General features: G+C 34.1%; 46 protein-coding genes and 1 tRNA gene (1 of these 47 running past the window's edge). 15 read left to right on the top strand and 32 right to left on the bottom strand.

What is annotated here, in order from left to right; genetic code table 11:
* The 3 genes from B3P23_RS20165 to B3P23_RS20155 all read right to left on the bottom strand — a co-directional run.
* A protein-coding gene (locus B3P23_RS20165) for a hypothetical protein (protein WP_094772671.1) crosses the window boundary here: on the bottom strand, positions 1 to 782 show its 5' portion. The gene continues 22 nt to the left of window position 1, outside the view; the window shows 782 of its 804 coding nt (coding positions 1-782); its start codon is at positions 780 to 782; its stop codon lies beyond the left edge, outside the window.
* A 372-nt stretch (positions 783 to 1154) separates the two neighbouring features.
* Positions 1155 to 2678: a bifunctional ADP-dependent NAD(P)H-hydrate dehydratase/NAD(P)H-hydrate epimerase gene (locus B3P23_RS20160; RefSeq protein WP_045754663.1), complete on the bottom strand. Its 1524-nt coding sequence runs from the start codon at positions 2676 to 2678 to the stop codon at positions 1155 to 1157.
* A 71-nt stretch (positions 2679 to 2749) separates the two neighbouring features.
* Positions 2750 to 3244, bottom strand: coding sequence for a hypothetical protein (locus B3P23_RS20155; protein WP_293929050.1), 495 nt, complete (start codon positions 3242 to 3244; stop codon positions 2750 to 2752).
* A gap of 333 nt (positions 3245 to 3577) precedes the next feature.
* Here B3P23_RS20155 and B3P23_RS20150 point away from each other — a divergent pair, with 333 nt between their 5' ends.
* The 8 genes from B3P23_RS20150 (at position 3578) to B3P23_RS20115 (ending at position 13481) form a co-directional block, all read left to right on the top strand.
* Complete coding sequence (locus B3P23_RS20150; protein WP_293929048.1) at positions 3578 to 4933, top strand: WG repeat-containing protein; 1356 nt, start codon at positions 3578 to 3580, stop codon at positions 4931 to 4933.
* 151 nt (positions 4934 to 5084) lie between these two features.
* Positions 5085 to 7343 (top strand): tetratricopeptide repeat-containing sensor histidine kinase, encoded by a 2259-nt coding sequence (locus B3P23_RS20145; protein WP_293929046.1) that lies wholly within the window; start codon positions 5085 to 5087, stop codon positions 7341 to 7343.
* Entirely contained in the window at positions 7343 to 7972 is a 630-nt protein-coding gene (locus B3P23_RS20140; protein ID WP_248753481.1) for a response regulator transcription factor, read from the top strand. Before B3P23_RS20145 ends, B3P23_RS20140 begins: the two co-directional genes overlap by 1 nt.
* Positions 7973 to 8131: 159 nt before the next feature.
* Positions 8132 to 8818, top strand: a complete 687-nt coding sequence (locus tag B3P23_RS20135) for a hypothetical protein (RefSeq protein WP_045754659.1) — start codon at positions 8132 to 8134, stop codon at positions 8816 to 8818.
* A 4-nt stretch (positions 8819 to 8822) separates the two neighbouring features.
* A complete protein-coding gene (locus B3P23_RS20130; protein WP_293929043.1) occupies positions 8823 to 10811 on the top strand; it encodes a hypothetical protein in 1989 nt (662 codons plus the stop codon).
* A 6-nt stretch (positions 10812 to 10817) separates the two neighbouring features.
* Positions 10818 to 12083 carry a hypothetical protein gene (locus B3P23_RS20125; protein WP_293929041.1) on the top strand — a complete coding sequence of 422 codons (1266 nt, stop codon included), beginning with the start codon at positions 10818 to 10820 and terminating at the stop codon, positions 12081 to 12083.
* A gap of 190 nt (positions 12084 to 12273) precedes the next feature.
* A complete protein-coding gene (locus B3P23_RS20120) occupies positions 12274 to 12930 on the top strand; it encodes a DUF1801 domain-containing protein (protein ID WP_293929039.1) in 657 nt (218 codons plus the stop codon).
* A 35-nt stretch (positions 12931 to 12965) separates the two neighbouring features.
* Positions 12966 to 13481 carry a MepB family protein gene (locus tag B3P23_RS20115; protein WP_293929037.1) on the top strand — a complete coding sequence of 172 codons (516 nt, stop codon included), beginning with the start codon at positions 12966 to 12968 and terminating at the stop codon, positions 13479 to 13481.
* 412 nt (positions 13482 to 13893) lie between these two features.
* Here B3P23_RS20115 and B3P23_RS20110 read toward each other — a convergent pair whose 3' ends face one another.
* Positions 13894 to 16107, bottom strand: a complete 2214-nt coding sequence (locus tag B3P23_RS20110; RefSeq protein ID WP_293929035.1) for an NADP-dependent isocitrate dehydrogenase — start codon at positions 16105 to 16107, stop codon at positions 13894 to 13896.
* 214 nt (positions 16108 to 16321) lie between these two features.
* A complete protein-coding gene (locus tag B3P23_RS20105; protein ID WP_293929033.1) occupies positions 16322 to 16966 on the bottom strand; it encodes an NAD(P)H-binding protein in 645 nt (214 codons plus the stop codon).
* Between the two features lie 304 nt (positions 16967 to 17270).
* On the opposite strand from B3P23_RS20105, the gene B3P23_RS20100 reads away from it, so the two are divergent.
* On the top strand, positions 17271 to 17543 hold the full coding sequence (locus tag B3P23_RS20100; RefSeq protein ID WP_045754652.1) for a hypothetical protein: 273 nt from the start codon (positions 17271 to 17273) through the stop codon (positions 17541 to 17543).
* A 44-nt stretch (positions 17544 to 17587) separates the two neighbouring features.
* On the opposite strand, the gene B3P23_RS20095 is transcribed toward B3P23_RS20100, so the two are convergent.
* The 9 genes from B3P23_RS20095 to B3P23_RS20055 all read right to left on the bottom strand — a co-directional run bounded on the left by B3P23_RS20095 (position 17588) and on the right by B3P23_RS20055 (position 33013).
* Positions 17588 to 19483, bottom strand: a complete 1896-nt coding sequence (locus B3P23_RS20095) for a DUF3857 domain-containing protein (RefSeq protein ID WP_293929031.1) — start codon at positions 19481 to 19483, stop codon at positions 17588 to 17590.
* Positions 19480 to 21483: a DUF3858 domain-containing protein gene (locus tag B3P23_RS20090; RefSeq protein ID WP_248753473.1), complete on the bottom strand. Its 2004-nt coding sequence runs from the start codon at positions 21481 to 21483 to the stop codon at positions 19480 to 19482. The genes B3P23_RS20095 and B3P23_RS20090 overlap by 4 nt, the downstream gene beginning before the upstream one ends.
* A gap of 245 nt (positions 21484 to 21728) precedes the next feature.
* Positions 21729 to 23915 carry a DUF4954 family protein gene (locus tag B3P23_RS20085; protein WP_293929027.1) on the bottom strand — a complete coding sequence of 729 codons (2187 nt, stop codon included), beginning with the start codon at positions 23913 to 23915 and terminating at the stop codon, positions 21729 to 21731.
* Between the two features lie 5 nt (positions 23916 to 23920).
* Entirely contained in the window at positions 23921 to 25762 is a 1842-nt protein-coding gene (glmS, locus tag B3P23_RS20080) for a glutamine--fructose-6-phosphate transaminase (isomerizing) (RefSeq protein WP_045754648.1), read from the bottom strand.
* A 175-nt stretch (positions 25763 to 25937) separates the two neighbouring features.
* Complete coding sequence (locus B3P23_RS20075; protein ID WP_293929025.1) at positions 25938 to 29114, bottom strand: efflux RND transporter permease subunit; 3177 nt, start codon at positions 29112 to 29114, stop codon at positions 25938 to 25940.
* A 16-nt stretch (positions 29115 to 29130) separates the two neighbouring features.
* Positions 29131 to 30189: an efflux RND transporter periplasmic adaptor subunit gene (locus tag B3P23_RS20070; protein ID WP_293929023.1), complete on the bottom strand. Its 1059-nt coding sequence runs from the start codon at positions 30187 to 30189 to the stop codon at positions 29131 to 29133.
* Positions 30190 to 30201: 12 nt separating this feature from the next.
* The gene (locus B3P23_RS20065) at positions 30202 to 31551 is read right to left on the bottom strand and encodes a TolC family protein (protein ID WP_293929021.1); all 1350 of its coding nucleotides are present in this window, start codon (positions 31549 to 31551) and stop codon (positions 30202 to 30204) included.
* A 21-nt stretch (positions 31552 to 31572) separates the two neighbouring features.
* Positions 31573 to 32184 carry a TetR/AcrR family transcriptional regulator gene (locus tag B3P23_RS20060; protein WP_293929019.1) on the bottom strand — a complete coding sequence of 204 codons (612 nt, stop codon included), beginning with the start codon at positions 32182 to 32184 and terminating at the stop codon, positions 31573 to 31575.
* Between the two features lie 157 nt (positions 32185 to 32341).
* Positions 32342 to 33013 (bottom strand): NUDIX hydrolase, encoded by a 672-nt coding sequence (locus B3P23_RS20055; protein WP_084405366.1) that lies wholly within the window; start codon positions 33011 to 33013, stop codon positions 32342 to 32344.
* 163 nt (positions 33014 to 33176) lie between these two features.
* Between B3P23_RS20055 and pfkA the strand changes: the two genes are divergently transcribed.
* Genes pfkA through gap form a run of 3 tightly spaced genes read left to right on the top strand, consistent with a single transcriptional unit; the run spans position 33177 to position 36037 of the window.
* Positions 33177 to 34163, top strand: a complete 987-nt coding sequence (gene pfkA / locus B3P23_RS20050) for a 6-phosphofructokinase (RefSeq protein ID WP_084405365.1) — start codon at positions 33177 to 33179, stop codon at positions 34161 to 34163.
* Positions 34164 to 34182: 19 nt separating this feature from the next.
* Positions 34183 to 35034 carry a hypothetical protein gene (locus B3P23_RS20045; RefSeq protein WP_045754642.1) on the top strand — a complete coding sequence of 284 codons (852 nt, stop codon included), beginning with the start codon at positions 34183 to 34185 and terminating at the stop codon, positions 35032 to 35034.
* A gap of 4 nt (positions 35035 to 35038) precedes the next feature.
* Positions 35039 to 36037: a type I glyceraldehyde-3-phosphate dehydrogenase gene (gene gap / locus B3P23_RS20040; RefSeq protein WP_045754641.1), complete on the top strand. Its 999-nt coding sequence runs from the start codon at positions 35039 to 35041 to the stop codon at positions 36035 to 36037.
* Positions 36038 to 36100: 63 nt separating this feature from the next.
* Here gap and B3P23_RS20035 read toward each other — a convergent pair whose 3' ends face one another.
* The 7 genes from B3P23_RS20035 to fucP form a co-directional block, all read right to left on the bottom strand.
* Positions 36101 to 36892 carry an SDR family oxidoreductase gene (locus tag B3P23_RS20035; RefSeq protein WP_045754582.1) on the bottom strand — a complete coding sequence of 264 codons (792 nt, stop codon included), beginning with the start codon at positions 36890 to 36892 and terminating at the stop codon, positions 36101 to 36103.
* A gap of 1 nt (position 36893) precedes the next feature.
* Positions 36894 to 37721: an amidohydrolase family protein gene (locus B3P23_RS20030; protein WP_248753466.1), complete on the bottom strand. Its 828-nt coding sequence runs from the start codon at positions 37719 to 37721 to the stop codon at positions 36894 to 36896.
* A gap of 10 nt (positions 37722 to 37731) precedes the next feature.
* Positions 37732 to 38589 (bottom strand): fumarylacetoacetate hydrolase family protein, encoded by an 858-nt coding sequence (locus B3P23_RS20025; RefSeq protein ID WP_260949248.1) that lies wholly within the window; start codon positions 38587 to 38589, stop codon positions 37732 to 37734.
* A gap of 56 nt (positions 38590 to 38645) precedes the next feature.
* Positions 38646 to 39410, bottom strand: a complete 765-nt coding sequence (locus B3P23_RS20020) for an SDR family NAD(P)-dependent oxidoreductase (RefSeq protein WP_094773660.1) — start codon at positions 39408 to 39410, stop codon at positions 38646 to 38648.
* 131 nt (positions 39411 to 39541) lie between these two features.
* Positions 39542 to 41206, bottom strand: a complete 1665-nt coding sequence (locus B3P23_RS20015) for a UxaA family hydrolase (RefSeq protein WP_293929013.1) — start codon at positions 41204 to 41206, stop codon at positions 39542 to 39544.
* A gap of 1 nt (position 41207) precedes the next feature.
* Positions 41208 to 41561, bottom strand: coding sequence for an L-rhamnose mutarotase (locus tag B3P23_RS20010; protein WP_248753462.1), 354 nt, complete (start codon positions 41559 to 41561; stop codon positions 41208 to 41210).
* On the bottom strand, positions 41554 to 42816 hold the full coding sequence (gene fucP / locus B3P23_RS20005; RefSeq protein ID WP_045754587.1) for an L-fucose:H+ symporter permease: 1263 nt from the start codon (positions 42814 to 42816) through the stop codon (positions 41554 to 41556). Before fucP ends, B3P23_RS20010 begins: the two co-directional genes overlap by 8 nt.
* A 141-nt stretch (positions 42817 to 42957) precedes the next feature.
* Here fucP and B3P23_RS20000 point away from each other — a divergent pair, with 141 nt between their 5' ends.
* On the top strand, positions 42958 to 43830 hold the full coding sequence (locus B3P23_RS20000; RefSeq protein ID WP_045754588.1) for an AraC family transcriptional regulator: 873 nt from the start codon (positions 42958 to 42960) through the stop codon (positions 43828 to 43830).
* On the opposite strand, the gene B3P23_RS19995 is transcribed toward B3P23_RS20000, so the two are convergent.
* From B3P23_RS19995 to B3P23_RS19960, 8 genes are all read right to left on the bottom strand, one after another.
* Positions 43827 to 44795 (bottom strand): NAD(P)H-quinone oxidoreductase, encoded by a 969-nt coding sequence (locus tag B3P23_RS19995; RefSeq protein WP_293929010.1) that lies wholly within the window; start codon positions 44793 to 44795, stop codon positions 43827 to 43829. The two genes, B3P23_RS20000 and B3P23_RS19995, sit on opposite strands and share 4 nt — an antisense overlap.
* On the bottom strand, positions 44795 to 47548 hold the full coding sequence (locus tag B3P23_RS19990; protein WP_293929008.1) for a TonB-dependent receptor: 2754 nt from the start codon (positions 47546 to 47548) through the stop codon (positions 44795 to 44797). Before B3P23_RS19990 ends, B3P23_RS19995 begins: the two co-directional genes overlap by 1 nt.
* Before the next feature lie 139 nt (positions 47549 to 47687).
* On the bottom strand, positions 47688 to 48215 hold the full coding sequence (locus B3P23_RS19985; RefSeq protein WP_045754590.1) for a ferritin: 528 nt from the start codon (positions 48213 to 48215) through the stop codon (positions 47688 to 47690).
* 180 nt (positions 48216 to 48395) lie between these two features.
* A complete protein-coding gene (locus B3P23_RS19980) occupies positions 48396 to 48770 on the bottom strand; it encodes a DUF6686 family protein (RefSeq protein ID WP_045754591.1) in 375 nt (124 codons plus the stop codon).
* Positions 48771 to 48961: 191 nt separating this feature from the next.
* Positions 48962 to 49306 carry a ribosome hibernation-promoting factor, HPF/YfiA family gene (gene hpf, locus B3P23_RS19975; RefSeq protein ID WP_045754592.1) on the bottom strand — a complete coding sequence of 115 codons (345 nt, stop codon included), beginning with the start codon at positions 49304 to 49306 and terminating at the stop codon, positions 48962 to 48964.
* A gap of 14 nt (positions 49307 to 49320) precedes the next feature.
* Entirely contained in the window at positions 49321 to 50199 is an 879-nt protein-coding gene (locus B3P23_RS19970; RefSeq protein ID WP_045754593.1) for a tyrosine-type recombinase/integrase, read from the bottom strand.
* A 92-nt stretch (positions 50200 to 50291) separates the two neighbouring features.
* Positions 50292 to 50486, bottom strand: a complete 195-nt coding sequence (gene rpsU, locus B3P23_RS19965) for a 30S ribosomal protein S21 (RefSeq protein ID WP_021190399.1) — start codon at positions 50484 to 50486, stop codon at positions 50292 to 50294.
* Between the two features lie 88 nt (positions 50487 to 50574).
* Positions 50575 to 51213 carry an HAD family hydrolase gene (locus B3P23_RS19960; RefSeq protein ID WP_248753458.1) on the bottom strand — a complete coding sequence of 213 codons (639 nt, stop codon included), beginning with the start codon at positions 51211 to 51213 and terminating at the stop codon, positions 50575 to 50577.
* A gap of 87 nt (positions 51214 to 51300) precedes the next feature.
* On the opposite strand from B3P23_RS19960, the gene B3P23_RS19955 reads away from it, so the two are divergent.
* Positions 51301 to 51374: transfer RNA gene (locus B3P23_RS19955), tRNA-Ile, on the top strand.
* A 538-nt stretch (positions 51375 to 51912) separates the two neighbouring features.
* Here B3P23_RS19955 and B3P23_RS19950 read toward each other — a convergent pair.
* Positions 51913 to 52101, bottom strand: a complete 189-nt coding sequence (locus B3P23_RS19950) for a CsbD family protein (RefSeq protein ID WP_031289203.1) — start codon at positions 52099 to 52101, stop codon at positions 51913 to 51915.
* A 396-nt stretch (positions 52102 to 52497) separates the two neighbouring features.
* On the opposite strand from B3P23_RS19950, the gene B3P23_RS19945 reads away from it, so the two are divergent.
* Positions 52498 to 54714, top strand: a complete 2217-nt coding sequence (locus tag B3P23_RS19945) for a glycosyltransferase family 4 protein (protein ID WP_248753457.1) — start codon at positions 52498 to 52500, stop codon at positions 54712 to 54714.
* Here B3P23_RS19945 and B3P23_RS19940 read toward each other — a convergent pair.
* Both B3P23_RS19940 and B3P23_RS19935 read right to left on the bottom strand, forming a co-directional pair.
* The gene (locus B3P23_RS19940) at positions 54692 to 56170 is read right to left on the bottom strand and encodes a glycoside hydrolase family 130 protein (RefSeq protein ID WP_045753952.1); all 1479 of its coding nucleotides are present in this window, start codon (positions 56168 to 56170) and stop codon (positions 54692 to 54694) included. The genes B3P23_RS19945 and B3P23_RS19940 overlap by 23 nt on opposite strands.
* 993 nt (positions 56171 to 57163) lie before the next feature.
* The coding region (locus tag B3P23_RS19935) for a hypothetical protein (protein WP_293928997.1) at positions 57164 to 57671 on the bottom strand (508 nt) is incomplete at its 5' end.

Here is a 57671-nt window from a genome sequence, read left to right as displayed (position 1 = left end):
AGCGCTACGGCTGCTGCACCTAATACCGCAACACCGCCAAGCAATAGTGCATTTTCACCTTTTATTTTTCGATAAGCCATCATGTCTCCTTTCTCGGTATAATATTCGAACACATTATTTAAAGACATAGCTCCTGTTTGAAACAATGTTTGGGCATAAAATTTTTGTTCTGTCGTCTTTAAGATCATTTCATTATTGTTCAAAATGGAATAACTCAAAAAGCTTCTTAATATATACGGAGAGTTATCTTCATTAAATTTAGCTTCTTTCACCTGATATTGATTTCCATTCATCCCATACCGGGTTGCCTTTTGTTTTTTAGCTATTGTAACGAATTCTTTAATATCCTTTCGCAAATCAAAATAACTTCCGTCAACATAAGCATGTGGAGGTATCAATAATACATCTTTAGGGAGTGTTGCTGTTCCCTTAAAATATCCATACGTATAATCATCATTAAAAGTACTCATCTGATTCACTTGTCCTTTCATATTGATACGACCATCAGCATAGCTATTTGCTTTACCATTAATCACCAAAGCTGAGTTTTTTAAATCCCAAACGATCGGATTATTTGATTTATTTTCTACTTTAACGTAAATCTCGCCGTTTTTACCTGCAAAAGAGTAATGAACAGCTATTGTATCATTTGAATATAGAAAGGTGCTACGATCTTGATCTTTTTTACTATTGACACTATTAACAGTCATTAAGTAGTTAGAAGAACAGGCTGACAAAAAGAGTGCGGCACATACGGGAATAAAAGTTTTATAAATCTTCATCTTCAATAAATGGTTAATTTTTAGCGGATATTCATTAATATAGTCCCTTGATAGGTTCTATTTATTGTTTTCTAATATATCACTAATATTTAAAATAAGCAATTGTGGAAGGGTCTATTCTTAGATAAAATTGCTTATGATAATCAATGTCCTGAATATATCAACTTGCAGGTATCAGCATCGGGTATACAAGCTAATTTTATAAAAAACACCCTTAATATTTGGGAAAGTATAAAAGTTATCCATTTTACGGTGTACCAGCTCGGAGATGGGCGATTATATTGATTGGACAATCGTATTCGATTAGCGGAAATTATTACTTAATAATTTGGTAGTATAAACAGCTTAAATAATTGCGGTTAATCCTGTTATTTATCTAGATATTACAGATCCATTCTTTTCTAACTCAAGAAACGCATGAGGTAAAAAAGATATGATGTCAGATGGCAAGAGGCTATACTTTCCAATAGATGGCACTGCTATATCTGCTGCTCTACCATGTATGTAGACGCCCAATATTAATGCCTGCTGTGGTGGATAGCCTTGACCTAGCAATGCGGTTAATATACCCGTTAAAACATCACCGCTTCCGCCGGTTGCCATACCCACATTCCCTGTACTATTAAAAAAAATCGTTCCATCTGCCATGACCATAGCGCTATTTGCACCTTTGACCAAAATATGCAATTGATACTGATGTGCAAATTTTTTCACTTTTTCTAATTTATCCCAATCATCAGCCCAAGTCCCAATGATCCTGCTCAATTCTTTTGGATGTGGGGTCAAAATACTATTTGGCGGTATGGCACTCCACCATTCAGAATTGATTGCTAATATATTCAAGGCATCAGCATCTACTACTATAGGTTGATCACTGATGCTTTTTAAAAATTTTGAAAATGCCTTAACCGTTTCTACTGCAGTCCCCAAACCTACTCCAACTCCTATTGCTTGATAAGACGATAGTTGGGGTATATTGGTGATGTAGCTACTGTGATCGTCCAACAACAACATCGCTTCGGGGACAGCCGTTTGTATGATGGTATTCCCGTTTAATGGTATATAAGCTGTGGCCAAACCACAGCCGCTACGCAATGCGGCCTTTAAAGCAAACTGAACCGCTCCCATCTTCCCTTTGCTACCGCCTATGATCAGGATATGCCCAAAATTGCCTTTATGTTCGAACCTTTTTCTTTTTTTGTAGGATGACCAGATGATATCTTCTGTGACATAGTTCATATTCGAGTCTTTAAGCTCAATAGCACGTGTACTCAATTGAATATCCAGCACTTGAAAGTCATCATAAAAACTTTGATTTTGTGGCATTAACAAACTGAGTTTTGGAACCTGAAAAGTATACACTAAATCTGCGTGAATAACTGGAGCTTTAAGGGAGGTAGGATGATCAGCCACTAAACCAGAAGGCATATCAATGGCATACACCACGACATCAGCTTGATTGATCTGGTTGCAGATATGGTTCCATTTTTCATTTAATTCTTCACGCAAACCAGACCCAAAAAGACAATCTAAAACAATGGTATCTTTAGGAAAAGCTAAATCATCTGTTTCAGAAAAAAATTGAATTCTTTTATCGGAAATCTTTTTTTGATTGATCAGATTATTACTGGAATAATCTGCTGACTTTACTAAATAAATGTTGACCTCTGCTAAATTATCATCCAAGATGCGTGCTAACACAAGTCCATCGCCGCCATTATTTCCTTTACCACAGATAATAGTAAAATGTTGATTGGCCATGTTCTGGTACCGTTTCTTTAATTCTAAAAAAACAGCGTGAGCCGCACGATCCATTAAATCTGAACTCGCTATATGCTGTTCCTCACAAGTTATAGCATCAATTTGAGCAATTTGCGCCGCAGAAAGAATTTTCATTTTATTCTAAATATGAACTAAATATAGGTGTAAAAATGATCAAATCTAAACATCAATTTTTTAAAATATCCTTATTTGATATCCAGCTTATTAAATTCTAATTCCAAATTGATCAATTCTGGTAATGCTTTAAAAGAGAAATAGGTAACACTTACCCATTCTCTTCTTTGCAAAAACAAACTATACACGCGTACACTATTGTGGATATGAAGTTTATACATGTCGATCCACTTGTCTTCACGATTGACATTATAATTCTCAAACTTTTTCTCTACTTCTTTGGCGATAGTTGCAAATTGACTTTCATCCAACTTGAGATCCTTTCCTTGCGTGACTGCCAACAACTGGGGTTGTGTCTGTTTATAATATACTTTTACTTGTTTACAAATCTTCAATACATCTTTGTTCTTGGAGTTTTTCTCCAACATTTGTGTCATCAACAATCCTTCAGTGCGCATAAAGACAATATCTCGAAGCGCCGACTCTTCCTCTGAAATCCGTTGGACTTGATTTGAGCAAGGATGCGAAAGTAATAATATGTAACAAAGTAATATATAAACTTGCATAATATGGAACGTCGTTGGATCGCATACAACTGTATATACTTTCAACAAACTACATGGCGCTATTGTTTACAGTTTATTATTTAATCACTACAAAGCAAGTCTCTATATCCCCATCATCTAAAAAGTCAAGCTTAAATTAATATATATTACGTGGCATAGAGTGACTGCAGACAGATCGCTTATCTTAAAATATCGCTCCTAAGTAATTTGATAAAAACAAAAATTAAGAAGAACTAAAATAAATGCTATGGCAGCAATATCCAATATGGCTGCTATCAGGGATAAAAAAAGTGATACACATTAATCACCTTTGTGATCATACTTTAATATTATATGAAAAGATTAACACTAGCATGGATGATCGCATGCTTAACCAGCTGGTCAGCTTTAGCACAATCCAAAAAGGTTCTTCGTATTGATTACGGAATAAATACGGAGATCTCTGGAGATGACGGAATAAGTGATACGCAATTAAGAGCTTGGGTAAATCAGGATTTTATGCGCATATCCTATACGCACGATGAAAGTCACATCGAAATCACAGATAAAAAAAATTATAGATCATTTATATTAATTCCTCAAAACGAAGAATATTTAATTCTTAATGATGGAGATAAAAACGATTATAAACAAATTGAGATTGAATATATAAAGGGCCAGGATAATAAAATAGCCGGTTATACGTGCCAACTTGCCGTTTTAAATCTGGGTACTGATGAAGATACTAACGAAGAAATCAAATTGGAAGTTTACTATACCGAACAAATTCCTAATTTATTTTGGTCAGAGTTTAATTTTTTACATGTCTTACCTGGAGCACCATTATCCATAACCGTTTCTGGGAGTGGTTACGTTGCTACAAAAATTGAACATGAAGAATTACCTCAAGAACTCTTCGAAATTCCAGACCACTATACTCAAATGGAGGTCGATTCTGCAGAAGGATTTGGTGATACCCAGATAGCTGATGACCGCTTCGCCTTTACTGATGAAACAGGTGAGCGATATGGAGTACGTGATCAAAACGGAACAATTATTGTCCAACCAAAATATGCATTTGTAGCACCATATGTAGGTGATATATCGGTTGTAAATAATTCTTCAGACAAATTTGGTGCGATCAATTTAAGGGGGCAAGAGGTGATTCCTCTACAATATGATTTTTTAACCTATTCAGAAAAAGATCGTAAATTCCTTTATGGTCAACAGGATAAGTACGGTTTATTGGATGAAAATGGCAAAGTATTAATTAAGGCTAATTATGATATGATTAATTTCCCTGAACATGGTCTAATGCAGTTTACCAAAAATAATAAAAGTGGATATATTAATGAAAAAGAACAAGTAGTCGTCCCTGCGGTGCATGAATACATTATGGGACGTAATCAGCATTACTTTATTTCAACTCAAGGTCAATACTATGCATTATACAGCATTAAAGATAATAAGAAAATCGCAAACGGCTATGATTATATGGCTTTACCAGATGAAGGAACAACGTTCTTGGCTATGAAAAACGGAAAATATGGTTTTATTGACGATAAGGGTAAAACAACTATTCCTTTCAAATTTACAACTGCAATTGCCTTTTCAGATGGTGTGGCCATCGTGTCGGAAGATGAGGCTGGGGAAGACTTTTATTATATTAATACTAAAGGGGAAAAAATACCGGCTCTCGAGGCTGAATAATTTTAAATATTCACCTAATGATGTCCATAAAAATGAACGGTCAATTTTATCTACAAATGACATCTGTCATGCTATTTTGAGCAATTAATCGATACATGTTTATAAAAAATGATATCTTAGTCTCTTACAGAAAGATCCACAATGAATGCAAATGAAGAAGAGCATAATCGGTTTTGGCCAACAATTTAAAGAAATTCTACTTATTCTGATGTTGTGTTTAATCGTGACTGGTGCTGTTGCTCAAGAAATATTAGATAAGCTGAAGCAACAATATGAAAATACTCCTGCTTCGAATACGGAACGATTATATATAGCTGGTAAATATGCAAGAGCCTTATTTTTTAATCAACAAGAAGATCAAGCTGCCGAAATACTGAAAGAAAATATTCAGATAGCAGTTCGCTATCAGGATGGTCAATATGCTGCGAATCTGTATGCCATCGATGCAATGAACAATCGCATTGCCGAGCGTTTGAAGGAATCACAAAATAGTTTATCAAAAGCAAAGGAATTTGCTCACAAATCTAAGAATCAAGAAATCAAAGGCTATGTCTATTACTGTGAAGGCTGGCTATATGTGCGTAATAATAAAGAGGGTGAGGCTGTACGAAGTTTTTTACGTGCTATTAACTATTTTGACCAGTGCCATTCCTCTCCCACTCTAAGCTCGCGAAAATCATCCACTTACAAAGAGCTTACTTCAATATATGCGAATTGGAATGAATACCAATTGCAAGAAAAATATAGTTTACTTGCTTTAAATCTAGCCATTCAGCAAGATGATCCGATTGCTATATTTGATGCTTATATGCTTATGGGTTATATGTATGAGCAACGATATAGAGCGGATGAAACTAAGCAACAGTTGCGGGATCAAGCTGAAAAATACTATTTACAAGCGATCAATACCTATAGCCAAAACAAGAACAATATTCCATTCCCTTCAAACCTTTCTTTTGTTGCCAATAATTTGGCTCATCTTTATCTGACGTCTTATCCTGAAAGCTATCAAGATCAAGCGCTTCGATATGCTCAACTTGCTCAAAAGCAAGGTCTAAAGACGCAGCAGTACACCCACGTTGCCTCTGCCTATGGCATCATGGCAGAGATTGCCTTGAAAAATAAAAATTTTAAGGAAGCAAAGGCATATTTATTGTCGGCTCTTGTCGAGATCTCTAAAAGTAGTGTACCCGATCAAAATATCATCTTGAGTATATATGAAAATCTTTCTGAAATCGCGGAATCAGACCAAAATTTGACTGAAGCTATTCGCTACCACAAAGCGTATATGGAGACATTTAAATCCATTTATAATCAAGAACAATTAGAACTAGGTAAGCGATTAGAGGCTCAGTTTGACAAAGAAAGACAGCAACAACAACTGATCACCATGCAGTTGGAGTCTGATAAGAAGGAACAACAAATTAATTTGATGCAGACCATCGGTCTACAGCAAAAGCAAGCATTTGAAAACTTAAAGCTGCATGAGGAAAATCAAAGAAAGGAACTGGAGCTAACACAGTTGGAATCCGAGAAAAGAACTCAAGAATTAAAATTGTCTCGTCTTGAAACTCAAAGTCGTGCTCATGATATCATAAGTTTTAAAAATGAAATCTCTTATAAAGAAAAGATAAATAAATATTATGTAGTTTTAATGTTAGTTTTCTTACTGCTTTTCTGTTTACTTCTCTATGCTTATAAACAGCGATCCAAGAGTATGCGCCAGCATAAGGAACTGTACAATTTTTCGCTAGACAAAGAACGTCAAAACTCTAAAATATCTAACTTGACGGCTATGCTGGAAGGCCAAGAACAAGAACGTGGACGTATAGCAAGAGATCTACATGATGGACTAGGTGGTTTATTATCCAGCACTAAAATAAACTTATCACAATTAACGGATATGTTAGATTTCACCATGAAAGATGACATGCAAAAGTCCATACAACAATTGGATACTGCTGTGGAGGAACTCCGTCGTGTCGCTCATAATCTCATGCCTGATCTACTTTATAGATTTGGACTCCAGGAAGCACTGCAAGATTATGCAGCCCGTATGTCCAATGATTTTCTAGATATTGATGTACAATTTTTACACTATAAAAATCAGCTAACCAAAGAACAGCAGCTCTTGGTTTATCGTATTGTACAAGAACTGGTCAATAATTCAATAAAACATGCAGATCCAAAACAAATCATCATTCAGATTGTAGAAGAAGCTGATAGTTATTGCATCACTGTTGAAGATGATGGCCTTGGATTTGATATAAAACAGATCAAAGGAAATCAATCAGCAGGACTTTATAATATTCAATCTCGGATCGATTTTCTAAAAGGAAGATTCAGTATTCAATCTGAAATAAATCTTGGAACGAGTGTTGAGGTTTTATTTCCAAAAAATAAAAATTAATGATTAAAATAGCGATTACAGATGATCATCCCCTACTCTTAGAGGGGCTTAAAAATATACTCTCCAAATCAGAACTTTTGGAGGTGGTGGGTTGTTTTCCAGATGCTAATACGATGCATATTGCATTAACTAAAACACCTGTAGATGTACTTTTATTAGACATCAATCTGCCTGACGCAAATAGTATAGAATTGATAGCACCTCTTCGAATAAAATATCCTAAAATGCACATTATAATTATCAGCGTTCACAATGAATATGCGGTGATCAATAGTGTGCTACAAGAAGGTGCTCATGGATATATTCAAAAAAATGCTTCTGTAGAAGAAATTATCAATGGGATAGAACAAATATTAAAAGGAAACAAATTTTTATGTTCACAAACTAAAATTATTGTAGAGAAGAAAACTAAAGATGAACTAAAAATAGTTCCAAAATTGACGCGTAGAGAAAAAGAAGTACTTTTGGAAGCAGCATCTGGACTAACTACTAGCCAAATCGGAGAAAAATTATTCATTAGTCCGCATACTGTCGAAAGTCACCGGAAAAATCTCATTGAAAAATTTGGCTCAAAAAATCTAAGCTCAGTTATCAAATTAGCCATTGAATATGGACTCATACGTCAATAATCTTAATCTCGTCTAAAAACCACCATAATCAGGGATACTGAAAAGGTGTGTTAAAAACTATTTTTACTAATAAATATATTATATGAAATTATATACCAAAGTGTCGGATGCTATTTTATTGAAGAATTACATCTGGTTAAATCCTAAAAATAATTAAAAATGATCAAACTCAAATCGTTCTCACTACTATTTATCTTAATCTGTTGCTGCAGCTTACTCACGAGTTGCTTTGATTTTATTGAAGATATTAACCTGAATGCTAATGGATCAGGAAACATAAAGGCTACTCTTAATCTCAGCAAAAGCAGTACTAAGGTAGCGTCATTAATGAAACTAAAAAGTGTTAATGGTATTCAAATACCTACAAAGGACAAGATAAAGAGTGAAACTGAAGATATGATTCGTATATTAAAAAATACAGCAGGTATTAGTCAGGTACAATATAGTTTGGATTTTAATAATTATATCGCAACTGTGTCTTGCCATTTTGCATCAGTATCGGCATTAAATAACTTTAGTAAAGCACTTAGTACTCACTTTAAGAGTGCTTTGGGTAACAATAATAGCTATGCTTATAATGCTCATACAGGTACTTTCACCAGAACATATACACACTCTCCGGTTTTAAGTAAAGAATATGCACGTATATCTGAAACTGATCGAAAATATTTCAATGATGCTTATTATACCCAAATCGTACGATTTGATAAAACGGTCAAATCACAACAACATGCTTCGGCAAAAATATCAAGTTCTGCAAAAGCAGTCTTACTAAAACTAAAAGCAACTGATCTTGCTAGTGGAAAGGCCTCCCTAGCAAATACAATAACCTTAAATAATAAATAAATACATGAATTTAAAATACTTACCCTTGTTAGCATTCGCTGCTTTTTCAAGCATGCAAGCTACAGCTCAAGAGTTGACGAGCAAAATACCGTCTCAAGCTGACTTTGTTGTTGCCATTAATAATAAAGCTATTGTAGAACAGAGTTCTATGGAATTACTGAATGAGACCTTAACTAAATTAGGAGCTTTTGAAAAGTCAACAAATAACTTGGATTTTTCTATTAAAAGCCTGGAGGAATTAGATTTCGATTTAGATAAACAAGCATTTGTTTATCGGACCAATACGGATAGCTTATACTATATTGGTGTTTTAATTCCCTTGAAAGCAAACCACAAAGTCAATGAGCGTATGTTTTCACAATTTGATTTGCTTCCTATGTATAATGGCTATGAAAGAAGGGTTTCAAAAGACGGAAAGACACAGGTCGCATGGAATCAAGAAACCTTATTTGTTTTGACAGGTGATCTACATCGCAATTACTTTCAAATGAAAGAGGTGGCCGATCGCTACGGCTTAGATCTTGGTCTATATGGTGGCAGTAGTGATACTTGGCTATATGATGACACATTAAGTGCCGCAGATACTGCTGTAGCAGTTGAAGCTATTGCTACTGAAGAGGTATTACCTGATACCGTAAATATCTTAGAGGAAATTAGTGAAGCTACCGCCGAAGCTGAAATAGCTTATGCTGATACATCTGCTGTCATATCTGTTGAAGATTGGAATGATGATATTGATACGGTTGAAATGGATAGTTACGATGTTGAATCTGATTCATTATACCTTCTCAGCCAAGTCAGAGAAGCTAAGAATGATTCTCTTAAAAATAAACTATTTGGCACTTGGCTTACTAATGATTTTAACCATTATTTAGATCCTAAAAATAATCTGGGACAACATAAAGCAGTCAAGATCGCTGATCAAAAACATCTACTAAGGGTATGGATACCAAATCTGGATAAATTATATCAGGATGCCTTGCCTTACGACGTCTTAAAAATGGCTTACGGTGTTGATTTGAAAAATTTCAAATACGGCTACGAAGATGCTACATTTGATTTGATCCAAGATCAACATACGCTAAAATTGACTGGAACAGTAGGTGTAGATGCAGAAATGGCTAAAATTTTCAAAACGCTCTATAATAATAAAATTAATAAAAAATTCAGTCAATATATTCCTGAAAATCACTTAGCATATGCCTCTATGAATATCAGTACAGAGGGTTATCTAAAGCAATTACCAGCATTAATATCTCGTTGGTACGCACCGTTGGCAGGAGAATATGCTGATGTGGTAACTATAGCTGCGACCGCTTTAGAAATCGGATTAGATGAAAAGTCTATCGGTAAAGTAATGAAGGGTGATCATGCTTTCTTTCTAAACGATCTACAGAAAGTAACAAAAGATTATGTTACCTATGAATATGATGATGATTATAATTATAAAGAAATAACAAAAACAAAAGATGAATATGTGCCTAATTTCCTTTGGATGTTTACTTCTCAGGATCAACGGTTATATAAAAAAATCCTTGAATTTGCAGTAAAGAAACAAGAGGTAAGTTTGGAAAATGGTATTTATAAAATTTCTGAACAGAAAAAATTAGAACCAATCTATATTCTTTTTAAGCATGATATTGTATTTATAGGAAGTGATTTGGAACAATTAACTTCCATTGAACAAAATCGTTTTAAAACAAGTAGAAATATGAAAGTAAAAAAAGACATGTCTACTAATCCTTTTAATATGGTTGTTCATACCAATGCCATACCTGAAGTTGTCAATAAACTCGAAATTCCTGTTACCGCATCTCTGGAACAAACATTAAAAGATCTTTCTGCCTATGGAGATGTTCAAATTAAATCAAATCTTCATAAAAATCGCTTTTCAGGAGAATTTTCTGTGGAGTTACCAAAACAAGATAAAAATGCACTTCAATATATATTGAAGCATGTTATGAAAAATTTAGATCATAATATCAAAAACTAATTATAGATGAAAAGAATTGCAATAATCATCAGCTCCTTATTGTTTTTAATATGTGCACTTTGTTGGACAGTCTATATGGTTCGAAAAAACAACATTGAGAAGCAATATGTAAGTAAAGAAAGTACTTCTGTCTTATCTATCGCAGTTGATGATTTGTTATTGGATAATATATCATCCATGCTTTCAAAGGGTGATCAATCTCCTGATGTAAAGAGTAAGAAAACATGGATAAAAAGCCTTATTTTGGATGCAGGAATTTCAATTCCAGCCCGAATTTTTTTATTCAATACTGCCGCTAATAAAAATCAATTTTACGGTATTTTGGCTATAAAGAACTATGAAGATTGCTTTTCTTTTTTCGCCAACCATTATCCCAAAGGAATAAAATTCATAAATAAAGAAAAGGGTATAGTCAGTGTTATAATAGGAAAATATATCCAAATACTATTTGATCGAAATCATTTTATCTATAAGATAGCTTTAGATAACAGTTCAGAAAATGCAGATCTAGAATCTTTATTACAACATAGTCATACATGGACACAGATCGGTGATTTGAAAGGATTTGAGCACGTACTGTCAAAAAAGCATATTAACTATGTACAGAAAGACAAAAGCTTAAAAATTGAAGCATCAATTGGAAAAAATAAAACAGAAATTGATGGTGAATGGTTACTATCTCATGATATAGATCAGGAATTGCAAATCAGAGCTATGGACACCACAGATCAGACGCTTGCTTTCTGGAGTCTGGTTCATCTGAAGGATATTCCTATACTTGCGCATGTAATGAACAAGTATACTGGACTTAGTGAAGCACAGTTAGCTGATAATTATTCTAATTACTTTGATTTACAAGTAAAAGCTAATCCTATCACTCAAAGGGATACTTCAATTACTTACGAATACGATGAGGATTTTAATGCTGTTGAAGCAAAAAAGATCCAAGAGCTGCGTGTACCTCATATCATACAGGCTTGGAAATATAACAAATCGCTGGAAGAATCACTTCCAAATAATATGTTTTATCAATTCCATAAAATGAAAGCCGGCCAATATTTGTTACAGACAACTTCTGATAATTTGATCAATCAGATTGAGAGCAGACCCACATTATATCCTTTTTATTGTTTTATAGATTTTGAGACATGGCCAGAAGAATGGAAGTTATCTATATTTAAAAATTTGAAAGATAATAAAGTTCAGGCGACAATAATGACTACGCTACAGGATCAAAAGAAATTGTCCATAAAGGGACAAATCAATTATTAGTATAGCGGAACCGAATTAATATTTTGAAGATGATACAGTGTAGAACTATACTGTATCATTTTTTTTAGAAAAAGATCTACTTTTAAATCAAAACGATAGGAAGATCTTTTTTTTACAATTATATTAAGCTCTGGTAAAGTCTATTTATATTTGTACCATTACAATTATAAAATTAGCATCTGTTTCTATCATGAATCCTCAAGTAGATGAATATTTAAATAATAGCAAGACGTGGCAAGAAGAAATGAAACTTTTGCGTAGCATTGTACTTGACTGTCAACTCATGGAAACGTTGAAGTGGAAAACACCTTGCTATACATACAACAATAAAAATGTTGTTCTGATCAATCGTTTTAAATCCTATTGCGAACTTGGCTTTTTTAAAGGTGCGCTATTAAGTGATACGTACTCACTGCTGATGCAACATGGTGAGAACTCTCAATCTTCAAGAAGTATAAAGTTTACAAATGTTGCAGATATATTGGAGAAAGAGCCTCAAATTAAAGCATATATTTTTGAAGCTATAGAAGTTGAAAAAAGTGGATTGAAGGTTCTATTAAAAGAGACTTCCGATTTTTTAGTTCCTTTAGAATTTGAACAAAAATTAAAAGCAGATCCCATATTGACCGCTGCCTTTCAGGCCTTAACTCCAGGCAGACAACGAGCATATTTACTTCATTTCGCAGCGCCTAAACAATCTAAGACTATCCAAGCACGTATTGAAAAATATATTCCACGCATCTTGAAGGGAAAAGGCTTAAATGACTGTATCTGTGGTTTATCAAAACGCATGCCTTCCTGTGATGGCTCCCATCAGCTCCTACAGTCAACCTGTATCGAAAACTAACTTTTTCAAATAAAGTATAAATTAAATTTATTCCCTTGTTATATACTCAAATTGTCGATCCTAACTTACAAAAAATAGATCAATATGTCTTTCGGACTTGCGGTTTAGCAATAGCTAACTTAACACGAGAACTAGAAAGTCAAGAATATGCTGCTCAGAATTTTGAATTGATAAATCGAAAATTTAAATATAGGACAGCTAAAATAACACCGACAAAGACTGGGCAATTTGTTACCTTATGGCAGCGCACGACTGCTGGGATCATCGCTCCTTTCGAAATTAATGATCCTATAGACTTTTATATCATAGCAGTGCGAAAAGAATCTAATTTTGGAATTTTCATATTCCCAAAAGCCATTTTATTTCAAAAAGGCATACTTTCTGGAAATGGCAAAGAAGGGAAGCGGGGTTTTCGAGTTTATCCAAACTGGGATGTCGTTGAAAATAAACAAGCGCAGAAAACCAAAGATTGGCAAAAATTATATTTTTTACACCTACCTGAACATCAACAAATCGATCTCACAAGAGCAAAACATTTATTACAGATTTAAGTTGAGTCTTTTTAACAAATGGGTATTTTGGATAATATATTTTGAACTTTACATATATTATGTGTAAATTGTTAATACCATTATGTAGACATAATCGAATCATTATGCATCCATTCCGAAACAAAAACAGAGAACACACTAGTATCTATGCATATAGATGTTCTCCAGAAGTATCCTCTCACCCCTTTGTAAAAGTACAAGAAGGTGCACTTGGAAAAAACCAATTAACTTCAAACCACATTGAACTATTGGTAATGCCGATTGTCAAACCAGATGCTTTAGAACAAGTCCTATTAGAGATGAATTTACTTAAGAACAAAAATTAGCAGAGAATGATTACTTAGTGATGCTATTTCATAAAAAAAACTCCATTCATAATGAATGGAGTTTTTTATTTTATTGCAAAATCTTCTTACAAAGATGCGATTGCATTATTCAATGTTTCCGAAGGACGCATTGCTTTAGTAGCTAAATCATCATTAGGGAAATAATAACCACCGATATTTTGAGCTTTACCTTGAGCAGCAATCAACTCATCATTGATCTGCTTTTCATTTTCAGCTAATGCCTTAGCTAAAGGTGCAAATTTTGCAGCTAATTCAGCATCTTTGGTTTGCGCTGCTAAAGCTTCTGCCCAATAAGCTGTTAAATAATAATGAGACCCACGGTTATCGATCTGACCCACTTTACGTGCAGGAGACTTATCATTTGCTAAGAATTTTTCTGTAGCTACATCCAATGTTTCAGCCAAGACTAATGCTTTTGCATTATTTTGAGTTTGTGACAAGTGTTCTAAAGAAGCACCTAAAGCTAAGAATTCACCTAAAGAATCCCAACGCAGGTATCCTTCGTGCAAAAATTGCTCAATATGTTTTGGAGCAGAACCCCCAGCACCAGTCTCAAATAGACCTCCACCATTCATTAAAGGGACAATAGAAAGCATCTTTGCAGATGTACCTACTTCTAAAATAGGGAATAGATCGGTTAAGTAATCACGTAATACGTTACCCGTAACAGAAATAGTGTCTAAACCTTCGCGAATGCGATCTAAAGAAAATTTAGTTGCCTCTACTGGATTCATAACAAAAATATCCAATCCATTTGTATCAAAATCACCTAAGTATTTTTCTACTTTTTTGATAATCTCTCTATCATGAGCACGGTTTTCATCTAACCAGAATACTGCTGGTGTAGCAGACAAACGAGCACGGTTAACAGCCAATTTGACCCAGTCTTGGATTGGTGCATCTTTTGTTTGACACATGCGAAAGATATCACCTGTTTCAACCGTTTGCGCCATTAAAATATTTCCTTCATTGTCTACGACACGTATCGTACCATTTGCAGTAGCTTGGAAGGTTTTATCATGAGATCCATATTCTTCTGCTTTTTGAGCCATTAAACCAACGTTAGGAACTGAACCCATAGTGGTAGGATCTAAAGCACCATGCTCTTTACAATCTTCAATCGTTGCTTCATACACGCCGGCATAACAACGGTCTGGAATGATGGCAATCGTATCCTGAGACTTTCCTTCTTTATTCCACATTTGTCCCGAAGTACGGATCATAGCTGGCATAGATGCATCAACAATAACGTCTGAAGGCACATGTAAATTTGTAATTCCTTTATCAGAGTTGACCATTGCTAAATCCGGACCATTAGCAATAGCGGCATCAATAGCTGCTTTAACTTCTGATTCCTGCGGATTGCCCACAATTTTAGCCAATACTTCACCTAAACCATTATTTTTATTAATTCCTAAAGAATTAAACAATTCACCATACTTAGCAAATACATCTTTAAAGTAAACTTCTACGATCGCACCAAAAATAATAGGATCTGAAACTTTCATCATTGTTGCTTTTAAGTGAGCAGACAACAAAACACCATCAGCTTTGGCTGCTGCAATTGTATCTGCAACAAAACCTTTTAAAGCGGATAAGCTCATTACTGATGAATCGATTACTTCTCCTGCTTTTAATGGAGATAAACCTTTTAATTCAGAAATAGAACCATCGGTATTTACAAACTCTATTTTGAACTGTCCTTGATTTTGTACCGTAACTGATTGCTCGGTTTCATAGAAATCGCCATGAGCCATTGAAGCTACGCGAGTTTTTGAATCTGCAGACCACTCACCCATCGAATGTGGATTTGCTTTAGCATAATTCTTAACCGCCTTCGGTGCACGACGATCAGAGTTTCCTTCACGTAAAACTGGATTTACTGCAGAACCCAATACTTTGGCATACTTCGCTTTGATTTCATTTTCTTCCGCAGTTTCTGGATTGTCAGGAAAATTAGGAATTGCATAGCCTGCAGCCTGTAATTCAGCAATTGCGCCTTTTAATTGAGGAATAGAAGCTGAAATATTGGGTAACTTAATAATGTTAGCTTCTGGAGTGGTTGCCAACTGTCCTAATTCAGCTAAAGCATCAGCTACTTTCTGATCTTCGCTTAGTACATCTGAAAAGTTCGCCAAAATACGACCTGCAAGAGAAATATCTCTTAATTCAACATCGATATTAGCTGTTTTAGCGAATGCTTGTACAATAGGTAAGAATGAATAAGTCGCCAATAATGGCGCTTCATCTGTCTTGGTATAAATGATTTTAGATGACATAATTTTTTTATTGAAATCTTTTAACTTGCTTAAACAAAATTGAAATTAAAACGAACGGTTAGGTTGCTTCAAAATTCGCCTAAAGATAAGAAAATGAAATTTAAATCGCCACAAAAGGTTGAATTATGACGCTTGAAAGTAAAATATTGGCTCGACTGAATTAAATGAAAATAAGATGCCCTATATCCTATTACATGGAAAACAGATGTGCAGACTATTTGATGATTGCTTTTATATCTTTCAATTCTAATACCTGTCTAGCTTTTTTATATGTAAAAACACTTTCCAACATCGCTTTTGCAAGTAGTTTAGTTTTAATTGGGGCATATTGTTTAAAAATGCCTACTTTATTAAGAGTGGTAATGATTTTTAAGCCGATCTTTTCACCCAAACGATCTGAATGAGGTCGCTCAATAAATCCTGGACGCAAGATAGTGAGTTGTTGAAAGCCAATGTTTTTGATTGCGTCTTCTAAAGATCCTTTCATTCGATTGTAAAAGATTCGCGATTTTGCATTTACTCCGGCTGCAGATAGTAAAACGAAATGAGTAACTCCATTTTCAAAAGACATTTTCGCAAAATGAAAAGGATAGTCATAGTCAATATGCCACTGGGCTTCTTTGCTTCCTGCATCTTTTAATGTGGTTCCTAAACAAGAAAAGGCGACATCTCCCCTTATCCGATCTTGAAAAGAGAATAACTTATCAAAGTCAACAATAATCTCTTCTAATTTATCATGATATTCAAAATAAGGACGTCGCAATAATACCCGAACTTTACTAAATCGAGGGTCCACTAATAATTGTCGAACAAGTTCTCTACCTGTCGCTCCGCTTCCACCAATAACAATTGCTACCATATGCTAAAGATAATGATTCGTGAGCTATATTTTACTATGATATTAATTACTATGGAGATATATTATGGAAGATTTTCAAACGATTAAGCGCATTGATGACCTCGGGTGATCTCCGGTTCAAGTTGCTCAGATATGATTTTAAAAACATGAGATTAACACGTATGGAACAATTGGAACTTTGCTCAGTCAATCTATCCACACATGTTGACGATATAAATGATTACGCAGCCCTATCCCAATCGCCTGATTAATTTATATCGATTGAAATTTTGCTATCGGTGTACGAATACTTATGTTTGTAACTATGTCTGAAACTGAAAAAAACCCCTATCAATTGTTCAACAAAACAATTTGGTCTAATTGGAAATCTCAAGATGTAATCTGTATAAAAGTTGAAGAATTATCACAAACTAATGGAATTACATTCTTTGAACTTATTCCTGACTCTGAAATGTTAGATGCAGATACCGAAACCTTATACCCAATTGACTCAGAAGATGTTTTGGACATGTTTACGCCCGAAAAACATGTTAAATTTGTTGTACATGATATCTATATGGCAGATTTAGATGATTAACTAATGGAACCTCCAAAATTACGCTCCTTAGACAAATTTAAATTTTACATCGATTTTGTGATTACGGCTTTCTGCTTATCTGCCTGAACTATTTTTTTATAAAAGTCAACATACTCATTATATTTTTCCGGTGGATAAGTTTTATCGTTCATTTTCTGTGTTCTCTTGTAAAGGATAACACCATCCTTGAAAGTAAATGTAGCCGCATAGGTTCCAAATTCAGAGTCTATTGTAATATCTTTTGGTATAAAATCAACTTGATATCCGCTTGGTAATTCAAAATTAATTTCGTCAATGTCTTGATAAGCATATGGAACAGAAAAAAAAGTTTTCCTGTTTTCAATTTTAATTGGGACTGATTCCTTTCGGTTAACTTGATTGAGTAATAAAAATAACTTATCCCCCCCTTTGCTTAATAATGGTTTAGATTTAAATGCAATTTCTTCTTCTAATTCTGGCTTAGTTTTATCTTTCTGCTCACACTTATAATGTCCAAAAGTTTGGATGGGGATTGTACTGTATTCCAATACTTTTTTCTTTTGTTCGCTTGGTTCTAATAAAGTTGTTCTTAAATTATCTTCAAATTGAGAATTTCCATAGCGTGTATTGGTTAACACATCAATATCATTTTCATTATGAAATGTGATTTTAGTTTTACTGATTTGATAATTATCTTCAGCCGTGTAAACTGGTGTTTTTACAAGTACTCCACCCTCTTCAGTAATTAAAAGCACCTTTCTATTTGCATTTCCATAACCAATAAATCCCATTGGATAATAGGGACTCGTACATTCTAAATAGGTTGTATCGTTTTTTAACGGTACAGCCAAGATCATGTGATTTGCTTGACCGATACTTGAATATTGCTCATTTAAACTTGGTTTTCTATTACCTATCATGACTAAATGTGATTGTATTCCAACTTCATTTAGCATCGCCTTCATAAAATTAGATAATCCTTTACAATCACCGTAATTAATTGTCGCGACCTTTTCAGCGACTACTGGCTTAAACCCTCCAATACCTAACTGCACACTGACATAACGTGTATTTTGTTGCAAATAACGATACAAAATCGCCATCTTCTCATGTGGTGACTGTGCATTTTTGGTCAAATCTCGAATTTTAATTTTGAATGCATCCGGTAAATTATTTCCACCTGCATTAAGTTTATAGATCCAATATCCAAAATTTTTCCAGGTATCAAAATTACCACTAGACCCGTCGTATTCAAATACATTGGGTGATGCTGTGACCCAAGAAGAAACGTTATTGATCCCGACAGATAAAGGTTCTCTAGGTATAGCAGCAACGTGATTACTATTCCATTTATATAATGTTTTACCGGCAGTTGTGGTTGAATCTACTTGTAATCCCGAACGACTCAAATATTTCATTTGATAATTTTTATCTTTTTGAATCGTATAACTGGATTTTTCTACCGACATACCAAAATCTTTAATATCGCGCCATTGTGGAAAATAAAGTAATCCTTTAAAATCTTGGCAAAAACTATACTCTATTGTATATGGGTAGGTATTGCTAACAAATTTTAGCCTTTTTACTCTATTATCTTCAAAAATAGAAAAATCGGAAAGTAAACTTTGATCCTTAATGTCGGAATTTTTATATTCCTTAATTTTATTACCAGCGGCATCATAAAGTACAGCTTTAATATTGTAGATATTTGAAAATTTATCATACACTTCTTCCATTACAGCAAAATCATCACCTGCTTTACTAAATATAGTGGCTGTAATTTTATAATCATATTTTGCAGCATTTACACCTTTTATATCTAAAAATTGCTCTTCATTTCTGATCACAATTATGGCATCTTTTTTTAAGTCATCTGGAATTTTAGCGATATCCCAAGTTGATTGTCCCTTTAAAAAAAGACTACATATCACGAACATGATACTTAATGTATATTTCATCATATTTTTTTCTTTAATACAATTTTCTCAGCTTGTTTTTCAACAATAGCTGCAAATAATTCTTTCAAATCGAAATACTCTTCTGGACTGTAGGTTGATTTATTAATGTTGACAATACTCTTAATCAATAACGCCTTTCCTTCTGTCTGATAAGATATGGTAAATGATCCTACATTCTCGGGAAGTTTAAAAATTCCTCCTTTCGGAAGTTTATCAATTTCATAATCATCTGGGATCATAATTACAACACGGCAATTTTCCATAATAGGGTGAGCAAAATCCACAGGAAAAATTCGTTCTTCATGTTTCAAAAGATTTTCCTTGGTTTGCTCATAAAGCAATGGACTGAAATAGACTAGATTTCCAGCCTCTTCTACATGATCCTCTATTTCCACATCCATAGATTCAATAAACCGCTCATCTAAACTATCGAGATTTAAAATTTTGAAATTATGGAGTTCTAGTCCATTTTTACTCTTTTTCAAGTTTTTCAAATAATCTTCTTCATTAATGGCATTTCTATAGGCATTTCTCGCTGTTAAACCAGCATATCCATTGAAATAATTTGTTAGCGTTCCTTTAAGTTTGTTTTCCTTATCTAATGTTAACTGATAGACATGCATACTTTCATCTCCAAAGCTTGTTTCGGTACTAATCCATCCCCCACTTTTATCATTAACATTGATAAGAAATCCTTCGTGATTCAAATTTTCATAATGAATCATTCCAAATGGCATATCTTTAACTGTAGCATCAAGAAAGTAGACATTTCCTCCAATCTCTACTGCTGCTATAACATTATCAAATTTACTGATCACTGGATAACCAGGATGTTTACCATTTGAACGCGTACTGATTAATACAGGATAAGCATTAAATTTGGCCTCTCTTAGAAAATTGATTAATGCTAGATTTAGATCGGCTGAATTACCTGTTTTTTTCTCAAATATGGCTTTAGGATTTGTTTCGGTACTATAATAATGATAGTTTTGATTCCACTTTAGGTTATCCTTAATATATTTATAAATTCTCTTTGCGTTTTTCAGAGAATCATTTTCTAAAGATAGAATAGTCTTTAAATTATTTTTTGCGTAATTACCCTTATTTAAATATCCACCGAAATTATCATCATCAAGAATAGCATGAACAATCTTCGGCCATGATCCTGTATAGTCATTAAAAAATTGACCAGGAAAATTCGTTGATCGAAGTTCAAAATCAATTGATGGTCTGTAATCATCTAAATTAGATATAAAGGGCTCATCTTTTAGTGCAGGCATGTCTTGTGCAACATAACGATCCCGAGTAGCTGAAGATTGAACATTGGTGACATAACTTGCATTGACCTTTTCATGGACAGGGTGAGCGATATCATAATAACCACTTCTATTAAATTTATAATCAAAATACTCTGGAATAGTGACTGTGTATTCGGACCATAATGTTGGTATTTCACTTTGAAAGCTCCAACCGGGCAAATTAAATATAAAATCAGATTTGATCTTATATTTATATTCAATAATAGATCCCTCTTTTACATTAGGTAGTGTAAATTTCTTAAAAACAGTATTCTTATTGACTTCTTCCGTAAATTTTGAATCTTTATCAATTTTACTCGTTGTCATGACACCATCTACCATATTATAGGTAGCTGCACTCATAAATTCTAAAACCTCTTTGGATTCACTATTGCTTTTATGAAGACCAATAGAGTAATTTGCATAATTATAACCATTTTTGTTTAAGATTTTATAACGGATGTGCCTTTCATAAACATAAACAAATGATTTAGATATAGGACTTATCTCAAAGTAACAATTTCCGATATCAAATAATTTAATTGCTGATGCTGCTGAATCTATTCCTGATGCATTAATCAAAAAATCTTGTGGTAGAATTTTCCCAAATTTATATTCAAGTTTTTGATTTTTTTGTGCTTGAACACAATGAACCGTCGTGATCAATAACATCACAAGAGGTAATAATAATTTCTTATATGGCATTTTATTAAGAATTGGCTAGGCAAATATAAATAATAAAACGATATTTAAAGTTATTAAATATCGTTTTATTATTTAAGGTTTTCGTAAAAACTAGAAGAACCCATTAGCTATAGCTTAAATTCAATCCATCTGCCGATTTAAATATAATGCCTATATATAAATATATATAGCCATCAAGATAAAAAAAACGAATGATTCATCTTTTTTAAATTAACCTTATATGTAATTATTATCAAACTTATCAACTACATGGACAAGCTAATCAGGAGATCTTGTACACCATTTTCGAAAACTTCAAGTTCTTCACGTTGCTGCAAAATAAAGCTATTCTCGTCTAACTTACCTACCACTATATCCCTTTCCTCATCACTATTATAGACCATATTCCGAAATGGATTGACATAATCTTTTGCTCTACTTGCAAATATTTCATTGACCATCCAAGTGCGATGTAAAATTGCTTCGTGTAACCAGCTTTTTAACGTTTCAATAGTTATTGTTTCCCAAGTTTCACCAGTTATTTCCAATATAGAAGCAAAAGCATGTGATCTTTTGGATTCTAAATAAGATTTACTCAAGTCATGATAATATTTATGGACATCTTCCCACTCATCAATTTTACCTGATTTGATTTCGGACATCAACTGTTCAATGGCATCTTTTTCGATCAATTGCCCTCCAATATTTTCCCACTCCAAACGTTGACTATCTTTCATTTTAACTTTTAGTTGTTCGAAAGAATTATTCTTGAGAAAGTCAATGATATGAATGGATCCATAATATTGAATAAAACGTTTAAAAAGCGAATAGGCCTGTCCGACCTTCACTAGCTCTACTTTTCGCTTTGAATGCTCAAATCCACTTACCTCAATTGATGATGGTATTTCATGACTATCACCAGTTAATTTTGCCTTACCGTCAATAAGAATTTGTTCATGAGTTACATCACTCAATCTCGCATTATGATGTGAGCCGACAGCAAATTCTATTATACGTAACGAATTAAACAATTCATTCACCGTATCAGGACCAAGTATATCATACTCCAGATATTGATTTTTCAACAAGCGCTTATCTCTACTCTCGTATTTATTACCATTGCGGATTAGCGCATACATATTATACATAAACCAATAACCTGGAATGATGATCAATTTGTCATTTTTAACATCATTATTGATTAAAGAAAAAGGAATCTGAATATCTAATTCATGGGGGAAATCTCCTTTAACTAAAAGTGTATAGGACGCAAATCTTGAATTATGTTTTAAACTGACACACAAGCCTGGCCAAAATCCTCTTCCTGCTATAATTTCTCCATCGGCTGCTCGTGAATTATGGTTTGATCCAACTGTTGCCCCTGCAGCCATATTACTTTGCCCCATAACCACAGCTGCACATAGGAAGGAATTATTGTGGTGCTGCTCATGTGCGGGAAAAATTAAAGAATTAAGCACCTCACAGCATGAAATGGTGGAATTATCTCCCAAAAATGAATTAATAAGTCTTGCACCATATTTCAATTGTGAAAAAGATGACAAAATAAAACGTACAGCTTTAACTCCGTAAAAAATACGACAACCATAACCGACAATACCATTAACCAGCTCACAACCTTCTCCTATTTGAGTAAAGGCGTCGGGAGAAGAATTAATGGTAACATTTTTCAGTTTATTGATACCCTTAATATAGGCATCGGAACCTATATTCACATTTTTTATATTCTGTGAATTTTTAATGATACATCTGTCACCAATGACACTATAGGAACCTCTTGTTTTTGAAAATCTTTTTTCTGTAATTTCTTTAAATCTATTTTGCAATTGCAAATCTTGCCTATTACGCGTCCAAAGATAAGCATCAGCTGCCTGCATACCGTCAAAGGGCAAAATAGATCTCACACCATTTTCATTGCATAATTCCAGTGCAATTCTTAGGTCTTCAGACTCTCCTTCTCTCAAAATACCATTTCCAAACTTTGCTGTACTGCTAGTCTCCATCTCACTGATGTTACTTAAAATAACATCATTTCCAATGATAAAGTGTGACATATATCGGACATGGTGGATAGCTACGGCATCACCTATATCACAACTCACGATCGTACTATTGTATATTCCTGACTCTAACTTTAAATTGCGATATTCCAAATAAATCGGTTCCATAGCACCGATACGAACTAATCCAAAGAAATTATTATGCCTAATCTGATGGGGTATAAATGGATCACAGACCAATATATGTTCCCAACTATCCGCTCTGTTTCCATTTTCGATTAAAACAACAATCTCTTCTAATGTTAAGCTTCTATAATCAGATCTCGCATTTTGCTCAAACCGCTGATGATTTTCATCCTTCCCTTTAGGAATAAAAGCTGGGGGAATGAAATCAAAACCTAGGCGAACAATATTACCTTTTTTTATTTGACTCATATTTTTTATTCAACGGTCACTGATTTCGCCAAATTTCTAGGCTTATCTACATCTTGATTTCGTTCTACTCCAATATAATAAGAAAGTAATTGTAAAGGAATCACAGACAGTATAGGTGCTACAATCTCATCAGCTTCAGGAATTTCGATATAATCTTCCGCTAATTGTTTAGACACTTCATCTCCTTCTGTAATAACAGCAATCACATGTCCTTTTCTTGCCTTTACTTCTTGGATATTGCTGACAATTTTTTCATGATAGCGATCCTTAGTTGCAACAAAAACAACAGGCAAATTTTCGTCTACCAATGCAATAGGTCCATGTTTCATTTCAGCAGCAGGATATCCCTCGGCATGTATATACGTAATCTCTTTTAATTTTAAAGCACCTTCCAAGGCTATCGGAAAATTATAGCCTCTTCCTAAGTATAGAAAATCACGAGCATCTTTATATTTGCGAGCTATTTCTCTAATCTTTGGAATTTGGCTATCTAAAATCGCTTGTACTTTATCAGGAACAGCATTTAATTCATTTAAAAGATGTGCATACTGAGCGTCGTCAATAGACTTTTTGATATGTGCTATTTTAAGAGCGATTAACTCTAAAACTGTCAACTGTGCTGTAAACGCTTTGGTACTTGCAACTCCTATTTCAGGTCCCGCATGTGTATAAGCACCTGCATGAGATAATCGAGCGATAGATGATCCCACTACATTGACTACACCTAAGATAATTGCCCCTTTACTTTTTGCATTTTCCAAAGCGACTAATGTATCTGCAGTTTCACCACTTTGTGATATGGCTAAAATAACATCCCCTTCGTTAATTATTGGATTTCTATAACGAAACTCTGAAGCATACTCCACTTCAACATTAATTCTGCAAAGTTCTTCAATTAAATATTCAGCGACTAAACCAGCATGCCAGCTTGTACCACAAGAAACAATGACTATACGGTTAGCTTTACATATTTGTTCTGCATACTGTTCAATACCACTTAATGTAATCGTCAATTTATCTAAATCTAATCGACCACGCATAGAATCAAAAATAGCTTGAGGTTGTTCCATGATCTCCTTTAGCATGAAGTGATCGTATCCTCCTTTTTCAATAGCAGCTAACTCCAAGTCTAATTTTTGTACATATGGTGTGACACGCTCATTTCCTATATTTTTAAGTATAAGCTCATCAGGTTTCACAATTGCCAACTCATAATCATTGATATAAACAACTTCATTGGTATATGCTAACATTGGTGAAGCATCAGAACCAAGAAAATGCTCACCTTTTCCAATACCAATTACCAATGGGCTTCCCTTTCTTGCTGCTATAATCGTTTCAGGATGTTCGGGTTCTATCAATAAGATGACGTATGCTCCTACAACTCGCTTTAAAGCAATTCGGACAGCTTCTTCTAAGCTACATGCATTATTTTTCTTTATTTCAGCAATAAAATATAATAACACCTCAGTATCCGTATCACTTTTAAATTCGTATCCCTTACTTAACAATTCATTTTTAATGGTTTGATAATTTTCTATGATACCATTGTGAATCATGGCTATTTGGCCATCTGGAGTATAATGTGGGTGAGCATTCTTATCCGAAGGTTCTCCATGCGTAGCCCATCTGGTATGTCCAATAGCTGTATGTGAACTCACATCATGGTCGGCTACAACGGCTTCTAAGTTTGCTACCTTTCCTGCTTTTTTAAAAACATGAAGTTTATTTTGTTGCACGATTGCTATTCCAGCACTATCGTACCCACGATATTCAAGCCTTTTAAGTCCGTCAAGAACGATTGAAAATGCTTGACGAGGACCTGTATAACCAACTATTCCACACATAATTTATTATTTAAGTTAATATTAAAATGATTGGTTCAAAATTAGCATTATTTTTCATGCAATCGATTGTTTCAAATAATTTTATGAAAATTTAACATTAATGGAATGTGAATAATATTAAAATGGAAAGGCCCTGCATGCAGGGCCTTTCCATTTTAATGAAAGTTATTTATAACTAGTGCTTCGTAGACATTTCATCTACATAATCGTCACTAGGAATGTAATCAGCGACCATCTCTGCTTCATAATCTATTTTCTCATGGTTTCCTAATCTTCTTTGAATTCCATCAAAAATTGAATACACCACTGGCACAATAATCAACGTTAAAAATAATGATGATAATAATCCACCGATAATGACAATGGCAATACCCCGGTTCATATCAGCACCGTCTCCTTGTGCCATAGCAATAGGAACCATACCGATAACCATCGCAATTGTCGTCATTAATATCGGACGTAAACGAGCATGATTTGCCGCAATTAGTGATTCATAGGTTGTAAACCCTGCATCTTTTTTATGATTGGCAAAATCAACCAACATGATGGCATTTTTAGCTACTAGACCGATTAACATAATAATACCTAAAATCGTAAAGATATTTAAAGTCTGATTTGTCAATGCTAACAATAAGAATGCTCCAATGAATGATAATGGAATCGAGAATAAGACAATAAATGGTGTTGCAAAACTATCATATAAGGCTACCATAACAAAGTACACTAAGATAATAGATGCTAATAATGCTATTCCTAAAGTACCAAATCCTTCTTGTTGATTCTCCATGTTACCTCCCCACTTGAAAGATACACCCGGTTTCAATTTTAGTTTTTTAAATTCAGTTTCCCACTCTGTTGCAATAGTACCAGCGGGCTTTCCTACTACCTGAGCTTGAACAGAAACAGAAGGTGACTTATCTCGACGTTCTAATAAAGTCGGTCCTGAACCATATTCGATATCGGCAAACTGCTCTAATGTGATTGATTCTCCTTTAGCATTTATAAACTTCAAGTTTTTAACATTGTCCATACTCGTTCTACCCGATTCATCATAACGAATGTTAATATCATACTCGGTATCGCCAGCACGGTATTTTGTATCCGTATTACCCGAAAATGCCGTTTGCATAGTTGCACCCACAGTAGCAACATTTAATCCTAAAGCATTCATTTTATCACGGTTCAACTGCACATTAATTTCTGGATTACCATCTTCGGAAGTCAACTTCACTTCTGTCGCTCCAGAGACATTGCGTAACAATGCAGCAGCTTTATCAGCAAATTCTAAAGCGTCTTTTTGCGATGAGGCTATAACTGTTAAGTTTAATGGGGCTTGCTCAGCTCCCATGATACCGATAGAAACTGTTTTCACTTTGGCACCAACGAGATGATTTTCCATTTCTCTCTTTAATTTCGCGGCATACACTTTTGTAGGCTCCAATTTATTATGACCATCCTTCAAATAGATTTGCATTTCAGACTTATATTTTGTTCCAGATGTACCTGCCATCATACCATCGGAGGCCTGCCCTACTGTAGTAATCACACGTTCAATTTCTGGTCTTCCAGCTAAGTATGATTCTGCCTTTTGAGTCATAAAATTTGTCTGTTCGACCGAAGCATCTTTATTAAGCTCCAGCTGCAGATAAAATTCTCCCTTATCATTACCTGGAAAGAAATCAGTTCCGATATAACCCATCACCAATAAACTAATTGATGCGGCAAACATAACAATCGTCACAACGAGCGTAACAACTTTATTCCATCTATTTTTTAACGACCACTCTAAAATTCCAGAAATCCAATGGGTCAATTTCTGTAAGCCTGCTTCAAATTTTTCTAAAATTCGACCAAAGAAAGTCGCGTTACTGATATGTGATAATTTTCCGAAACGCGAATACAACCAAGGTACCACTGTAAAGGATACCAATAATGATATTAAGGTCGCAAATATAACGGTTACACAAAACTGGCGAAGAATATCGGATACTAAACCCGATGATAGCGCGATTGGTAAAAATACAACTACAATAACCAATGTAATTGCGGTTACAGTAAAGCCAATCTCTGCGGCTCCATCATATGCGGCACGGATTTTACTTTTGCCCATCTGCATATGACGGTGAATATTTTCAATAACAACAATCGCATCATCCACCAAAATACCTACCACTAATGACAAGCCTAATAAAGACATTAAATTAAGGGTATATCCCATCACATAAAGTCCAATAAAAGTAGCAATCAAGGAAAGAGGAATGGCCACAACAGCGATAAAGGCATCACGTAAACTATGTAAGAAAAATAACATGATAAAACCTACTAATGCCACAGCAATCATTAAATCGTGCATGACATTACTTGCTGCATTAATCGTATATTCTGTTGAATCACTCGCTACGTCAATTTTAATATTTTGTTCCTTATAGTCTTTTTCAATAACGCCAAGAGTCTCTCTAACAAGTTTAGATACCGCAACCGCATTGGCGTCAGATTGTTTAAAAACTTGCATCAAAATTGTGTTCTTTTGATCGATACGGGATATTTTCTCAATATCTTTTATACCATCTTGCACATCAGCGACATCACTCAAACGAATTGATACACCAGAAGGAGTTGTTATCGGAAGATTGCGCATTTGATCTAAGGATGTAAATTTACCTGAGAGGCGTATGGTTGTCTGATTGTCTCTAGACTTGATACTACCAGTTGGGAAATCTAAATTAGAAGATGCTATGATTTTTTGAACATCACTTATTGTCAATCCATATCCTTCTAATTTTTCAGGATTTGCACTTACTTGAATTTCACGTTCTTCTCCCCCTGTTAGATCTACTTTTGCAACACCTAAAATGCGGGCAAAAACAGGTTGAATTTTTTGATCTAATAGATCATACAATTCTTTTTCTGAAAGACTGGATGTTACGGAAAGGTTCATAATCGCCACATCGTCTAGAGAGAACTTACTCAAAGATGGAGTTTTTGCATCTTCGGGTAAATCGTTAATAACCGCATTAATCTTACGTTGCGCATCAGTCAAAAGAAAATTGACATCTGCCCCAGTGTTTAAAGTAATCATCACGACCGAAACGCTTTCCATCGATTTTGTTTCGATCTTTTTCACATTTTCCAAAGATGATACCGCATCTTCTATTACTTTTGACACAGAAGTTTCCACTTCTGATGGTGCAGCACCTGGATAAACGGTCTGTACTGTGATCACATTCACATCAAACTTAGGAACTAATTCGTACCCTAAATTCAAATACGATCCGATACCACCAATAGTCAATAATAAGAATATGACTATGATAATACTCGGCCGCTTTATAGATATTTCAGAAATTTTCATTTAAAACTTGCGTTAATTATTTAATGATTTCTACAGCAGTACCATCCAATAAATTGATCTGTCCTGTCGTAATGACTTGCGCACCACTTTCAATACCTGAAATGATTTCGACTTTATCTCCAAATACTCTTCCCGAAGTCACTTTAGTTAAAACAGCTTTACCATCTTTGACCACAAAAACTTGATTTGAACTCACACTACCGACGAAAGCATCTCTTGGAACAACTAAAGCATTAGCGGTTTGTTCATCTCCAAAATATGCAGTACCGTACATACCCGCTTTTAAATCATTTGCCGCATTATTATTAATTTCCAGCTCTACAGGGAAATTTAGGCTTCCGTCTGCCTTAGGGGCAATAAATGTAACTTTACCCTGAAATGTTTTATTGGATAAAACCGCAGACTCTACCTTTATACTTTGTCCTAATTTCACAAACCCGATGTTTTTCTCATCTACATTTACCTTTAATTTCAAAGAAGATACATTGACAATTTCAAACATTTCATTTCCTGGACTTACATATGAACCAGGTTCTATACTTCTTTTATTGACGATACCCGCAAAAGAAGCTTTTACGTTAACATCAGAGGCTGTGATCTGTGAAGATCGCAAATTGTTTTTTGCATTTTCAAGTTGCAATTTCATTTGATCTAACTGTTGTTTCGTAACACCGCCAGTAGCATATGCGCTTTCAAATCGAGCCACTTCATTCTTTGCATTTTCATATACTGCTTTTGCATTGCTAACACTTACATTTTGTTTATCTCCGACGATAACTGCTAACGTTTGTCCAACTTTAACGTAAGCCCCCTCATCCACAAGTACACGAGCAACTCGTCCTGCAACTTCTGAAGAAAGTTTCACCTCTTGCTTGGGAAGAAAAGTACCGTTCGTTACATATACCGTATTAACATCTTTAAAACCAGCCTCAGCAATACGAACTGCAACAGCCGCATTCTTTTGTGCTACAACAGCCGTTTGTGATTCATTTTCTTTTTTATTCTTTTTCAACACGTACATAATACCTGCTAATGCAGCAATAATTATGACTCCCGTTATTAATATCTTTTTCATATATGTTGGTTACTATTTGCTATTTAATAATGTGTTTAATTCCCCTTTTGCTTTAACAAGCTGTATCTCTGCAACTTTATAATTTAACAATGAAGTACTCAAATTATTCTGTGCATCAGCATAAGCATTCTCTGCATCCAATAAATCTGTAAGTGTTGCTAGTCCATTTTTGTAGTTGTTTTGAGTGTTATCCAAAACTTCTTTTGCCAGTTTTACGTTTGCTCGATTACTATTTATTGTTAGTAGACTATTTGTAATTTGCGATCTCGCATTTTCATTCGCTAAGCTCAAAGCTAACTTAGTATCCTCTAAATCCACTTGAGCTTGTTTCAATTGAATAGTTGCTTGATTAATTTTAGCCTTAGTTTCTCCACCGTTAAATATTGGAATTGACAAATTTAATCCCAAACCAGAAAAACCAGACCATTTGACTCCTTCATTTTTTGAAAATATTGGAAAAGTCTGTCCCATTCCTAAATATCCTAAATTACCCGAAAATGAAAGATTGGGATAATATGCAGCTTTCATGGCATCACGATTTAGTTCTAGAAGTTGATTCTGCTTTTCCAATAAACGTACTTCTGTTCTTGATGATAAATTTGAAGCAGCCAAATCTGCTGTTGCAGGATTGATCTCAAATGTTTCATTGGGAAGTTTAACATCTTGCTCCATTGGCATACCAATAGCAAACTTTAAAGCATTTTCTTTCAATTTTAAAGCATTGACCAAAATTTGGCGATTTGCTTTTAAATTGTTGACAGCGACACTAGTTCGATCTAAATCAATCTTCTTTCCTAAGCCGGCTTCCACTAAACCAGCGATTACATCCCTTGTTTTGATCGTACTGTTTAGATTATTATCCACTGTTTGAAGCTGCAGTTGGGATTGAAAAACATCATAATAAGCATTTGCAACTTTTTCAATCAACTGTTCATCCGATAAATCTTTATTAATGACATAAAATTCTTTAGTAGTCTTAGCCGCTTTTAACCCCGTAAATAAAGATTGATTAAATAATTGTTGGTTTACCTGAAGAGTTGCATTTGACTGCCATTTTTGCCCCATAGCTACTAATACAGTTTCACCAGGTTTACCAATGATTTCACCAGGCAATGCAACCTTTTGTAGCATAGGATTGTATGTTAACGTTCCAGCACCAGTGATCTGCGGTAAAGCGCCTGCTCGAACTTCATCAATCTTATATTGGGCATTTTCCAAATCAAGTGTCGATTTTTTTGCCTCCGCTTTGTTTTCAAGCGCATATTTAAGTGCCTGATTCAGCGTTAAAATTTCTTGCGCATGCAAGAAATTAACTGAAAACAAAGCTGCTAATAGCACCCCTACTATTCTTATCTTTTTCATTTTTTATAATTGTTCGAAACCTTATTTAACTTTTAAACCATTGAATATTAACAAAGTTGCCTCTTTTTGTTTTTGCAGAACATCACCAACATTACATTGTGTTGGAATACCAGTAAATACATCGCACAGTATACCCACTAGCCCAATACTCTTCATAATGTATACATATATTTCACTTGCCTTATTTACATCTTCAACTGCTAATTCCTTATTATCCAATCCTTTTTGAAATAATTTAGCTACTTGGACAATTTCTTTTTCATGAATTTCACGCATCAAAGTTTGTAGTGAAGCGCCTTTTATCCATTCCATATTTTCATTCATATGCAACATGTAATGCTGCTCAATGAAAGATGATTTTAATTCCAATAGGGCTAAAACAAGATCAATAATTGATGAAGTAGACTTCTCAATCAATTCTTGCTCCAATTTTCTGAAATCATCTGTAACAGCTAGTATAACATCATGAATCAAAGCCGTTTTTTCGGGGTAATAATAATAAAGATTTGCTTTTGTAATCTTGACATCCTCTGCTATCTCATTCATAGTGGTTTTTGAAAAACCATAGTGCGCAAATCTTCGTATAGCCGCGGCAATAATCAGGTCTTTTTTATTATCAGTGTTTGACGACATATTTGATTCTAAACTTTTGACTTTATATAAAATTTGGTCAAATATACAAAAAGGTGAAATTTTTTGCAATTAATTTGTCAGTACATCGTCAATTTTATAAAATAAAAAAAAGTGTACACCTTATGACATACACTTTCCGTTATTTAAATTTTCCAAATTAGAATGTAATACTATTTTGGAATTGCTTTAAAAATTTACGTTTATCTAATTTATAAAGTCTAGCAGCACGATAAGCAACTCCTTTTTGGACTTCATCTAATTCCTTTAGAAAACCATAATTAATCATCTTTTTTCTAAAATTTCTTTTATCCAATTCCCTCCCTAAAATACTTTCATAGACTAATTGTAACTGAGTTAGGGTAAATTTATCTGGCAAAAGTTCAAAAGCAATAGGTGTATTCGCGATTCGCCGACGTAACTTTTCAACACTTTGCTTTAAAATAGTGCTATGATCAAACGCAAGATCAGGCACTTTGTTTAATGGAAACCACTTTGCCTGTCTCATATACGAGGTCACGGGCTTTAACTTAATTTTTGTCTTATCAAGTTGGAGGAGAGCATAGTAAGCTACGGTTAATATCCTTCCTTGCGGGTGTCTTTTTAGACCTGCGAAGGCATATAATTGATCCAAAAACACATCCTTAAGGCCGGTGTTTTCATACAGTATTCGCTTCACGGCATCTTCCATTTCCTCATCATTATTAACAAAAAATCCAGGAAGCGCCCACCAATCCTTAAAAGGATATTCATTTCTCTCTGTTAGTAAAACATGAAGTTCCCCTTCATAAAAACCAAAAATGACACAATCGACTGTAAATGTAGTATACAAAACTTTTCTAATTTATTATATTTACTTAAACCAATGAGTTGAATATGTAGCTTATGCCATAAAGTTAATAATATTACCTCAATTTTATCAAAACAAAAAAATAAAAAATAATTTCAATAGTGTAAAAAATACACTATATTCGTAAAACCTAAAATTTTTGACAGTGGTGAATATTAAAAGAATCGGAGTTTTTACATCAGGCGGAGACGCTCCAGGCATGAATGCTTGCATTCGAGCAGTAGTCCGCACAGCATTATACGAAAAATTAAGTGTTACTGGAATATACCAAGGATATCAAGGTATGTTAGACAGTAATTTTACAGAAATGACATCTCGCTCCGTAAGTAATATCATTCAATTAGGAGGCACGATCTTGAAAACAGCAAGATGTCTAGAATTCAAAACCAAAGAAGGAAGAGCAAAAGCATATGAAAATATCAAAGCTGCAGGTATTGATGCTCTAGTAGCTATTGGTGGCGATGGTACTTTTACAGGTGCTGAATATTTCTCAAAAGAATATGATATCCCCGTGATTGGTATACCGGGAACAATCGATAATGATCTATATGGGTCTGATTTTACACTAGGTTATGATACGGCTACCAACACAGTAATTGAAGCGATCGATAAGATTAGAGATACAGCTGCTTCTCATGAAAGGTTATTCTTCATCGAAGTAATGGGGCGCGATTCAGGTTGTATAGCTTTGAATGCTGGCATAGCAGGTGGTGCAGAAGCAATCTTACTACCTGAAAAAGAAACTGCCATTGATGAATTAATTGATCATTTATCTGCTGCTGATGGACGCGGCAAAAAATCTTCCTCCATTGTGATTGTTGCAGAAGGTGATCATAATGGTGGTGCATACAACGTTGCGAAAAAAGTCAAAGAAAAATTTGATTATTATGACACAAAAGTTAGTATCTTAGGGCACTTGCAACGCGGTGGTTCTCCTTCAAGTTTTGATCGGGTATTGGCTAGCCGTTTAGGTTTTGCTGCTGTAAAAGAGTTATTGAAAGGAAACAATCGCATTACAGTTGGTGTCAGGGGAAACGAAATCGTTACCACACCTTTAGAAGAAGCTATTAATAATAAAGAATACAAATTAAGTGCTGATATGCTAGAACTTGTTCAAGTATTGGCTATCTAGACTAAAGAAACGAATTCAGATGATTGCAGTAGTCTACAGTGGTTCAAAATTTGCAGATTGGAGGTTAGCCGACAAAGGTCGGGTGATCACTGGTTTTCGGACTAGTGGTATTAACCCCTATTTACAGGATGAAAGATATATTGCACAGCTTCTAAATAAGAATACCAATCTGATTAATAATGCTGAAAAAATTAAACGTATCTATTTTTTTGGCGCAGGGTCATCTTCTCCTGAACGCAAAAATAAAATCAAGGCTGTATTCGAAAAATTCTTTATCAATGCTAAAGTAAAAGTTGAACATGATGTGATCGCATCGGCAATTTCAACTTTTGGTGATGAAAAAGGAATCATTGGCATTATTGGAAGTGGTTCAAATGCTGCTTTCTACACGGGAAAAAAAGTAATCCCTAATAACTATGGTCTGGGTTATATTTTAGCTGATGAAGGATCGACAAATTGGACTTCCAGGTTATTACTTAAACACTATTTAACAGATACCCTTCCTCAGGATTTACAAGACAAACTGTTGAATAAATTTGCCATTGATAGAAAAATAATTTTAGAGAAGGTGTACAATTCTCCACAACCGACTATTTTTCTTAATTCATTCTCCGACTTTGTTTTAGAAAATAAAAATCATCCTTTCATCATTCAGATTGTGAAAAATGGATTTCGCTTATTTCTGAAAACTTTCATCAAGCCGCTATATAAAGAACATCCTGATAATGACATCAATTTTACAGGCTCTGTAGCTGCAAATTTCGAAGACCTTTTAAAAGAGGTTGCAACAGAAGAATTTAATATATCAATAGGAACAATTATTAAAGAACCTATTCATAATCTTATCAAGTATTATATCAATAAAAATTAATAATATGAAAATTGGAATTAACGGATTTGGCCGTATTGGTCGTTTAGCATTCAGAGCTGCGGTAAATCGTCCAGATGTTGAAGTTGTTGGTATCAATGACTTAGTCGAGCCAGATTATATGGCGTATATGTTGAAATACGATTCAACACATGGTAAATTTGATGGTACTGTAGAAGTTGTTAACGGAAACTTAGTTGTTAACGGAAAAACAATTCGTGTTACTGCAGAAAAAGATCCAGCAAACTTAAAGTGGAATGAAGTTGGTGCAGAAGTTATTATCGAATCAACTGGTTTCTTCTTAACACAAGAATTAGCTCAAAAACACATTGATGCTGGTGCTAAAAAAGTAGTTATGTCAGCTCCTGCAAAAGATGATACACCTACTTTTGTAATGGGCGTTAACCATAAAGAATTAAAAGCAGACCAACACATCGTTTCTAATGCTTCTTGTACTACAAATTGTTTAGCACCAGTTGCTAAAGTGTTAAATGACAAATTTGGAATTGTAGAAGGTCTAATGACAACTGTACATGCTGTAACTGCAACTCAAAAAACAGTTGACGGTCCATCAGCAAAAGACTGGAGAGGTGGACGTGGTGCTTACCAAAACATCATCCCTTCATCTACAGGTGCTGCTAAAGCAGTAGGTTTGGTTTTACCTGAATTAAAAGGTAAATTAACAGGTATGTCTTTACGTGTTCCTACTGCAGACGTTTCTGTTGTTGATTTAACAGTACGTTTAGAAAAAGCTGCCTCTTATGAAGATATTAAAGCTGCTATGAAAGAAGCTTCAGAAGGTGAATTAAAAGGTATCTTAGGTTATACTGAAGATGAAGTTGTTTCATCTGACTTCTTAGGTGATGCACGTACATCTATCTTTGATGCTAAAGCTGGAATTTCATTGAATGATCACTTTGTGAAAGTTGTATCTTGGTATGACAATGAGTGGGGTTATTCAAACAAAATTGTTGACTTGGTTCAAGAAGTAGGTAAATTAGGTTAATCTTGAATAACACAATAGAAAAGGGCTTTTAATAATTATTAAAAGCCCTTTTCTATTATTTTCTTATTTTTCGGCTATAATTGATCGATCAAGATGAACATAACCACCATCTACATGTATCAATTGCCCTGTCGTATGACTTGATTTATCAGACAAAAGAAATAATGCAGTATGTGCAATTTCTTCTGCGGTAGTCATTCTGTGCTCCAAAGGTATACGATCAGTAATTTTCTTTAAAGTCTCTACAGGATTGTCTAAAGTTTGTATCCATGTATCATATTGTGGTGTAGCACATTCTGCAACCACTACGGCATTGACACGAATTTGATATGGAAGCAGTTCGACTGCCCATTCTCGCGTTAATGCATTCCGACCTCCATTAGAAGCGGCATATGCAGATGTATTTCCTTGACCTGTCTCAGCAGTCTTTGAAGTAATATTGACAATACTTCCTTTAGATACGATCAAAGCATCCAAAGCATGATGAGCCATTAAATAATAATGAATAAGATTTTTATGTAAAGAGGAAACAAATTTCTCGTAATTTCCAGATGCCAAACCTACCCCATCATTCACACCTGCATTATTGACCAAGCCATCAATGCGGCCAAAACGGTTAAGTGTTTCTGCAACTGCAATTTCACAATCTTTTGGATCAGAGAGTTCAGCTTGCACCGCATATGCCTGCTGACCAAGAGCCTCTACTTCTTGTTTAACCAGATTATTATCCACTTGTCGACGGCCAACAATCACAGGGATAGCACCTTCTTGAGCTAGACCCAAAACAATTGCCTTACCAATCCCCTTTGCTCCTCCTGTAACTATGATAACTTTATCTTTTAGATTTAGATTCATATTATAAATTATAAATTGTAAATGCGTTCATTCCCCAAAACGCTTCTTTTTCAACTGTAGTAAATGCTTCTAATTTAGATTCCACAATGGCAACACTTTCTTCATAAGAAGCAGCTAATAAGCATACCGGCCAATCTGAACCAAACATAATACGATGCTTACCAAAAGTATCAAATACATGACCTAAATATTGGCTAAAGTCATCCAAACGCCAACTCGACCAATCGGCCTCAGTCGCCAAACCTGAAACTTTGCAACTCACATTTGAAAAAGCAGCTAACTCTTCAATGAATAATGCCCACTCTTCAAATTCGCGTGATTTTATTGGAGGTTTAGCGATATGATCCAAAATAAATACTTGATCTGGATTACTTTGAACACATCTTAAAGCAGCATCATAATGACGAGGTCTGATTAATAGATCATAAGTATAACCATACTTTGATAAAAATTCAATGCCTTTAAGAAAATGATCCCGTATTAGAAAGTCGGGATCCTCTTCTCCTTCCACAACGTGTCTAAAACCCTTAATAAGTGATTCATCTTTATATTGATGCAATCGCTCATCAATATTACCCGCACGTAAGTCCACCCAACCAATCACACCTTTAATAAATGGATATTGTTTTGCTTGTTGTACTAAAAACTTAGTTTCTTGATCGGATTGATCTGCTTGTACAGCAATACAACCGTCAAATTCATTTTTTTCTAAAATAAATTTTAGATCTAATGGAAGAAAATCCTTTTTTAAAACCTGCATTTTATTCGTAATCCAACTATGACGACTGGGGTCATATTGCCAAAAATGTTGATGAGCATCTATACGCATAAAAATGAGATTAATGACGAGAATAAGCGATGACTTCTTGGCGCGATTCCCCTAACCCATCAGCCCCCAATTCAATGATGTCACCAGCCTTTAGATATATAGGAGGATTAAAGCCTAGGCCAACACCTGCTGGTGTCCCAGTAGAAATTACGTCTCCTGGTAATAATGTCATAAATTGAGATACATAACTCACAATAAATGGAACAGAAAAAATTAAATTTTTTGTACTGCCATTTTGATACATCTGACCGTTAACTTTCAACCAGATATTGACATTATTAATATCCTTAATTTCATCTTTAGTAGCCAAATATGGTCCCATAGGTGCAAATGTATCACAACCTTTTCCTTTGTCCCATGTCCCACCCCGCTCTAATTGATATTCACGTTCCGAAACATCGTTGTGAAGCACATAACCTGCTATATAATCTAGACCATCAGATTCATCTACATACGAAGCTTTTTTACCTATCACAATACCAAACTCTACTTCCCAATCAGTTTTTACAGAACCCCGTGGTATCATCACCTGATCGTAAGGACCTGATAAAGAAGTAGTCGATTTCATAAAGATGATAGGTTCTGCAGGTATTGCTGCACCAGTCTCTTCTGCATGATCTTTATAATTTAATCCAATACAAACGATTTTTGAAGGTCTTGCAAAGGGAGCTCCAATTCTTTCTGTATCAGCTACAGGAATTAATTTACCTGAATTTGCTTTTACAAATTCCTCTAAAGCAGCTAAACCGTCATTTTCAAAAAATGACTCGTTATAATCACCACCAAAAGCCGAGGTATCGTAATTTATACCATCGATTTGCACACCTATCTTCTCTTTCCCTTGCTCTCCAAAACGTATTAATTTCATATCTTTAAACTTTTATTATAAACCCTGACTTCAAAAGCCTCTCCATTATTTTAATCTTAATTATTCAATTTAATAAAACCACCATCAATGGGATAATCATTTCCAGTGATAAAGCCGGCATCATCGCTACATAAAAACAAAGCCAACTTTGCAATTTCTTCTGGTTGTGCCATCCGGCCTATCGGTTGGCTCTTTGATAATTTTTCAAAAATTTCAGCTTCCTGCCCTGGATAATTTTTACTAATGAACCCATCTACAAATGGTGTATGCACACGGGCAGGAGAAATACTATTGCAACGAATTCCATCAGCCATATAATCACGTGCAACAGAAAGTGACATGGCAAAAATGGCACCCTTGCTCATTGAATAAGCAAAACGATCGCTAATACCTACCCAAGCAGCAATCGATGCTAAATTCAAAATAGCTCCCCCCCCATTTTCTTTCATCTTTGGAACAACTGCATAGAGCACATTATAAGCACCTTTAACATTTACATTAAATACTCTTTCAAAATCTGCTGTTGTACAATTTTCTAATTTTCCTACATGTGCTATGCCTGCGTTATTGACTAAGATATCAATTTTACCTATGCTATCTACTATGGCTAAAACGTCTTCTTGAATACTTACATTACAACTATGGACAAATCCTTGTCCTCCACCAGATAATATCTCAGCAACAACTTCTTGTGCTCCTTCCACATTTAGATCCAAGATATGAACGGTAGCACCTTCTGCAGCAAAGAGCAAACTTATGGCACGTCCAATTCCACTTCCACCACCAGTTATTATAGCGACCTTATTTTTTAATTTTGACATATTGTTGTGTTTATCATAATAATTTTCAATCAGGAAAAAATTGCTGCTCGAAAATATAACTTTTCAAATGGTATTTTTTTAAATTTCAAATTGCATTTTAAGTATAAGGCAATCTGACCGCTCATCCTATTCTATAAAGACACCCCCCTCCTCCAAGGAATAAAATCATCCTGACCAAGGAGAACTGCTTTAGGAACTACCTCACCACTCGCTACTTGAATCACATAATTTAAAATACGATGAGCAGCCTCTTCAATGGACTCTTCTCCTTCTATAATTGTTCCGCAATTCAGATCTATGATGTCAGACATTTTCTCAAATGTTTTAGTATTTGTGGATAATTTTACCACTGGAGCAATGGGGTTTCCGGTTGGGGTACCCAATCCTGTCGTAAACAAAACAATATTAGCGCCGGCAGCGACTTCTGCCGTAGTACTCTCAACATCATTGCCCGGAGTGCATAAAAGATTTAAACCTGGTTTATTGGCCAATTCGGGATAATCAATTACTGCTATTACAGGAGATGTTCCACCTTTCTTTGCTGCCCCAGCAGATTTTATAGCATCGGTAATAAGTCCATCTCGTATATTTCCGGGAGAAGGATTCATATAAAAACCAGATCCATCTGCTTCTGCTTTTGCATTATATACGCGCATCAACTGCATAAATTTGTCCGCAGTAGCTTCATCTATACAACGATCACTAAGCTCTTGCTCTACACCACAGAGCTCAGGAAATTCCGCTAAAATAACAGACCCGCCCAATGTCACCAACATATCAGAAAGATAACCTAAAGCTGGATTAGCAGATATACCAGAAAAACCATCTGATCCCCCACACTCTAATCCAATACATAATTTATCCAAAGAAGCAGGCTTACGTGAATATTTATTCGCTTCCATCATTCCTGCAAAAGTTGATTTAACAGCTTTTTGCATTAACTCCTTTTCAGTACCTTCTTTTTGTTGTTCAAAAATATACAAAGGCTTGTCGAACTTTGGATCTCTTTTTGCGATTTCAGCTTGCAAAATCGAAGCTTGAGCATGTTGACAGCCTAAGCTCAGAATAGTAGCTCCAGCTACGTTTGGATGCGTCACATAACCCGCTAGCAGTCCACATAGTGCATCTGAATCCATTCTTGTACCACCACATCCCATTTCATGATTTAAAAATTTAATACCATCTACATTTGCAAATAGTCTTTGATCGCTAGTTTGATCAACCGAAGCGCTCAAATCTTGAGCGATAATTTGCGATACATCAGCACCCGACTGATACAAGCGTATCAACTCGTCCACCTCCGCACTATAATCATTAGCTTTAATTTTATATCCGAGCTTTTCTTCAAAAGCGCTTTTTAAAGTCAAAACATTTCTATTTTCACAAAAAACCAATGGAATCACTACCCAATAATTAGCAGTACCAACAGCTCCATTAGAACGATGAAAACCATTGAAAGTCCGATCTTTAAAAACACTAACATCTGGTTTATTCCAAGAAGTGTTTCTTTTACTTAATTTAAAATCATCTGCAGCATGTCTTAAATTCAACGTTGATATTAATGATCCTGTTTTTAAATCACAATTTACCTTTCCTACCAATACCCCATACATATAGATATCATCATCCTTAAACAATGGATGAATGGTAAACTTATGTTTAGCAGCAACATGCTCCAATAATGCGAAACTTTTATTATCCCATTCAATCACTGTGCCTTGAGGCAAATCTTGTAAAGCCACCAACACATTATCACTTGGATGAATCTGCAAATACGTTTTCTTATCCTTTATCATCTTATTTTTTCAATTCGAATATCTTATTCATTAATACCCATTTTTCATTTTCTTTTCCACCTGGAATAGCACTTTGATATTTCCACATTAATTGCTCCCATTCCTGCACCTTGGGATTATTCGTATCCATATGTGCTTTTTTCTCAAAAGAAAAAGAGTCATCTACCTCCATAATCATAAATAATCGATTCTCAAATCTAAAGATTTGCATTTTTGTGACTCCAGCCTCTAATATCGATCGTTCAATTTCCGGCCATACGGCACGGTGATAGTTTTCATATTCCATTATAAGCTTTGGATCATTGACTAAATCCAAAGCAAACGTATACTGTTTGATATTACTAATATTATTCATGAGTAGAATTTACAATTTGATTATTTGATTTTCTATTTGCTAATGCAAATAACAATACCACGACAAAACAGATTAAAGGCACCCAGTATCCAAGCTGGAGATCTCCGGTTTTATCTGAAATTAACCCCAATATGGGAGGTAGCGCTGCTCCGCCTACAATTGACATAATGATTAGACTCGACGCAGACTTTGTATCTGCTCCAATACCTTCAACACCTACTGCAAATATAGTTGGAAACATAATTGACATAAAAAAAGCAACCGCAATTAAAGCATACACTGTCACTTCACCAGAACCATATATCACAATGAATGACAATAAAATACAAATTACAGAGTATATCATCAATAATGTCAATGGCTTAATATATTTCATAAAAAATGTACCGACAAATCGACCTAACATAAATGCCAAACCAGCAAAACTCGCATATTTTGAAGCATTTAATGGAGATATGCCGGCCACATCTGTGGCATACAATACCATAAAACTTAATACACAAACTTGAGCACCAACATAAAAAAATTGACCAACCACAGCCCATCTTACATTCAGATGTCTGAACGCATGAAAAAAGCCTGACTTTTGCTCTCCTTCGTCATCTTTTATATCAGGAAGTTTTGTAAAAAAAAGAATAGCCGCTACAATCAATATAATTAAACCTAAAATCAAATAAGGCCCTTTAACTGTTGCAGTCTCTGCTTGAATATAAGCAATTTTAACCTGTTCAGTCATAGCAGCTATCTCCGTATCGGATTTAGGTTGTTCTGCTAAAATAAATTTACCACCAAGAATTGGAGCAATAAATGCCGCCAAACCGTTAAAAGATTGAGCAAAATTTAAACGTTGAGTTGCCTTACTAGGATCCCCTAATACTGTTACATATGGATTTGCGGCAGTTTCTAAGATTGTTAAGCCACAAGCAACTATAAATAAAGCCCCTAAAAAGAAAACATAACTAATCTGATTAGCCGCTGGTATAAAAAGAAAACAACCTACGGCAAAAAGTATCAAGCCGATTAAAATCCCTGATTTATAACCATATTTCTTCATGATTATACCAGCAGGGATAGCCAGTAAAAAATATGCAATAAAAACTGCCGAATCTACTAAAGAAGCCTGTAAATGCGTTAAACTAAAAGCATTGCGCAGATGTGGAATTAAAATAGGGTCTAGATTATGAACAAATCCCCAAAAAAAGAATAAGGACGTTACAAGAACAATTGCTAGTTTATTACTTTTACTGATCGACATATAGAATATAATTTATCATTGGTTTATGTAAAATAAAGAATAAATAATGGAACAAAATTTAAGTATTTTACCCAATTAATAAACTATATTATCATTCATCATGCCGATAAATCAAAAAAATGTGCATATATTTATTAATAAATGAAGCCTCAGCTATTAAAAGTCAATAACAGCAATGTACAATCTTTCAGCGTAAGAAATGATATCGTACCACAGAATCATAATCTGTGGCACTATCATGAAGAATTGGAATTAATACATTTTGAGAAAGGAGCTGGTACACAATTTATTGGTGACAGTGTTAACAATTTTTCAAGTGGAGATATTGTTTTGGTTGGTCCCAATTTACCACATTATTGGCTATTTGATAGTCATTATTTGGATGGTCCAAATCCCGAACCAGCAGATATTAGAGTAGCACATTTTAAAGAAAATTTCTTAGGCGAGCAATTTTTTAATCTACCTGAAAATCATAAAATTAAGAACTTATTCAAAAAATCCAAAAGAGGAATTCAATTAAATAAATCAATATTAAAATCAGCACAATCACTTATAGAAAAACTTTTAAAAAGTCAAAATTCAACTAAAATAATAGCATTAATAGAAGTTTTAACTTTAATTTCAGAGTCAGAAGAATATCATTTATTATCCAGTGAAAACTACCCTATTGATAGACAAGATCTTGATTTTGGAAGAATGAACGTAATTATGGAATACATTACGCAACACTATAGAACACACATTCGACTTGAAGATATTGCTTCCATGACCGGTATGACAACCAATTCTTTTTGTCGTTATTTTAAAGCCAAATCTGGAAAGACCCTATTTCAGTATCTTATTGAGATGCGTATTGGATATGCTTGCCGATTATTGGCCGAGCGGACACTGAATGTCAAACAGATTTGCTTTGAAAGCGGATTTCAAAACTTTGTAAGTTTCCATAAGTACTTTAAAGATGCAACTGGCTTTACCCCTTTGCAATATCAAAGAGAGATTTCGAGAAACTATTAAAAAACAAAAACTAACTTCCCCGTAAAATCTCCAGAATCCAATATCGTGTGAGCTGTTTGTGCATTTTCAAGTTCAAATACTCTGTATATATTGGTTTTAAATAACCCTAGTTGTAACAATGGAAAAACATGATCAATAATTTCATTACGCACCTCCTTCTTAAACGCAATACTTCTACTTCTTAAGAGACTGCCAGATATATAAATACGTTTTTGCATCAATTTAAAAAGATTCAATTCTACTTTTGCACCTTGCATCGCATTGATATAAATTAAGTGACCATCCTCCTTCAATATTTCTATATTTTTAGCAAAGTAATCACCACCGATACTATCTAGCACAACATCAATTTGATTTTTACCAATGATTTCCTCAAAATCTTCTTTTTTATAGTTAATCGCAACATCTGCACCTATTCGTTTACAGTATGATGCTTTAGCATCTGATCCTACCGTAACAAATACTTTTGCTCCAGACAATTTTGCCAACTGTATTGCCATAGATCCAATACCACCGCTTCCTCCATGCACTAAAAAATTATCACCAGATTTCAAAGTGCCTCTCTTAAATACATTGTGGTAAACTGTAAATAAGGTTTCGGGCAAAGCAGCTGCCTCCGCATAACTAAACCCTTTAGGTATAGGTAGACATTGCCCCTGATCAACAGAGACATATTCAGCATAGCCACCTCCAGATAAAAGCGCACAAACCTGATCTCCAATCTTCCATTCACGTACCAAATCTCCTATTCCCACAATTTCTCCAGCTACTTCTAAGCCTGGAATATCAGCAGGAGCACCATCAGGAGCTCTATAATTTCCCTTCCTTTGAAAAACGTCTGGCCGATTCACTCCCGCCGCCTTCACTTCGATTAAAACCTCGTACCCAGTACACGTTGGCTTATCGACCTCTTGCACCTCTAAAACCTCAGGCCCACCAAATTTTGTTATAACAACTGCTTTCATTATGATTTTTTAGGGTATTTTTGTAAACGGAAATTTAGAGAAACCATAAAATAACGTGACAATCTTTCATTTTGGACATCCAAAATATCATTCCCTATTACATCTCTCGTAATTCCTGAATTTTGATTTAGTAAATCAAAACCCTGAATTCGAAGCATAGCTAAGTTGTTGCGCATAAACGTATACTCAAAGTAAGCATTAATAATTGTCGGATTAATATTTGTCCAAGACGAAGATGAATATCCTGCATTTAATCTTTGAGATACTTCTACACCAAAAGAACTATGTTCACTTACATAGCACTTAGAACCTAAACCTAGAACACCAGTATGTGCTATGATTTGATCATTAAAAGGCAGTTTATATGAAGCCTTATTTAAAGAGTAATTACCATTGAGTTCTGCTTCAAATAAATCATTAAACATATAGCGGAATTGAAGGGATTGCGAATATAAGAAATGCCCGCCATCATTGCGCCTATCATTGATATAAGTCACATTATTATAATAATCTGCATTACCATTCAGACTCATTTGTATATTATCATTAAACAGAGCCGCAGTAAATAGATAGTAGGCCTTCACATCGTAATAACCAGAAGTATTTAAAAAAGTAGTCTTTTGTACTGTAGAATTCAGAACGGTAGTCCGGTTAGAAACAATTTTATCAGATACAAAATTATATGCAAGACTACCCTCAAAATACTGTCCCTTGGTAACAATCGATTTACGATATTTTGCTAAAATACGATTGGCAAATTCAGCTCTTAAATCGGGATTTCCTTCAATGATATTTTGAGAATTTGTATTATCTACTATCGGTTGGATCTGATAGAAATTGGGTTGATTGTTTTTTCCCAAATAATCAATAGATAGGTCAGTATTTTCATTAAATTTCCACTTGATGCCTGCTGCAGGTATTAAGTTTACATTACTATATGATGTTTTAATAGATTTATCACGTGAATATCCTGTCAGCTCAGTAGGTTGCACAGCAAATCCAATATTATATTTAAATTTAGAGAAAATATCTTGTTGATATTTCATTCCAACCCTATTGGATGAAAATGCATAATCATAGCTTAAACTAAGCGAATCAATACGAAATAATTCATTTTGTTCATTACTCCGTTCATGAACCAAACGCCTTGCATCAATTGCGGTATAATTAAAATCATAATTTAATTCCAATACTCCCCCTTTATCCACAGGTTCTATGATCGATAGTGAACTTTTTATATCTTGATTTTGATTATTACTCTTAACAAATTGATTTAAAAAAGTATTCTTCGTATTTATCTCATTAAATGTACTATCGATAATTGTATTTTTATCAACGATGTTTTCATTTTTTTCAAGAGAATTATAACCCAGATGCAAGTTATATACTACCTTTCTACCTGGTTTCTTAAAGACTTTAGCATACAAGATATCTATTTCTGCATTAGGACTTGTACTATTATTTTCAGAGGCATATTCACCTTTGTTCGTAATCAATCTATTTTTAATATGGCGATCACGGATTTCATCACCTTTCGATTTATTCCAAGAAAATGTTGGGGATATTTTTAACATATCCGATTCAGATAGTTTAATATCAAACCCCCAGTTCATATGGTGAGTATTGTCGACAGTCTTAGTGACGTAATCTTCCAGATTACTGATGGTATTATAACCATAAACCGATTGTAGATAGGAATTTCCTTTAGTAGTATTTTTCGTATTTGTAAAGCTATAACGTCCAAAAGCCGAAATTTTATCACTTAGATTACTTGAAAAGCTAGTTCCCAAAGATCCAACATTATTAAATCCATCGGTAGGATCTGCAAAGTCGGCCAATTCACCCATAACCCGATCACGAGAACCACCACCATTTGGAGATCCAAAAGAAAATAAATTAGTATTAGTATTATTAATAGAACCGACAAAAGATAATTCTTGTCCATCATTAAATTTATTAATACCCGCACTAGCAAGATAGCGTTCCTGGTTGCCCAATCCTCCTGTTACCTGCCCAAAAGTGATTTTCTTTTTATCGTCTTTTAAAATAATATTTAAAATCTTCTCTGAATTTGCGCTTTTTGTTCCTTTTGCATTAGCCTCATCTCCATAAAAGTCAATTACTTGAATATTTTTGATAAAATCTGCAGGAAGATTTCGGGTAGCAGTCAGTACATCACCACCAAAAAACTTCTTACCATCTACTTGTACAGAAGTAATCGGTTTTCCAAAAGCATATACAGAACCATCTCTTGAAACTTGAAAATTTGGAATTTGCTTTAACGCATCTTCTAATAACGTTCGCCGATCAAATTGGAATGCTGCCATATTAAATTGTACAGTATCCTCTTTAAAGGTGATAGGCTTATATTTCTTAATAACAATCTCTTTTAAAACAGAGGTTTGAGGTTTTAGTATGATCGTCTCCGCGACTACCCGATCAGTCGTATTGTATTGAGGATAAGATCGATCTACGATCTGCAGTCCAAGTGAACTATAGTTCAACCGGATATTACTACCCTTCACTTGGAAAAACTTATAGAATCCTGTTTTAGAAGTGATTGCCACAATAGTATCCAGCGAAGTTGTCAATCGAACATTTACACCTGCAAGCGGCTGACCCTCACTGTCCACAACAAAGCCATACACTTCCTTTTTTTGCATTTGAGCCTCAACCCTATTTACAACAAAAAAAAGAATGATAAATAAAATGATCTTATGATTACTACCTGATATTTCGAATTTATCCGACATCAAAACAACTTATTCTATTAGTATGTTAATATACACAATATTTCGCACAACCATAACGAGCAATATTGAATTATTGTATAAAAAAAGGTGGTTTATTATAAATAAACCACCTTTTTTTATTTTTACTAGAATATATTAATTATTCACCTGAAAAAGTAACCTTGAGTAAGTGTTTGTCAATTTCCCAACGACCAGTACCCTCTTCACCTATTACATCAAACAATTCTAAAATTCTTCTTGCAACAAACTCTTCTTCAACTTGTTCCGATAAGAACCACTGTAAAAAGTTGAAAGTAACATAATCCTTTGCTTTCATACATCTATCAGCGATGTTATTAAATTGCTCAGTTACAAACATCTCTTGCTCTAATGCAGATTCAAAAATTCCTCGAAAAGAATCAAAATCAGAAGGTATACCTGTCACTTCAGGAGATATTGCACGTCCGCCTCTATTGTTGATATAATTAAATATTTTCAACATATGCTCTCTTTCCTCATTGGATTGCTTAGCAAAAAATTCAGCAGCATTTTCCAAACCTTGGTCGTCACACCATGATGACATTGCTAAATATAAGGAGGAAGAGTGTGCTTCAACTTTAATTTGAGCATTTAATATATTTTCAATTTCCTCTGTTAAAGAAGATTTTAGTTTTAATAAATCTTTCATATCTGTAAGTTTTAATTCCAATATTAAAGATCAAGTTTGATAATACCTGACCTACTTGAACAATACAAATATACGGCTGGAAACTGATTTTTGTATAAAAATAATACAATACAAATTAAGTCTAAATTAGCGGTAAAAAACTTAAATAGTTTAGAATCAGTATAATTATAAGTAAGGTTTTTATGCCAATACGGAGACTAAGGAACTTCGTAAACAAGCCTTAATGACACTATTTAATTCAATCATAAACTTAGCACCATCCAACAGTTCTCTTAAATTTAAAATATCTTGGACAGCCAGTAGAAAGCATCGTTCTGTACGATAAGGCATCACCAAAGTAAAATCCGAAGACCTTGCAGTATCAATTAACATTTTTTCAATATCAATTTGATCAATAAATTTTTTAAATTTTAAAAAATCAGAAACAGAAAATGAAGTAGTCGAACCAGCAAATTCCATCCAATAACAATTTTTACGACTACATTGATATATCGCTCCAGTTTCAGTTTTAAAAACCTCTTCTACATGTGCTAATGGACAGATTGTATCGATCATTTCCTTATTTATTATGATGAGACAAAAATAGCCATTATTTATAATCAATCCAAGTAACTGATGAATTATTTTTAATAATTATAAATAGCAATTACTGTGAGCAGGTAGTAGCATACCAAATTTTTAAAACAATCTAAACACAAAAAGGACTAACCTCGTCGATTAGTCCTTTCTCTTTAATATTTACTTCATTAATACTCTTCTTCCTCAGTAGTCAAAATTTCTTTATGATTACTTGCTTGTGTCTTTGTTTTGGTCTTATGTTTATTAATTTGTCTTCTTAAGGATTCTACTGCAATATCAGTTGCTTCTTCAAAACTTTTAGCTTGTCCTTTCGCAAAAAGTTGACTTCCGGGTATATTTATTTTTATTTCCGATACCTTATTAGCTTCATCATCTACATTTTCTAAACGCAAATAACATTCTCCACCAATGATTGAGTCTAAAAACTGATTCAATTTACCTGTTTTTCTTTGGATAAACTCAATTAGCTTTTGATCAGCATTAAATTTAATTGATTGCACAGTAATGTTCATTTTTCCTCCTTTTTTTAAGCTTTTGGATGAGCTTGTTTATAAATAGACTTTAACCGCTCCACAGAATTATGCGTATATACTTGCGTTGCTGCAAGCCCAGCATGCCCGAGGAGCTCTTTTATTGCATTAAGATCAGCTCCATTGTTCAACAATGCAGTTGCAAAAGTATGCCTTAATATATGCGGACTTCTCTTCTTTTGTGAAGAAACCATCGATAGATATTTATGCACTATTCTATAGATCAATTTCTCGTATGCTGGTTTTCCCTCTTTAGTAACGATTAAGAAACTTGATTTATTATTTTCAATATACAAACTTTTAGCTTGCAAATAAAGTTGTAACTCCTTTATTAACGTTTCGTTGATCGGGACAAGCCTTTCTTTATTCCTTTTACCGAATATAAGGATATTTTTATTATAATAGTCGATATCTCGATCTTGAATTTGTAATAATTCAGTAAGTCGAATACCTGTCCCAAAAAGTAATTCAACCACCAATTTATCTCGCCTACTTTCAAAATCATGAACGTTCACTTCCATTTGATCTAATAAAAGCAGTAACTTATCTTTCTCAACAACGACAGGAAGCTTTTTAGGTGTCTTTAAAGCTTTCACCTGTATAGGACTGCCTTTCACGATCCCCTCCCGCTGTAAAAATTTGTAGTAAGTACGTAAAGAAGAAATACTTCGATTGACAGTAGTAGCCGATTTTTTCGCTTCTGCCATCAATGAAAAGTAGTGGCGCATATCACGATGATTAACCTGCTCAAAAATCAAATCTTCATTTTCGAGAAAGGTTAAAAATAAATTGACCTCATGGATATAAGCAATTAAGGTATGCTTTGAATACCGTCTTTCAAATTGCAAATATCGCTCAAACTCCTTCAAATACATACTTCATTCTATTTGTATCCAATTTAGCAAAATAAAGCGCATAAAAAAAGGGAAAAGTAAACTTTCCCCTTTTTTATATCTTCTAAGAAACCTTAGATTGAAACCTCTTGGTTTAATCCTTGTTTGTAAATCGCTTTCTTAACTTGAATACGACGAGTTACAGATCTCTTCTCGTAAGCTTGGCGTGAACGTAGTTCTCTTAAAACTCCAGTTTTCTCGAATTTCTTTTTAAAACGTTTTAATGCTCTATCTAAAGATTCTCCTTCTTTTACATTTACGATAATCATGCTCTGTATATACCTCCTTTCGTAGCCTTTTAATTTTAAAGTGTTGCAAAGGTACAACTATGATTGGTAATTTCAAATATATATTTTACTATTTTTCTAATAATCCCTCTCTATAAACTAGCGCTTGCAAAGTATCTGGTTTTGTCAACAAATAAGTTTGTATCCCCAATCCTTGAGCCGTTTTTAAATGTTGTGGACTATCATCAATAAATACCGTTTCATCTGGGTTTAATTCGTGTTTCGATAATACGTATTCAAAAATATCGGCATTGGGCTTACGCATACCCATTAAGTGTGAATAATAATCCTTTTCAAAAAATTTGGTATTATTCTCCAGACCAAACTTACTTTTCAGATGGTTCATAATCCAATTATAATGGATCTCATTATTATTACTCAGCAAAAATAACCTATATTTATTTTTCAATGCTAACAGTAAATCATGATTTCCATCAGGTACACCCAACAACATGGCATTCCAAGCTGAATCAATTTGATGATCTGTCAATGAAAAAATACCTGATATAGTGCGAATCCCTTCTCTAAAGTCCTGAGATGAAATTTTCCCCTGTTCAAATTCATCAAAAAGTTTTGTTTGCGAACGATGTCCATAATAGTCACGTACATTTTTGATACCCAACTCACTAAAGGCTGCTTCCATCTTCAAAAAATCGATCATAAAGATCACATCACCATAATCCAGGATAATATTTTTAATTTTTTTCATCTTTTTATTTTGAAATATCAATACAAATATCAATATTTGCATCGTCAAAACGCGCTAAACGTTGCATTTTGACAAAAAAAATTAACCGCTCCTATAGCTCAGTTGGTTAGAGTAGAAGACTCATAATCTTTTGGTCACTGGTTCGAGCCCAGTTGGGAGCACTGCTTAATTGCTTAATAAAGCCTCACTTCTAGTGAGGCTTTTCTGTTTTCAATAATTTCGAATATTAAAAATTTCATACAGCTTTAGCAATTTAAATGTCGATAGCCAATTTTTGAAAAAACAGTTATTACAGTCATCTAAAAAATCAATGAAAATTGTACCTCTCATCGCAGCAACAGAATCAGAAAACATGTAAGGAGTATAACAAAAAAAAGTCGAGTTAGGAAAACTCGACTTTTTCATCTACCTATGAAAAACATGCCCTTTTGGGATGGGCTATACGAAGATAAAAGTTTTTTTTCACAAATGAGGGAAAATTTTAATAGTCAAATGTAACTTATTGAATATTAAGCTATTTTTTTTAAAAGATCTTGTAGATAATTTATTTAACACGCTCAATTACATGCGATTATTCATGGTTAAACATGTAATTTGTTGTTAAAACACTGATTTTGTATTAAAAATAGATCACATAAAATAGGCTGTATATATACTACACAGCCTATTTTATATGTCAAAAAATTATTTTTCTTTTTACTATTTCAATTTGTCCAACCAATCTTCAACTTCTTCCTTAGTCTTACCAGTTTTCTTTTGAAGCTTACCTAATAACTCATCTTCTTTTCCTTCAGCATACAATAAATCATCGTCTGTTAGATCCGCATACTGCTGTTTAACTTTTCCTTTTAGTTCGTTCCAACGACCTTTCCATGTTAATTCGCTCATAATAAAATCTCCTTTTTTAAATTAAGTACTATCTAAATAACATACAAACGATGAAATTGTTTTCAGGTAATATAAAATAATTCAGTTCACAAACTATAATTAACGATTTACAATGATATTGCTAATGTTAAATTAAAAGCAGTATCTTGAACCAATTCAAAAACTTTCACCCTATCTAATTGTTTACTAATCGGATCAAAGACAATCATCATTTTGTTAGTCACAATTTTCACTATTCAAAATAAATTTAAAAAAAATAAGCATTAGTATTATACAAAAAATAAGCATTAGTATAATACACGCTTCCATTGATCATAGAACTTATCACAGAAAATAGTATCCTTAAGATCATCATACAAGACAATTTAATTTCACAATAAAATTTACAAAATAAACATGAAAATAGCTTACATTAGTACTTATTTGCCGAAACAATGTGGAATAGCAACTTTTACAAATGATTTAATACAATCCATAGACCACCAAGATTCAGCGATCACGCAGCACGTTATCGCACTTTCCGATCAACCATACTCCTATCCAGAGGAAGTCGTATTCCAAATTAATACTCATCAGCAATTAGATTATATTCAAGCTGCTCATTTCATAAATGAAAACAAATACGACTGCGTGGTATTGGAGCATGAATATGGCATATTCGGAGGAAATAGTGGCGTTTATATTCTCTCATTAATAAATCAGCTTCACATGCCCTTATTAGTGAATTTACACACCATACTAGAAAAACCAAATATCGACGAAAGAGCAATTCTGATAGAAATTGCCAAACGAGCATCTATCATTGTCGTGATGAGTTCATATGCGATAGATTTACTTCAGAAAATCTATCATGTACATGAAAACAAAATTAGATTGATACCCCATGGAGTCCCAGCTTTCGATTACAAACAAGATATAGCAAAAGAGCAACTTCAATTAGCTAACAAAAAAATTATCCTAACATTCGGCTTTATAGCCCGTAATAAAGGAATTGAAACCGTTATCCAAGCACTTCCTAAAGTAGTTCAAGAATACCCTGAGACGATCTACCTTATAGTAGGCAAAACACATCCTAATGTCCTGTTGGAATCTGGCGAAGAATATCGAGAATATCTCATCGAACTCATAAAAGAAAAAGGGCTAGAGCAGCATGTCCTTTTTGTTAATGATTTTGTTAGTACTGAGGCATTGACAACTTACTTGACAGCCTGTGATATTTACATCACACCTTATATTAATGAGGCCCAAATAACAAGTGGTACACTTTCATTCGCGGTGGGAGCTGGAGCTGCAGTATTATCCACACCTTACTGGCATGCTAAAGATTTATTGGCTGATGGAAGAGGTATTTTATTTGATTTTAAAAATTATAAAGAATTAAAAAATATTCTCATTGATCTATTTGACAATCCAAAAAAACTTGAAGATCTTAGAATTAAAGCTCGCCATCATGGCGAAAAGACGACTTGGAATAAATTAGGGCATTCCTATACCAAATTATTCCAAAATCTATTTTTAGCACCTTTGAGTCCCGATACCAAAACAAAAATAGATCGCCTGGAAAGTTTTCCAAAATTTAGATGGGATCATCTAGATCGATTGACAAACCATGTCGGCATTATTCAACACGCTACCTTTGCAACTCCAAATTACAGAGAAGGGTATTGTTTAGATGATAATGCTAGAGCACTTCTCGTAAGTTTAATGCAACATGATGCATTTGGAGAGAAAGCAACAAAGAAAAGAATTTCGACTTATCTAAGTTATATTTATTATGCGCAAAGAGAAGATGGTCTCTTTCATAATTTCATGAATTTTCAAAATGAGTTTTTAGAAGAGACTGGATCGGAAGACTCCTTTGGTCGAGCTATTTGGGCATTAGGTTATCTTTTCAATACAGCACCATACAATGATTTTTATCAATTAGGTTCACTCATTTTTTTTAAAGCAGTACCGCATTTTGAAAATTTAAAATCAATTCGTGCAATTGCCTATACGATGATGGGTATATCTGAATATCTAAAACAACAACCCAATGATGAACGGATCACCGAGCTACTTCGTAAATTAGCGTTCAAATTAGTACATGAATATGAAGCCAGCGCTGATGAAGACTGGAAATGGTTTGAACCTGTACTTGCCTATGACAATGCTATTATACCTTTAGCTATACTCATGTCTAATAAATTTTTAAACGATGATAAACTGAAAGAAATCGGATTTACGACTTTTTACTTTTTGGAAAATATCATTATGCAAAACGGATTTTTATCCATCATCGGAAATCAAAAATGGGCTAAACAAAATCAAAATATGAGTAAATTTGGTCAACAACCTATTGATGTCACAGCCACTGTACTCCTATTCAGAGAGGTTTTTGAAATCACCAAAAACGACGAATATTTTGAAAAAATGATTCGTTCTTTCGAATGGTTCTTAGGTGAAAATGACCTTAAGCTCCCTCTTTACGATCATCATACGAAAGGTTGTTGCGATGGGCTAGAGACCTATGGTATTAATCGAAATCAAGGAGCTGAAAGTACATTATGTTATTTTATATCCTATATAACTATTTATAAAGAATTAAAGATTAAACTTCAGGTTGAAGAATAGCTTGAATTAAATCGTTCAAGTTGATCGTTGCATAAGTCGATGCATAATCAGACATAGCGTAGGGCATGATCAATTGATCATTATGAACGATTGCACCACAAGAATACACTACATTAGGCACATAACCCTCCCGCTCCATATCATTAGGTGTTAAAATTGGGAGACTTAAGCGGCCTATTTCAATATGTGGGTTCTCTAAATCTAATAAAGAAGCACCGATCACATATTCACGCATAGGACCAACTGCGTGAGTAATGATCAACCATCCAGCTGTGGTTTCAATCGGGGAACCACAGTTTCCTATCTGTATAAATTCATATGGACTCGAAGGCTCTTGAACCAAATGAATTGCTTCATTCCATATATTGATATAATCGGAATAAGCGATATAATTATTTTCACCATCTATACGACATAGCATCGCATATTTACCCTTGATTTTTCTTGGGAAAATAGCCGCACCTTTATTAGCAATTTCACCGTGAATAGGCTTCACCGTAAAATGATAAAAATCCTTTGTCGTCAATAATTTCGGTAAAATACTAAATCCATCGTATGCAGTATAGGTAGCATAATAAATAACTTCTCCTTTTGGTGTTATAAATCGAACAAAGCGGGCGTCTTCAATACCCCTTTTCTCCGTATCAGAAATTGGAAAGATAACCCTTTCCGATATAGCCGTATCCAAGGAGAATGTCATCTCATAGTGTGATGAAGCCAACCATATAGCCTGCTTCAAGATCCCATCATTATCTGCTGTATACTCAATTCCTGCTCTTATCTCCTCGACATAACGTTTCAGTTCTTCATAAGTAAAAGTTTCAGTTAAATTTTGGGTGAGCTTCTCCATAGCCAACGCTCCATTAGGATGTAACTCCATAAGCTTTGATATAAAACTACTCTTATTGTACCGGTGATTCTTGATATTAATAGGCTTATCCAATAGCGTTCCCATCACATCCAGATGAATGTTATTTTCAACATCTATATATCCAGATCGAAAAACAATAGATGATACATGACCCTCACCTGTAGCTCTAAAACTAATAATGACTCGTTTCTCACCTTTAAAAAGCTCACTCTGATCCGGATGCTCAACAATAGAAGGATTAAATAGTGCAGCCGATTCAATTGAATATTCCATCGTAAAATATGAGCCGATTAATAATTTTGCGGTCATTGATATTTTATCCGTTGGCGTATCTAATCGCTCTAATAAATGACGTACGCGATCAAAATTCCGCTCAAAAACTTTAACAATACTGCGATGTCTTTGCGAATAACTACGCAATACTTGTCCAAAAACTTCCTTTTGTTTTTCATCGGACAATTGCAATACACGATGGATAACTTTAACCGACCGCTCATCACCTAATGAAAAAAAACGGGCGAGAACACGTTTCGTATCAGGTCTAAAATAAATATCTTTCCGATTAACTTGAACGGGTTTATACATAAACTATTGAATATAAATATGACTAATCAATTTCTTCTTTAAAACGCATCAATGACCACATTGTTATAAAATTTCAGCATATTTTAAACAATCCGTTTTCTGAAACTAATTTTAGTTGCACCTCTTAATAGAACAATAGTTACCAAGTGATATATGGCAAATAATTCAAACATATGTTCATAACCATTTTGATATACATCATCAATTCATATTAATGCATGATAAAAATAACAAAATTTGCCATTTTTTTTGATAACAAAATTAATACAACAAACTTATTGCAAAGGAAATTGAATAAATTGATCTTGATTATTTATCCATACATAGATCATCATGTACATACTTAGATCACCTTTTAATCCGCTGATCATAATTATTTTTCAAACATAAAAGGGTGATCTTTCCGTATTCAAAAATAACTCAGCAGAACAATTATATACAAAAACAACCCAATAGTAGCAGTCCATATTAGATCAAGCACATAAATTACACCAGATAAAGTTTACTTATAACACCACTTACTATCACTTATTTATCTTGATCACTTAAAGATTTTCGACTCCACTAATTTTTGGTATTTAAGAAAAGTACATAGCACTGTATATGTAAAGAAAAAAAGCATTTTGGTGATCCGATAAAATTAAATAACTTAGAATTATTAGATCAAAAAGAAATCAGTATTCCTATTGGCTCAATTCACCATACAGCTATCTATATTAGTAAAAGAAAATAAAACAGAGGTTGAATAAAATTACATTAAACAAATAAATCAACTATGCAAAATAAAAATAGACAATGGATCAAAAATGTAGGAATAGGTGCTTTCCTTTTTTTCCTAATTAAAGGACTCATCTGGTTGGCAGTATTTTTTTTCGCAGCAAAATCGTGTAATTTTAATCTATAAACCTGTATGCAACACTTCAACTTTGACAGTGATTAAATCCATATTCACAAATCAAAAAGATAGATATAAGTAGTAAAGAAATACAACTATTAATTTTCAAAACGTTTATTCATATACTTATCTAATAAAGCACGAAGTTCAATACTCAGATCTGGATGTATATGAAAATAACCCGATGGCTTTCCAATAACACGATAACTATTCAGTTTTTCTTTCACTCTCCTGCTTCTGATATTGGATAAATTGCGATCAACAGCTGGATTCAGTATCACATAATTTTCATCAAAATCAAATATATATACCTGATCAACCCTAATGTATAAAGCAAGGTTAATATGTAAAAAATGACATTCTTCTAATACAGCTTCAGGTTTTTCATCACCAAACAAAAAAGGTATATCCAATCCCGAATCAAGTAAACAATAGTCAAAACCTTCACCGTAAACATAAATTACAATATTTAAATTGACATTTCCGATAGGTTCAACCTCCTGCTCTTCAGTAAATTTCATTAGTTCTTCTACCCTCTTGATGAGTTCTTCATTAGGATCTACTGCTTGCCTGATATTTTGCCGATTATTATTATTATTATTATTA

Origin of the sequence: Sphingobacterium sp. UBA6320 (assembly GCF_002440335.1) — a bacterium.
GTDB lineage: Bacteria > Bacteroidota > Bacteroidia > Sphingobacteriales > Sphingobacteriaceae > Sphingobacterium.
This window is presented reverse-complemented; position numbering and strand designations above follow the sequence as displayed.

Excerpts from the sequence above, each read along its gene's own strand:
- B3P23_RS20160 (WP_045754663.1), bottom strand. The coding sequence starts at position 2,678 with ATGAAAATTCTTTCTGCGGCGCAAATTGCTCAAATTGATGCTATAACT.
- B3P23_RS20155 (WP_293929050.1), bottom strand. The coding sequence starts at position 3,244 with ATGCAAGTTTATATATTACTTTGTTACATATTATTACTTTCGCATCCT.
- B3P23_RS20150 (WP_293929048.1), top strand. The coding sequence starts at position 3,578 with ATGAAAAGATTAACACTAGCATGGATGATCGCATGCTTAACCAGCTGG.
- B3P23_RS20145 (WP_293929046.1), top strand. The coding sequence starts at position 5,085 with ATGAAGAAGAGCATAATCGGTTTTGGCCAACAATTTAAAGAAATTCTA.
- B3P23_RS20140 (WP_248753481.1), top strand. The coding sequence starts at position 7,343 with ATGATTAAAATAGCGATTACAGATGATCATCCCCTACTCTTAGAGGGG.
- B3P23_RS20135 (WP_045754659.1), top strand. The coding sequence starts at position 8,132 with ATGATCAAACTCAAATCGTTCTCACTACTATTTATCTTAATCTGTTGC.
- B3P23_RS20130 (WP_293929043.1), top strand. The coding sequence starts at position 8,823 with ATGAATTTAAAATACTTACCCTTGTTAGCATTCGCTGCTTTTTCAAGC.
- B3P23_RS20125 (WP_293929041.1), top strand. The coding sequence starts at position 10,818 with ATGAAAAGAATTGCAATAATCATCAGCTCCTTATTGTTTTTAATATGT.
- B3P23_RS20120 (WP_293929039.1), top strand. The coding sequence starts at position 12,274 with ATGAATCCTCAAGTAGATGAATATTTAAATAATAGCAAGACGTGGCAA.
- B3P23_RS20110 (WP_293929035.1), bottom strand. The coding sequence starts at position 16,107 with ATGTCATCTAAAATCATTTATACCAAGACAGATGAAGCGCCATTATTG.
- B3P23_RS20105 (WP_293929033.1), bottom strand. The coding sequence starts at position 16,966 with ATGGTAGCAATTGTTATTGGTGGAAGCGGAGCGACAGGTAGAGAACTT.
- B3P23_RS20100 (WP_045754652.1), top strand. The coding sequence starts at position 17,271 with ATGTCTGAAACTGAAAAAAACCCCTATCAATTGTTCAACAAAACAATT.
- B3P23_RS20095 (WP_293929031.1), bottom strand. The coding sequence starts at position 19,483 with ATGATGAAATATACATTAAGTATCATGTTCGTGATATGTAGTCTTTTT.
- B3P23_RS20090 (WP_248753473.1), bottom strand. The coding sequence starts at position 21,483 with ATGCCATATAAGAAATTATTATTACCTCTTGTGATGTTATTGATCACG.
- B3P23_RS20085 (WP_293929027.1), bottom strand. The coding sequence starts at position 23,915 with ATGAGTCAAATAAAAAAAGGTAATATTGTTCGCCTAGGTTTTGATTTC.
- glmS (WP_045754648.1), bottom strand. The coding sequence starts at position 25,762 with ATGTGTGGAATAGTTGGTTATACAGGTCCTCGTCAAGCATTTTCAATC.
- B3P23_RS20075 (WP_293929025.1), bottom strand. The coding sequence starts at position 29,114 with ATGAAAATTTCTGAAATATCTATAAAGCGGCCGAGTATTATCATAGTC.
- B3P23_RS20070 (WP_293929023.1), bottom strand. The coding sequence starts at position 30,189 with ATGAAAAAGATATTAATAACGGGAGTCATAATTATTGCTGCATTAGCA.
- B3P23_RS20065 (WP_293929021.1), bottom strand. The coding sequence starts at position 31,551 with ATGAAAAAGATAAGAATAGTAGGGGTGCTATTAGCAGCTTTGTTTTCA.
- B3P23_RS20060 (WP_293929019.1), bottom strand. The coding sequence starts at position 32,184 with ATGTCGTCAAACACTGATAATAAAAAAGACCTGATTATTGCCGCGGCT.
- B3P23_RS20045 (WP_045754642.1), top strand. The coding sequence starts at position 34,183 with ATGATTGCAGTAGTCTACAGTGGTTCAAAATTTGCAGATTGGAGGTTA.
- gap (WP_045754641.1), top strand. The coding sequence starts at position 35,039 with ATGAAAATTGGAATTAACGGATTTGGCCGTATTGGTCGTTTAGCATTC.
- B3P23_RS20035 (WP_045754582.1), bottom strand. The coding sequence starts at position 36,892 with ATGAATCTAAATCTAAAAGATAAAGTTATCATAGTTACAGGAGGAGCA.
- B3P23_RS20030 (WP_248753466.1), bottom strand. The coding sequence starts at position 37,721 with ATGCGTATAGATGCTCATCAACATTTTTGGCAATATGACCCCAGTCGT.
- B3P23_RS20025 (WP_260949248.1), bottom strand. The coding sequence starts at position 38,589 with ATGAAATTAATACGTTTTGGAGAGCAAGGGAAAGAGAAGATAGGTGTG.
- B3P23_RS20020 (WP_094773660.1), bottom strand. The coding sequence starts at position 39,410 with ATGTCAAAATTAAAAAATAAGGTCGCTATAATAACTGGTGGTGGAAGT.
- B3P23_RS20015 (WP_293929013.1), bottom strand. The coding sequence starts at position 41,206 with ATGATAAAGGATAAGAAAACGTATTTGCAGATTCATCCAAGTGATAAT.
- B3P23_RS20010 (WP_248753462.1), bottom strand. The coding sequence starts at position 41,561 with ATGAATAATATTAGTAATATCAAACAGTATACGTTTGCTTTGGATTTA.
- fucP (WP_045754587.1), bottom strand. The coding sequence starts at position 42,816 with ATGTCGATCAGTAAAAGTAATAAACTAGCAATTGTTCTTGTAACGTCC.
- B3P23_RS20000 (WP_045754588.1), top strand. The coding sequence starts at position 42,958 with ATGAAGCCTCAGCTATTAAAAGTCAATAACAGCAATGTACAATCTTTC.
- B3P23_RS19995 (WP_293929010.1), bottom strand. The coding sequence starts at position 44,795 with ATGAAAGCAGTTGTTATAACAAAATTTGGTGGGCCTGAGGTTTTAGAG.
- B3P23_RS19990 (WP_293929008.1), bottom strand. The coding sequence starts at position 47,548 with ATGTCGGATAAATTCGAAATATCAGGTAGTAATCATAAGATCATTTTA.
- B3P23_RS19985 (WP_045754590.1), bottom strand. The coding sequence starts at position 48,215 with ATGAAAGATTTATTAAAACTAAAATCTTCTTTAACAGAGGAAATTGAA.
- B3P23_RS19980 (WP_045754591.1), bottom strand. The coding sequence starts at position 48,770 with ATGATCGATACAATCTGTCCATTAGCACATGTAGAAGAGGTTTTTAAA.
- hpf (WP_045754592.1), bottom strand. The coding sequence starts at position 49,306 with ATGAACATTACTGTGCAATCAATTAAATTTAATGCTGATCAAAAGCTA.
- B3P23_RS19970 (WP_045754593.1), bottom strand. The coding sequence starts at position 50,199 with ATGTATTTGAAGGAGTTTGAGCGATATTTGCAATTTGAAAGACGGTAT.
- rpsU (WP_021190399.1), bottom strand. The coding sequence starts at position 50,486 with ATGATTATCGTAAATGTAAAAGAAGGAGAATCTTTAGATAGAGCATTA.
- B3P23_RS19960 (WP_248753458.1), bottom strand. The coding sequence starts at position 51,213 with ATGAAAAAAATTAAAAATATTATCCTGGATTATGGTGATGTGATCTTT.
- B3P23_RS19950 (WP_031289203.1), bottom strand. The coding sequence starts at position 52,101 with ATGAGCGAATTAACATGGAAAGGTCGTTGGAACGAACTAAAAGGAAAA.
- B3P23_RS19945 (WP_248753457.1), top strand. The coding sequence starts at position 52,498 with ATGAAAATAGCTTACATTAGTACTTATTTGCCGAAACAATGTGGAATA.
- B3P23_RS19940 (WP_045753952.1), bottom strand. The coding sequence starts at position 56,170 with ATGTATAAACCCGTTCAAGTTAATCGGAAAGATATTTATTTTAGACCT.